The following is a 57,056-nucleotide window of genomic DNA, read 5'->3' on the forward strand; positions in this document are numbered from 1 at the left end:
CGGGTGATCATGTTGAAAATCTGATTGGCGTTCATCGCGCCCTCCTGTCCTGCCTGTTTCGCACGATATAGCAGGAAATTGCGCGGATTTCACGGCATCGGCGCAGAATTCGCGTGGCGGCGCCCGCCCTAATCCTCGAACAGCTCGCTCTGACCCTCGGCGGTTTCCTCGCCTGCGTCCTGATCGCCCTCGCCCATCTGCGGCATGGCGCCCGGCGGCGGGCGGTTTTCCAGAAGCCCCGCGGCCCGCAATTCCTTGAGCCCCGGCAGATCGCGCGCCGATTCCAGCCCGAAATGATCGAGAAACTCCTGCGTCACCACGAAAGTGACCGGGCGGCCCGGCGTCATGCGGCGGCGGCCGAACCGAATCCACTCCATCTCAAGCAGCTGGTCCACGGTGCCCCGGCTGACGGCGACGCCGCGAATCTCCTCGATCTCGGCGCGGGTGACGGGCTGGTGATAGGCCACGATCGCCAGCGTTTCGATCGCGGCGCGCGACAGCTTGCGCGTTTCCACGGTTTCTTTCTGCATCAGGAACCCGAGGTCGGGCGCGGTGCGGATCGCCCAGGCATCGCCCACCCGCACCACGTGGATGCCGCGCCCCTCATAGCGTTTGCGCAGGTAGACCAGCGCCTCGGCCGCGTCGCAGCCATGCGGCATCCGGCCATTCAGTTCCTTGACCGTCACAGGCTCGGCGCTGGCGAACAGGATCGCCTCGACCATGCGTTCCTGTTCGCCCATGGGCGGGGCTTCGAACAGGCTTTTCTCGTCGGCCCCGGGCGCGTCCTGCGGCATGTCGGTGTCGTCAGCCATCGCTCTCTCCTCGTCTGCGCAGCTGGATCGGCGCGAATGTGTCGGACTGGCGCAGTTCCACCCGGCCCTCCTTGACCAGTTCCAGCGAGGCCGCAAAGGTCGCCGCCGTGGCCGAGCGCAACCGCACCGGATCGGCCCCCCAGCCATCGGGCAGGTAGACGGAAATATCGGTCCAGGTGCCGGCAAAGCCGATCAGCCCGCGCATCCGGTCCAGCGCCTGTTCCATCGTGAACACGCGGTCACGATCCATCACGAAGGGGCGGAATTCGTCGCGGGTGCGGATGCGGCTGTAGGCCTGCATCAGGTCCAGCAGCGTGGCGGTATAGGTCACGCGTTTCACCCGTTCGACGCTTTCGGGGATGCCGCGCACGAAGAAATCGCGCCCCTTCTGGTCGCGCGCCATCAGGCGGGCCGCGACGTCGCGCATCGCCTGCAACCGTTCCAGCTGGAACGCCAGGTGCGCGGCCAGTTCCTCACCCGAGGGGCCCTCTTCGGTGGGATCGGGGGGCAGCAGCAGCCGCGATTTCAGGAAGGCCAGCCAGGCCGCCATCACAAGGTAATCGGCGGCCAGTTCGATGCGCAGTTGCTTGGCCTTTTCGACGAAGGCCAGGTATTGCTGCGCCAGGTGCAGGATCGAGATCTTGCGCAGGTCCACCTTTTGCGTGCGCCCCAGCGTCAGCAGCAGATCGAGCGGCCCTTCGAACCCGTCGACATCGACGATCAGCGCCTCGGCGGCCAGCCGGGCGGCAACGCTGTCTGTCTCCTGCGTGTCGTCGAAATCGGGATCGTCAGTCATCCGGGCGCCCGTTGAGTAGCGCCTCCAGCTTGGCCGCAAGGGCGGGGATGTCAACCTCGTCCGGTGTTTTGCGGGCGGCCAATGCCCGTTCTGCGCGCGCCTGTGCCGCGTCCGACATGGGCCCGGCGGCATCGGCCACCGCGCGGCGTTCGTCCAGCGTGCCGTTGCAATGCAGGATCACGTCGCAGCCGGCCTCAAGCGCCGCGCGGCTGAGAGCCGGCAGCGGGCCCGACAGCGCCTTCATCGAGATATCGTCGGTCATGATCAGCCCGTCAAAGCCGATCTCGTCGCGGATCAGCCCCATCACGCGGGGCGACAGCGTGGCGGGCCTGTCGTCCAGCGCGGCATAGACCAGATGCGCGGTCATGCCCATCGGCAGGTCGTTCAGCGCCCTGAAGGGCGCGAAATCGCTGGCGCGCAGCGTGTCAGGATCGTCGGCCACCACCGGCAGGTCGAAATGGCTGTCCACAACCGCGCGGCCATGGCCGGGGATGTGTTTCAGCACCGGCAGCACACCGCCCGCCAGCATCCCCCCGGCCACCGCGCGGCCGATGCGGGCGACGGCGGCGGCATCGAAGCCGTAGCAGCGGTTTTGCAGGAAGGCATGGGTCGCGCCGGTGGCCACGTCGACCATCGGGGCACAATTGCTGTCCACCCCCAGCGCGCGCAGCTCGTCCGCGATGATGCGATAACGCAGGTACATCGCCTTTTCGGCATGATCGCCCGCGCGGCGGACATGCTCCAGCGGCGGCAGCCATTCGCGCCAGCGCGGGCCGCGCAGGCGCTGCACGCGCCCGCCCTCCTGGTCGATGGTTATGGGGGCATCGCGGCCCACCGCCTCGCGCATGTCGGCGCAGAGCGCGCGCACCTGTTCGGGCGTGTCGATATTGCGCGCGAACAGGATGAAGCCAAAGGGGTTGGCGTCGGCGAAAAACCGTTTCTCTTCCGGCGTCAGGCGCAGCCCCCCGGCATCGAGGATGGTCGCCCCGAAACGGGTGGTCACCGTGTCACCACCGGGATGCAATCGGCCTTTTCGCTGACGAAGGCCGCGCAGAACCGGCGCGCGTCGGCCAGATCGTCGAAGCCCATGGCGCGCAGCCGGTAGAAGGTGCGCCCGCCCGATTGCGCGCGCTCGATCACCCGGTCCTTGCCTTCCATGTAGTCGCCGAAGCGCAGTTCCAGCCGGTCCCATTCACGGCGGGCAATATCCTCGCTGTCATAGGCGCCAAGCTGCGCCAGCCGGGTGCCCGCGGGAATGGCGGCGGGGTCGATATCGCGCATACCGGCCGCGGCTGCCACGGCCGCCGCGACGGCGGCGGGATCGACGCTGGCCACGCGCTGCCCCAGCCCGGCCGGGCGCGTCTGCGGGCGCAGCGAGCGGGCAAGGCCCGTGGTCGGGCGGGCGATCTCGATCTCTTCGGCCTCTTCGGTGTCGGCGGTCGCCACCGTGCCGGCCCCGGCATCCGCATCGGCATCCGCGTCGAGCGGCTCGGCCCCGGCGGTCAGTTGCGCCACAAGGTCGTCCACATCCGTCACCGCGGCGGGTTGCAGCGGTGCCCCTGCCACGGGCTCATCCGCCTCGGCGGCGGATTGCGGGGCGGGGTCGGGCGTGGCGGCAGCGGCCAGTTGCGCCGCCGGCGTATCCTCGTCGGTCAGGTCCACGGGGCGCGGTGCCAGGACCAGCCGGTCGGCGGGGTCCCCGGCGGTGCCGACAGCGGCAACCTGGTTGACCGCAAGGCCCTGATGCGCGGCCGGGCGCCCGCCGGGATCGTCGGGCTGCACGCGCATCGGCCCCTGGGCCGCACGCACCACCGGCACACCGCTGACATCCCGCACCAGGAGCTTGTATCCCCAGACCGCCACGCCAACCAGCAACGCCACGGAAATCACCGCGCCGATCCAGTTGGCCACCGTTCCTACAGGGGTTCCCGGCACAGGCTGCCCGCCCTGCGCGTCCAGGTGAATATCCGCCATGTCTCGCCTCGCTGCCGCCGGCGATACGTTGCCGCCGGGGTTTCTTGCTGCCTCAATCCAACCCGGCGGCGGTGCGATTTTTACCGCATCTCTTCCGCCGGTTCGACGCCAAGAATACCAAGACCGGCGGAAATGACAACGGCGACGGCCCGCGCAAGGGCAATTTTCGCCTGCGATGTGGCCGCATCGCCCTCTTGCAGGAAGCGAAGGGTGGTATCTTCGTTGCCCCGGTTCCACAAAGTATGGAATTCGCTGGCCAGCTCGTAAAGGAAGAACGCGACGCGGTGCGGCTCGTTCGCGCGGGCGGCGATTTCCACAAGGCGCGGCCATTCGGCCAGCTTTTTCATCACCGCCTGCTCAGCCTCGTCATCCAGTTTCGTGAAATCCGCGGCGCGCAGCGTGGCGTCGTCGGCGGCGATCCCGGCCTCGGCCGCCTTGCGCAGCACCGAGCGCACCCGCGCATGGGCGTATTGCACGTAGAAGACCGGGTTGTCCTTGGATTGCTCCAGCACCTTGTCGAAATCGAAATCCAGCGGCGCGTCGTTCTTGCGCGTCAGCATGTGGAACCGCGTGACGCCCGGCCCCACCTGATCGACCACGTCGCGCAGGGTCACGAAATTGCCCGCGCGCTTCGACATCTTGAAGGGCTCGCCGTTCTTCCACAGCTTGACCAGCTGCGTCAGCTTGATGTCGAGCGGCACCCTGCCGTCCGACAGCGCGGAAACGGCGGCCTTCATCCGCTTGACGTAACCGCCGTGATCGGCGCCGAACACGTCGATCAGCAGGTCGAACCCGCGTTCCACCTTGTCATAGTGATAGGCGATGTCGGGGGCGAAATAGGTCCAGCTTCCGTCCGATTTCATGATCGGGCGGTCCACGTCGTCGCCGTGTTCGGTGGATTTGAACAGCGTCTGTTCGCGCGGCTCCCAATCCTCGGGGGTCTTGCCCTTGGGCGGCTCCAGCACGCCGCGATAGATCAGGCCCTTGGCGCGCAATGCCTCGATCGCGGCCTCGATCCGGCCGGTGCCGTAAAGCGATTTCTCGCTGAAGAAATGATCCATCTCGACGCCCAGCGCCTTCAGGTCCTGGCGGATCAGGTCCATCATCGCCGCGGTGGCGAAGTCGCGCACCTCGGCCAGCCACACATCCTCGGGCTGGCCGACATAGGCGTCGCCCACCTTGTCCTTAAGCGCCTGACCCACCGGGATCAGGTAGTCGCCGGGATAGGTGCCGTCCTCGAACGCGACCTTCCGGCCATGCGCCTCAAGATAGCGCAGGTAGACCGAGCGCGCCAGGACATCGACCTGCGCGCCGCCATCGTTGATGTAATATTCGCGCGTCACCGCGTAGCCCGCGTAATCCAGCAGGCTGGCCAGCGCATCGCCGAACACCGCGCCGCGCGTGTGGCCCACATGCAGCGGTCCGGTGGGGTTGGCCGAGACGTATTCCACGTTGACCCGCTTGCCCTGCCCCAGGTCCGAGCGGCCGAAATTCACGCCATCGTCCAGCACGCGGGCGACCACGCCCTGCCAGACCGGGGGCGCCAGCCGCAGGTTCAGGAAACCGGGGCCCGCCACCTCGGCGCTGGCGATACGGTCGTCGGCGCGCAGGTGCCCGGCCAGCGCCTCGGCGATGTCGCGGGGTTTCCTTTGCGCGGGCTTGGCCAGCACCATCGCGGCATTGGTGGCCATGTCGCCATGCGCGGCATCGCGCGGCGGCTCGACCGCGACATTGGCGGTATCCAGCCCCTCGGGCAGTTCGCCCGCCGCGGCCATCGCGGCCAGGCTGTCGATCACAAGCCCACGGATATCGGTAAAGAGGTTCATGCGCACCATCCTTTCGCTTGGCCGCGGGTTTACCAGCAATCGCGCCCGCGTCAATCGTCAGGCGCTCATGCCCCCTGGGGAACCGGCTGGCGATCCTTCTTCGCGGGCGAAAAATGCAGGATGCGCAGCCCTTCGGCGTTGCCGATACCGTCGTCGTCGCCGGGAAACCGCAGCGTGCCGCGCGGGCCGATGGTGGCGATCAGCCGTGCCTCGGGCCGGTCGGCGCGCCATTTGTCGACGCCGTATTCCTCGGTCAGGCCGGTCACGCGAAACTCCCACCCCTGCGCGAAAAGCTGCGCCATCTCACGATGCGTGGCGCATTGCGCAAAGGGCCGCCCGCCCAGCGTGGCGGGCAGCGCGTGGCGCGCGGTATCCGCGCCCTCGCGCTTGATCTGCAGCACGTTCTCGCGCCCGAATTCCGGGGCGAGGTCGGTTGTGACCAGCGTGTTGTAGGCGTCGTTGTCCGACAGCGCGACCACCGTCGCATACTGGGCCAGCTCGACGCTGTGCTCGGCCGACTCCGACAGGATATCGCCGTAAAAGGTGGGCAGGCCCAGTTCGCGCGCGCCGCGCAGGCGCAGGTGGTTGGCGTCGCTGATCAGCACCGGCACCTCGGCGCGGTGGAACGCCTCGGCCAGCGCGGTGGCCCAGCCCGAGCCGCCGACCAGCAGCACGCCGGGCCGCCCCTTGGCCGCCACCCCCAGGAAACGCGCCATCGGCGCCAGCGTAAAGCCATGCAGCACCACCGTGACCGTCACCAGCACGAAGGCCAGCGGCGCGACCAGTTCGGCATCGGCGATGCCGATCTGTTGCAGCCGTTCCCCGAACAGCCCCGCCACCGCCACCAGCACCACCCCGCGCGGGCCGGTAAAGGCGATCAACGCCCGTTCGCGCCATGGCAGATCGGTGCCCAGCAGCGACACGAACACCGTCAGCGGCCGCGCCACCAGCACCACCAGCGCCACGAACAAAGCCGCCCGCCATGTCAGCGCCCCCAGCGTTTCCAGGTCGAGCGAGGCGGTCAGCAGGATGAACACGCCCGAGACCAGCAGCACGGTGGCGTGCTCCTTGAACCGGCGCAGTTCCGTAAAGGACGGCAGGTCGGAATTGGCGACCCAGATACCCATCACCGTCACCGCCAGCAGCCCGCTTTCGTGCAATACCGCGTCGGACAGCGCGAAGGCCGCCAGAACGCTGACGAACAGCAGCGGCACCTTGATGTATTCCGGCACCCAGCCGCGGCGAAAGCTCTGCACCAGCAGCGCGCCCGCCGCCGCGCCGACGATCAGCGCCACCGCGATGCCCACGCCCAGGTGCAGCGCCGCCTCGGCCCCGTCGGCCGAGGTATAGATCACCTGCACCACCGAGAACGCCAGCACAGCGGCCAGCGCGCCGATCGGGTCGTTGACGATCGCCTCCCATTGCAGCAGTTGCGCGGGCCGGCGCGACAGCCGCGCGCCGCGCAACAGCGGCGCGATCACCGTGGGGCCGGTCACGATCATGATGCCGCCGAACACGGCCGCCGTTTCCCAGCCCAGCCCGGCGCCGTAATGCAGCGCCAGCGCCGACAGAAGCCAACCCAGCGGCGCACCGATCACCACCAGCCGCAGGACACCGCGCGCGGCATCGCGCAGGCTGCTGAAGCTCAGCGTCAGGCCGCCCTCGAACAGGATGATCGCCACCGCGATGGCGATCATCGGCGTGGTCAGCGGGCCGATGTCGCGGGCCGGATCGAACAGGCCCAGAACCGGCCCGACGACGAAACCGGCGGCCAGCATCAGCACGATGGCGGGAATGTTCATCCGCCAGGCCCAAAGCTGGGCGCCGACGCCCAGAACGCCCACCAGTGCGATCGCCGTCACCGGCGCCAGCGCCGCACCCTCTGCCATCATGGCCATGTCCTTGCCCCCCTGTCCCTTGTCACACGCCCTGCCCGCCGACCGCCACGGTCCGGCCGGTCAGGCGGTGGTAATCCTGCAGCGCGAACCTGTCGGTCATGCCGGATATGTAATCGCTGACGATCCGCGCCAGCCCGGTTTCGCCCTCCGCGCGCGCCACGTCCTTTTGCCATGCGGCGGGCAGCAGCGAGGTGTCGGCCATGTAGATCGGGAACAGGTCGCGGATCACCTGCGTGACCTGCGCGCGCATCTCGACCACCGAGGGCGCGCGGTACATGCGGGCGAACAGGAAGCTGCGTATCTGCTTGAGATCGGTCCAGACCCCGGGCGAAAACTGCACCATCATCCGCCCCGCGGCGCGGATATCGCGCACGTCCCCTGCCCCGCTTTCGGTCAGATTCGCGCGGCTGACCGCGATCACGTCGCTGACCAGCACGCCGAAGAACCGGCGCAGCGCCTCGTGCCGCAGGCGCTGCGGCTCCAGCCCGGGATGGGCGGCGTCGACCTCGGCGAAGCAGCCGCGCAGGATCGGCAATTCGCGCAGCTCGTCCATCGTGAACAGCCTGGCCCGCAGCCCGTCATGCAGGTCGTGGTTGTTATAGGCGATGTCGTCGGACAGCGCCGCCACCTGCGCCTCGGCGCTGGCATGGGTGTGAAGCTCAAGGTCGAAACCCGCATTGCATTCGGCCAGCGCCCAGGGGATCGCGCCGGTGACCGGGCCGTTATGCTTGGCGATGCCTTCCAGCGTTTCCCATGTCAGGTTCAGCCCGTCCCATCCGGCATAGTGGCGTTCCAGCGCGGTGACGATGCGGATCGCCTGCGCGTTGTGATCGAACCCGCCATAGGGCGCCATGAGTTCGGCCAGCGCGTCCTCGCCGGTATGGCCGAAGGGCGTGTGGCCCAGGTCATGCGCCAGCGCCACCGCCTCGGTCAGTTCCAGGTTCAGCGCCAGCGCGCCCGCGATGGTGCGCGCCACCTGCGCCACCTCGATCGAATGGGTCAGGCGGGTGCGGAAATAATCGCCCTCGTGTTCGACGAAAACCTGCGTCTTGTGCTTGAGCCGTCGAAAGGCGCTGGAATGGATGATCCGGTCGCGGTCGCGCTGGAAACACGAGCGAAAGGCGCTTTCCTCTTCCGGGAAAAGCCGCCCGCGCGAGGCCTGCGGGTCGGATGCATAGGGCGCGATCATGATCTGCCGGTCCTTGTCGCCTGATCCTTCGCCCCATATATTTGAATGCACAAGGAAACGAAACACCGGGAATTTTCAGGATGCAGCTTCCCCCCTCCGTGACCGAACGCGCCTTTGACCGCCTTTCCGAGATCGGCGCCGGCGGACAGGGCCAGGCCCTGCGCGTGGCCGTCGAAGGCGGCGGGTGCTCGGGCTTTCAATACGACATCCGCCTCGACACCCCGGCCGAAGACGACCTCGTGCTGGAAGGCAAGGGCGAAAAGGTGGTGGTCGACAGCGTGTCGCTGCCGTTCCTTGCCGGTGCCGTGATAGATTTCAGCGAAGAGCTGATCGGCGCGCGTTTCGTGATCGAGAACCCCAACGCTGCCTCGTCCTGCGGCTGCGGCGTATCCTTCTCGATCTGACGAACGGTCAGGGGCCGCCTGCCCCGCCCGCCCTTGCGAACAGGGCAAAGAACTCTTCGAACAGGTCGCCGGATGCCTCGGCCAGCCGCAGCGTGGCCTGCCCGTCGGGCGCGATCCGCGGCAACAGATGCGGGCGCATTCGTGCCCAGCCGGACCGGCGCGCATCGCCCATCCCGTGCAGGTCCTGCGACAGGCTGCGCAGCGGCCCGTCAGCGGGCGCCATGTGAAAGCTGATCGCCCCGGGCGGATAGCGGCCCGCAAACAGCGGCTGGCCCGACACCCCCTGCAGCCATTCCGCCATCAGCCAGTCGTGGTAGCTGTCCGGCAGGCTGGCCTGTGCGCCACCGGCGATCCGCACCGCGCGCAGCCGTCCCGCCACCATCGCCTGCCAGCCGCGCGGCGGCGCAGCGCCGGCGAAACGCAGCGCGATGCAGGTTTCGGCCAGCAGGTCGGCATTGTGGTCCAGCAGCGCGACAAGCCCGGTGAAGTGCAGCGATTTCAATACGTTGTCATCCAGCCCCGGATCGCGCCGGCCGTATTCCGACAGGTAGAATACGATATGGGTCAGCTCGTAGGCGGCCTTGCGGTTGGGGATGGCAAAGGTTTCGGGCCGCCCGGCAAAGGCCCGCAGGCGGTCGTCCAGCCCCGGATCGCCCACCGCGCCGCCCAGGCCGCGCCGCGCCAGCAGCCGCCGCGCCTCGGCCCGCTGCAGGTCGGACAGTTCCGCCGCAAAGGGCCGGGTGCGCGCAACCTCGGCGGCCAGCGCCCCGGCCCCGGTGCCGGGCAGGCCCATATCCTCAAGATCCAGCGCGATCGACAGCAGGAACCGGTAATAATGCGGAAAGAACCGCAACCGTTCGGGCAGCGCCGCCGCGATGGCGGCATAGGGGGCCAACAGACCGGCATCGCCCTGCCCCGTCGTTTCCAGCACGTTCAGAAGCTCGGCATTTTCCTTGAGCCAGAACACGTCGTCGGGATCGCGCCGCGCATTGGCAACGGCGGCGACCAGCGCCGCCCCGGCACGCTTGCGCGGGCGGGCGGAAAGGGCGATTACCTCGGCCATGCGCCTGCCGGTTCAGGCACCGGACGGGGCAAGGGGCGTGCCGTCCTCCGCCGCCACCGCCCCCGAGGAAAACAGGCCCGCCGCTGCACCGTCATGCATGTCGCCCGCCAGCGCCGCGCCCGGGAAAAGCATCGCGGCCCCGCACCCGTCATGCAGGCTGGTTTCGGCCGGATGCACCGGGATCGGCGCGTGTTTCGGAACGGCTGCCATGGCAAATTCTCCTTAAGGTTGCTTTCGCGCAACCAAATACACTTTTGATTGTCCGTCAACCGATTCCCACAACCCGTGCGGCATTTCCGCGACCGCACCCTTGCAGCCGCCCCGCCCCTGCGCGATAGACTGGTCCCCGGTCAGCAGAGGGCAGGACATGAAGATCGCCACGTTCAACATCAACGGCATCAAGGCCCGGCACCAGGCGCTGTGCGACTGGCTGGACGAGGCGCAGCCGGATATCGCCATCCTGCAGGAAATCAAGTCGGTGGACGAGGCGTTTCCGCGCGAGTTGTTCGAGGATCGCGGCTATCAGGTCGAAACCCATGGGCAGAAAAGCTTCAACGGGGTGGCGATCCTGTCGAAACTGCCGCTTGAGGATATCAGCCGCGGCCTGCCGGGCGACGATGGCGACGAACAGGCCCGCTATATCGAGGCGACGGTGGTGGGCCGGCAGGCGATCCGCCTCTGCGGGCTGTATCTGCCCAACGGCAACCCGGTCGAGCTGGACGATGCGGGCCGGCCCGTCGCGGGCGGCAAGTTCGCCTATAAACTGGCGTGGATGGAACGGCTGAAAGCCCGCGCGCAGGCGCTGCTGGACGAGGAAACGCCGTTCCTGATGGCGGGCGATTACAACATCATTCCACAGGCCGAAGACGCCAAAAGCCCCGAGAAATGGCGCGATGACGCGCTGTTCCGCCCCGAAAGCCGCGCCGCCTTTCGCCGCATCGTCAACCTGGGCCTGACCGAGGCGTTCCGCGCCCGCGTGCAGGCACCGGGGCATTATTCGTTCTGGGATTACCAGGGCGGCGCATGGAACCGCGACGAGGGCATCCGCATCGACCATTTCCTGCTCAGCCCGCAGGTGGCCGACATGATGACCGACTGCCAGATCGACCGCGACATTCGCGGGCGGGAAAAACCGTCGGATCACGTGCCGGTCTGGATCACGCTGGACAACTAGCGGCCGCGCGCGCCCTATGCCTTGGTGATGTCGTACTCGTAAAGCCAGTCGAACTGGTGCAGCATCCGGTCGGGCATCAGCGCCCCCCCCAGCCGCAGCGCGCCATGGGCCGCAAGGCGCAGCGGCGCGGACCGCAGGTGATATTTCCGCGCATTGCCGCTGGCGGCGTCGATGACGCGGCGCACCCGGCCCGCGCGCAGGCGCTGATAGGCGGCCAGCCCGTCGGCAAGGTCGGCCCCCGCCGCCAGCGACCGCACGAGCCCCCAGGCATCCTCGAGCGCCATGCACGCCCCCTGCGCCAGGAACGGCAGGGTCGGATGCGCCGCGTCGCCCAGCAGCGCGCGGGTGCCGTCGTGCCAGCGTTTCGCAACCGGATGGCGGAACAGTCCCCATTGACGCACGGTATCGACCCGCTCCAGCAGCGCGCGGGTGTCGGGCCCGAAATCGGCGAAGGCCGCGCGCAGGTTCTCCGGGTCGTCCTCCTGTGTCCAGCTTTCGGCGATCCAGTCGCGCTGTTCGCGCACGGCGACAAGGTTCAGCAGGCTGCCGTCGCGCAGCGGATAGCTGACCACGTGCCGGCCCGGCCCCATATGCACCTGCACCTGCGGGCCGCGCCCCTCGGTATTGGGCACCACCGCGCGCCAGGCCACCTGCCCGGTAAAGAACGGCGCCACGGTCCCGTTGAGCGCGCCGCGCAGCACCGAATGCAGCCCGTCGGCCCCGATCACCAGGTCCGCCTCGCGCGTGTCGCCGGTTTGCAGGGTGACGCGCGGCGGCGTGCCGGCCCCCACCCCGCTTGCCTGTTGCAGCAGCCGGATCCTGACCCCGGCGGCGCGGGCGCCTTCGGCCAGCAGTTCGATGATATCGGCGCGGTGGACGAAATAGTAATCCCGCCGGGCAAGCCGCCGCAGGTCCAGCCGCAGCACCTCGCCGCCGCGGTAGTCGCGCAGGCTGATCGCCTCGCCCCGCACCGACCGCGCCCTGAGCGCGGCATCCAGCCCCAGCGCGCGCAGAACGGCGAATCCGTTCGGGCTGACCTGGATGCCCGCGCCCACCTCGGCGATCTCGGGCGCCTGTTCCAGAACGGTGACCTGCGCGCCATGCAGCGCCAGCGCGCGGGAAACGGCCAGCCCGCCGATTCCGCCCCCGATCACCACGATGTTCAGTTGTCCGATATCCATGATCCGCCTTGTGTGACGAAAAACGCCGGAGCGAAAGCCCCGGCGTTCAAGGATTTTCCCACCTCGCGCGCGGTCAGTCGTCGCGGTGGACCTTTTCCCGGCGCTCGTGGCGTTCCTGCGCCTCGAGGCTCATCGTGGCGATGGGGCGCGCGTCCAGCCGTTTCAGGCTGATCGGCTCGCCCGTCACTTCACAATAGCCGTATTCGCCCTCTTCGATCCGGCGCAGCGCCGCGTCGATCTTGGCGACCAGCTTGCGCTGGCGGTCGCGGGTGCGCAGTTCGATCGCGCGGTCGGTTTCCTCGCTTGCGCGGTCCGCGATATCTGGAATGTTCCGGGTACTTTCCTGCAGGCCCTCGATCGTGTCGCGACTTTCCTCAAGCAACTCGGTCTTCCAGGCCACGAGCTTGCGCCGGAAATACTCCAGCTGGCGCTCGTTCATGAATGGTTCATCCTCCGCCGGTCGATAATCGTCGGGAAGAAAGACTTCTGCCTTCATATCCGCTCCCTCATCAAGGCCAACAGCAGTCAGGTGTTCCTGTGGCATATGGCACCCCCTTGGCGCAGGCAGATACACCCCCCTTTCATGATTGTCACTACCCGAATGCGCGATTGGCACGCCCCGCATTGCCCGTGCCGGGCGTTCGGGCTAGGTTGCCGCGAAATATGCGCAACAAGGGATTGATGATCCATGAAATTCCAGGGCACAGACGCCTATGTCGCCACCGAGGACCTGACCGTCGCGGTCAATGCCGCCGTCACGCTGGAACGCCCGCTGCTGGTCAAGGGCGAGCCCGGCACCGGCAAGACCGAACTGGCCCGCCAGGTCGCCGGTGCGCTTGGGCTGCGGATGATCGAGTGGAACATCAAATCCACCACCAAGGCGCAGCAGGGCCTTTACGAATACGACGCGGTCAGCCGGCTGCGCGACAGCCAGCTCGGCGACGAGCGCGTGCATGACGTGCGCAACTATATCCGCAAGGGCAAGCTGTGGGAGGCGTTCGAAGCCCCCGAGAAGGTGGTGCTGCTGATCGACGAGATCGACAAGGCCGATATCGAGTTTCCCAACGACCTGCTGCAGGAACTCGACAAGATGGAGTTCTATGTCTACGAGACCGGCGAAACGATCCGCGCGCAGAACCGCCCCATCGTCATCATCACCTCGAACAACGAAAAGGAACTGCCCGACGCCTTCCTGCGGCGCTGTTTCTTTCACTACATCCGCTTTCCCGATGCCGACACGATGAGACAGATCGTCGAGGTGCACCACCCCGGCATCAAGGAGGCGTTGCTGACCACCGCGCTGACCCAGTTCTACGAGGTGCGCGACATGGCCGGGCTGAAGAAGAAACCCTCGACCTCGGAGGTGCTGGACTGGCTCAAGCTGCTGCTGGCCGAGGACCTGAGCCCCGAGGATCTCAAACGCGACGGGCCCAACGCCCTGCCCAAACTGCACGGCGCGCTTCTGAAGAACGAACAGGATGTTCACCTGTTCGAACGGCTGGCCTTCATGGCGCGGCGCGGGGGCTGACACCGGCCCGTCGGCGGATGGGCGCATTTTCGCCACAATCAGGGGGAAAAACCCGATTTTCGCTGGTTTTGCCCCCTGTTTCGGCCGCGCCGGACCGGGGCTTCAGGCGAAAAACACCGCTCAATCCATTGTTTCAAAACGATTTTCGAAACACCGGGCCGCGGATTCGCGCGAAAAGCGAGGCGCCACATTTATGCCCCAATTCACCCTTAAGACCGACAACAAGAGGGGCAAAAGTCCCCTCAACTGAATAAGAATTCGAGGCAGAAAATGACCGGGACAGCTCCGGGCCCCTTTATGGGCCTTGATACCCCTGCGCCATTCATCCGTGCAAAACCTTTCCTTCCCTGCGGGAAAAGGGGCGTTCGATGATGCGGCTTGTCCTGTTGCCTGTCTGCCTGGTGCTGGGCGCCTGCATGCCCGGCGGCCCGAGCGAAACCGCCACACGCGCCGCGCAATATACCGAAAGCGCCCTGCCCCCGATGAAGACCTTTTCGGCACCGCGCCCGACGCCGCCGGTGCAGTCGAACGCGGACGTGGCGCGCGATTTCCTCGACCTCGCCTTCATGCTGGAATCGGGCCGCCGCCTGCCCTATTTCTCGCGCTTCGAGGGGCCGATCTCGGTGCGCGTGACGGGCTCGCCGCCGGCGCATCTGGGGCTCGACCTCAACCGCCTGCTGGCCCGGCTGCGCAACGAGGCCGGGATCGACATCCGGCAGACCACCGGCGCCGAGGCCAATATCACCATCCAGGCCGTGCCGCGCGCCGATATCCGGCGCAACCTGCCGCAGGCCGCCTGTTTCGTGGTGCCCAACATCACGCGGCTCAGCGAATACCGCAAGGCGCGGCGCAGCACGCGCACCGACTGGGGCCGGCTGCGGCTGCGCGAGAAGCTGGCGATCTTCCTGCCCTCGGACGCCTCGCCGCAAGAGGTGCGCGATTGCCTGCACGAGGAACTGGCCCAGGCGCTGGGGCCGCTCAACGACCTGTATCGCCTGCCGGACAGCGTGTTCAACGACGACAACGTGCACACGGTCCTGACCGGGTACGACATGATGATCCTGCGCATCTACTACGCGCCGGAACTGCGCGCCGGCATGTCCCGCAACGAGGTGGCCGAACGCCTGCCCGCCATCCTGGCGCGGATCAACCCGGCGGGGCAGAACATATCGCCGCGCCACGCGGGATCGACGCCGCGCGCCTGGGTCCTGGCGATCCAGACGGCACTTGGCCCCGGCGCGGGCCCGGTGGAGCGCCGCCGCGCCGCGGCCGAGGCGCTGGATATCGCGCGCACGATGGGCTGGGCGGATCACCGCATGGCGTTTTCGCATTACGCGATGGGCCGGCTCAGCCAGCGGGTCAACGATGGCGTTGCGCAAGAGCATTTCCTGGCCGCCGATCACTATTACGCGCTTGTGCCCCGCACCGGGCTGCACCGCGCCTACGTGGCCTCGCAACTGGCGGCCTATGCGCTGGCGCAGGGCCGCGGGCAGGATGCGCTGACGCTGGTGACCGGGCACCTGAACACCGCCGCGCAACACGAGAACGCCGCCCTTCTGGCAACGCTTCTGATGCTGCGCGCCGAGGCGCTGGATTTGCTGGGCCGCAGCGCCGAGGCCAGCCGCGTCAGGGTGGACAGTCTGGGTTGGGCACGTTACGGATTCGGCGCGGATTGGGCGGTGCGCGCCAAGCTGCGCGAGGTTGCCGCGCTCAATCCCGGTAAAGGACGCAGCTGAGGCTTGAAGACATGATCGTACTGGCGGGGGCGCTGATCGGCGCGGCCTTCGGGGCATTTCTGGCGAAGCGCCGCAAGGGCAAGGCGCTGGACATCGCGCAATACGCCGCGGCCTACGCGATTTTGTTCATGATTCTGGGCCTTTTCGTCACGTTGTTCGTCCACCGCGCATCGTTGTGATCCCATGTTCCTGCCGTTCTTCGAAAATCTGCGAAAAGGCGGCGTTCCGGTCACGGTGCGGGAATACCTCGCCTTCCTGGAGGCGATGAAGACCGGCCTCGTCACCTATGATGTCGAGGGGTTCTATTACCTCGCCCGCACCGCGATGGTGAAGGACGAGCGTAACCTCGACAAGTTCGACCGCGCCTTCGCCGCCACCTTCAAGGGGCTTGAGGATGTCCAGCTTGGCGACGTTCTGAACGCCGTCGACATCCCCGCCGACTGGCTGGAAAAGCTGGCCGAAAAGCACCTGTCCGAGGAAGAAAAGGCCGAGATCGAGGCGCTTGGCGGCTTCGACAAGCTGATGGAGACGCTGAAAGAGCGGCTCAGGGAACAGCAGGGCCGCCACCAGGGCGGCAACAAGTGGATCGGCACCGCCGGCACCTCGCCCTTCGGCGCGCATGGCTACAACCCCGAGGGCGTGCGCATCGGGCAGGAAAAATCCCGCCACCAGCGCGCGGTCAAGGTCTGGGACAAGCGCGAGTTCAGGAACCTCGACGACAGCGTCGAGCTTGGCACCCGCAACATCAAGGTGGCGCTGAAACGCCTGCGCCGCTGGGCCCGCGACGGCGCCCATGACGAGCTGGACCTTGACGGCACGATCCGCGCCACCGCCGAGCACGGATATCTCGACGTGAAAACCCGGCCCGAGCGGCGCAATGCCGTGAAGGTGCTGCTGTTTCTCGACGTGGGCGGCAGCATGGACCCGCATATCAAGGTGGTCGAGGAACTGTTCAGCGCCGCGCGCGCCGAGTTCAAGCACCTGGAATATTACTATTTCCACAATTGCCTCTACGAAGGCGTCTGGCGCGACAACCGCCGCCGCTGGGACCGGCAGACGCCGACATGGGACGTGCTGCACACCTACGGCCCTGATTACAAATGCATCTTCGTGGGCGACGCCAGCATGTCGCCCTATGAAATCGCCTATCCCGGCGGAGCAAACGAACACTGGAACGCCGAGGCCGGGCAGGTCTGGCTGCAACGCGCGCGCGACCAGTGGCCCGATCATATGTGGATCAACCCGGTGCCCGAGAAATACTGGGGCTACACCCATTCCATCGGCATGATCCGCGAGTTGTTCGAGGATCGCATGGTCCCGATGACGCTGGCCGGGATCGAACAGGGTATGAAGGACCTGACGCGCTGAGTGCGCCGCTCATGTTTCGAACAACCGTCCCGGTCCCCAGCCGCGCGCCTCTGCCCCGGCAAGGCGCAGCATGTGCCAGATCAGCGCCTGGTTCGAGCTGACCACCGGGCGGCCCGTCGCGGCCTCGACCGCGTCGATGATGCCGAAGCTGCGCAGGTTGGTGCAGCTGACGAATATCCCCTCCACCCCGTCGCGTTCCGCAAGGGTTTCCAGCATGTTGCGCGTCGATCTTTCGGCGATCCGCGCCACGGTGTAATCGTCGGCCTGGTCGAAACTGGCCTCGGCCACGGTGTCGATCCCCTGCCCGGCCAGAAAGTCGCGCATCGGCGCGGTCACGCTGCGCACATAGGGCGAGCCATAGCCGATCCGCCCCACGCCCAGCGCCTTCAGCGCCGCCGATACGGCCGAGATCGGGTTGGTCACCGGCACGCCGGGATGCGCCTGCTGCACCAGCGCCTGAACCCGGTCGGGCCCGATGATGGTGGACGCGCTGGTGCAGCCATAGCCGATCACGTCCAGCCCGCGCGGCAGGCGGGCGGCGGTGGCGGTCATTTCATCGGCCATCCGGCGCAGGCTGTCGGGCGTCACGTCGGGCTGCGCGGGGATGCGCGCGTGCAGCAGGCTGACCGGGCGGCCCGCCAGCACCATGCGCGCCTCGTTCTCAAGGCTTTCGTCGGTGGACAGCACGATCAGCCCCATCCGCACGCCTTCGCCGAAACCGTCGTCCAGTTCATAGGGTTGCGCCATCGCCGCCTCCGTCATCGCCCGGCGCCGAACAGACCCGGTTTCGCCGCGCGAGGCAACCCGCCGCTTGCCGCTGCGCGCAAGCTGCCCCATATCTGTGCCATGTTGAAATTCACCCCGATCCTTCTGGCGCTGATCTACGGTCTGGTGATGTATCGCTTTTCGGTCTGGCGCACGCAGGCCGAACTGTCGGCGCGCTCGACCGAGCTGCGCGATCCCGCGCTGCAGCCTATGCTCGACCGGATGGCCGCCGCGCTGGAGCTGCCGCGCGTGCGCGTACACCTTTACGATATCGAGCCGGTGAACGGGCTGGCCGCGCCGGACGGGCGGATCTTCATCACCAACGGGTTCTACCGCAAGTTCCGTGAGGGCGAGGTCACGGCCGAGGAAATGGCCAGCGTCATCGCGCATGAGCTGGGCCACGTGGCGCTGGGGCACGCGCGGCGGCGGATGATCGACTTTTCCGGCCAGAACGCGCTGCGCACGGCGATGGCGATGGTGTTCGCGCGCCTGCTGCCCGGTATCGGCATCTGGATCGCCAACATGCTGACCACGCTGCTGGCCGCGCGCCTCAGCCGCGGGGACGAATACGAGGCCGACGAATACGCCTCGGCCCTGCTGATCAAGGCCGGGATCGGCACGGCGGCGCAGAAATCGCTGTTCGAAAAGCTGGAATCGCTGACCAGTGCGCGCGCCGGTGTCATGCCCGCGTGGCTGATGTCGCACCCGCCGACCAAGGACCGCATCGCCGCCATCGAACGGCACGAGGCCGGCTGGGGCGCGTCCTGAGGTCAGGGCGGCAGAGGCCGCACCCCGCCCGGACCGGGTGAGCGGGACAAAGCCGCCGGTCGTTTCGTTCCGCAACAGAAGGGCATCGCACGGCCGCGGTCGGGCGATCCGACGGCTGTGCGTGGCACTTTATCGTGCAGCCACATCCTCCCTCAAATCGGAGTGCCGGCGGCAGCCAATCGCCCGGCCAGGGGGCGGCCGTGCGATGCCCGGGCCGCTGCGCGGCTGTTCCGGGCAGGGTGTGTCGTTCAGACGATACGACGGTGTGCTAACCCGCCAGCGCCTTGCCCAGCCGTGGCAGGCGGGCCTTTTTCATCAATCCGCGAATATCCCAGTTCTGCCCCGACAGGCGCTGCGCGTCGGCCAGCACTTTCGCGCCGACATGGGCCACCATTTCCGGCTGCGCCTGCCAGTGTCCCAGCAGGAAGCCGTCGGGGTCGGCGCGGCTCAGCCCCTCTTCGGCCAGGATGTTGCGGGGGAAATCGCCCGCGTTCAGCGTCACGATCACATCGGCGCTGCCCGCGATGGCGGCGGCCAGCACATGGATATCCGCCGGGTCAGGCAGCCATAACCGCGCCTCCAGCGAGGGCGGCCATGTGACCGGCGCATCGGGCCAGGCGGCCGTGACCAGTGCGATCTCGGCGCGGGCCTGCGCCTCGCCGTCGGGGCCCAGCTTGCGCGCGGCGCGGGCCCATTCCTCAAGGATGCGGGCGGACCAGAGCGGCGTGAACGCCCCCTGCCCGGCCACGCCCAGCAGCATCTCGCGCATGACGGTGGGGTACAGAACGCAAGTATCCAGCAGCACCTTCATAGGCGATAGAACAGGGCCTTGAGATACCCGCTTTCGGCCAGTTGCGGCATCAGCGGGTGATCCGGCCCGGCAAATCCGGTGTGGATGATCTGCCCCGCCCGGCCCGCGCGCCCGATCCCGCGCGTGCAGGCGGTGCGGAATTTCGACAGGTCGGCGGCGTGCGAACAGGAACACAAGACAAGGTATCCGCCCTCTGCCACCAGCGGCGCGGCCAGCCGCGCGATACGCTCATAAGCGCGCAACCCCGCCTCGAGCGCCTGTTTCGACGGGGCGAAGGCGGGCGGGTCGCAAATCACCAGGTCGAACCGCGCGCCCTCGTCGCCCAGCGCGGTCAGCACGTCGAAGGCATCGCCCTTGCGGGTGTCGAACCGATCCGCCATACCGCCCGCCTGCGCCCCCGCCTGCGCCAGGTCCAGCGCCGCCTGCGATCCGTCGACCGACAGCGCATGGGCCGCGCCGCCGGCAAGGCAGGCCAGCGCAAAGCCGCCCACGTGGGAAAACACATCCAGCACCCGCGCGCCTTGTGCCAGCCGTGCAGCGAAGGCGTGGTTGGGGCGCTGGTCGAAAAACAGCCCCGTCTTCTGCCCGCCGGTCAGGTCGGCCATGTAGGTGGCGCCGTTCATCGGCACCGGCACCGGCGCATCGGGGGCCGCACCGCGCAGCACGCCGCTGTCCTCGTCCAGCCCCTCCAGCGTGCGGGCACGGCCGCCGGCGTTCTTCAGCACGTTCGCCACGCCCGTCACATCGGTCAGCGCGGCGGCCAGGTCGTCCAGCAGCAGGTCGGCCCAGGCGGCGTTGGGCTGGATCACCGCGCTGTCGCCGAAACGGTCGATCACCACGCCGGGCAGCCCGTCGGCCTCGGCATGGACCAGGCGATAGAACGGCGCATCATAAAGCCGCTCGCGCAGCTCCAGCGCGCGCGCCAGCCGCGCGGCCAGCCACGCCCGGTCGATCCGGGCGGTCAGGTCACGATCCAGCACGCGGGCGAAGATGCGGGAATTCGGGTTCACCGCCACCAGCGCCAGCGCGTTGCGCTCGGCATCCTCCAGCACGGCGACGGTGCCGGGGGCCAGCGATTTCGTGCGGCGGTCGGTGACCAGCTCATTGTCGAACACCCAGGGCGCACCGTGCCGGATGGCGCGGGCATTGGCCTTGGGTTTCAGGCGGATAACGGGAAAAGAGGACGGCGTCATGCCGTCCTCTTACCGCCGTTCCCGTCCGGGCGAAAGATCAGAGTGGTGCGGTTTCCAGCCCGGCCACCAGTTGCGTCACGCCCCTGGGCGCCGAGCCGGGGTTTTCCAGCTCGGTTCGGATCACGTTGGCCAGGTGCCGGGTGATGCGCAGCTTTTGCGTCATGCCGTTTGCTTCGGCCTCGATCGCCGCGGCGCCACCGAACCCCTTGAGATCGGCCCTGATCTCGCGCGGGGGCATGATGGCGATGCCGGTTTCGGGGTCGCGCAGGATCAGGTCGAACCGGATCGAATGCACGCCACCGATGGTATAGCGGGTTTTCTCGGTCAGCGCGTGGAACCGCCTGACCACGATTTCCGCCGTCACCGGCAGGGCGCCCTGCATCCCCGCGGTCGCAAGCGACAGGCTGTCGTCGAAGATGGCGGCCACCTGCCGATGGCGGTCGCCCGCGGGATCGCCGCGCCAGACGATATCGCCCATCGGGTAATAACTGTTGGCCTCGCTCACCTTCAGATCGTCCGGCACCCGGACCACGAAGGACTGCACCGCGATCGACCGCACCGCGGCCGAGGGCGCCTCGTCCGCCAGCGCGGTCGCACTTTCCAGCGGCGCGTTGCGGGTCGCGGTTTCGATGGAGGCGCAGGCCGAAACGCCCAGCCCCAGCACCAGTGCCACGAGAATACGAAGATGTGTCATACCGAACCTCCAGGGGGCGGTCTGCCCCTTACCTTTGCGCAAGATTTGATTAAGTTTTGGGGCGAAACTTGGACACAAGCCGTACAATTGCAGGGTGATCGAAAGGCGCTTCGGCGGCCTTCCGCGGGAACGGTTGCGGCGTTATCGCTAACGGCGTATAGCTGGGCCAGCAGCCAGTGGGGGATGCATGGCACTCAACGACACAGTGGCGCGGGTGACCGACCGGATACGCACCCGCAGCGAAACGACACGCTCCGCCTACCTGGCGCGGATGCGCCAGGCCGGGCGAAAAGGCCCGAACCGTGCGCATCTGAGCTGCTCGAACCAGGCCCATGCCTATGCCGCCACGGGCCCCGACCAGCAGGCGCTGGCGACGGGCCGCGCGCCGCATCTGGGGATCGTCACCGCCTATAACGACATGCTGTCGGCGCATCAGCCGTTTGAAACCTTCCCCGACGTGATCCGGCAGGCCGCGCGCGGCGCGGGCGGCACCGCGCAGGTGGCCGGCGGCGTGCCCGCGATGTGCGATGGCGTCACCCAAAGCCAGCCGGGGATGGAGCTGTCGCTGTTCTCGCGCGACGTGATCGCGCTGGCGGCGGGTGTCGCGCTCAGCCATGACACCTTCGATGCGGCGCTCTATCTCGGGGTGTGCGACAAGATCGTGCCGGGGCTGGTGATCGCCGCCGCCACCTTCGGCCATGTGCCGGGCGTCTTCCTGCCCGCCGGGCCGATGACCAGCGGGCTGCCCAACGACGAAAAGGCGAAGGTGCGCCAGCAATTCGCCGCCGGCGAGGTCGACCGCGCCGCGCTGATGGCGGCGGAAATGGCCAGCTATCACGGCCCCGGCACCTGCACCTTCTACGGCACCGCCAATTCCAACCAGATGCTGATGGAACTGATGGGCCTGCACCTGCCCGGCGCCAGCTTCGTCAACCCGAACACGCCGCTCCGCGATGCGCTGACCCGCGCGGGCACCGAACGCGCGCTTGCGATCACGGCGCAGGGGAACGAATACACGCCGGTCTGCGACGTGCTGGACGAACGCGCCTTCGTCAACGGGATCGTCGGGCTGATGGCCACGGGCGGGTCGACCAACCTGGTCATCCACCTGCCCGCGATGGCGCGCGCGGCCGGTATCGCGCTGGAGCCGCAGGATTTTTCCGACCTCTCGGCGGTCACCCCCCTGCTGGCGCGGGTCTATCCCAACAGCCTTGCGGACGTGAACCATTTTCACGCCGCCGGCGGCCTTGGCTACCTGATCGGGCAATTGCTGGAGGCCGGGCTGCTGCACGAGGACGTGCAGACGATCGCCGGGCCGGGACTGGCGCGCTACACGACCGAGCCGGTGCTGGAGGGCGACAGCGTCACCTGGCGGCCCGGCAGCGGCGAAACGCTCAACGACAAAATCCTGCGCCCCGCCGGCGACCCGTTCCAGCCCACCGGCGGGCTGACCCACCTGTCGGGCAACCTGGGCGAGGCGATCATCAAGACCTCGGCGATTTCCGACGCGGCCCATGTGATCGAGGCGCCCGCGCGCGTGTTCGACAGCCAGGACGACGTGAAAACGGCGTTCCGGAACGGCGAACTGGACCGTGACGTTATCGTGGTCGTCCGCTTCCAGGGGCCGCAGGCCAACGGGATGCCGGAACTGCACGGGCTGATGCCGCCGCTGGGCGTGCTGCAGGGGCGCGGGCACAAGGTGGCGCTGGTCACCGACGGGCGGATGTCGGGGGCCAGCGGCAAGGTGCCCTCGGCCATCCATGTCACGCCCGAGGCCATGGTGGGCGGGCCGCTGGCGCGGCTGGCCGATGGCGACCTGCTGCGGCTGGATGCGCACAAGGGCACGCTGGAGGTGCTGAGCCACGGCGCGCTGGATCGCCCCCCGGCAACGCCCGACCTGTCGGCCAACGGGCATGGCATCGGGCGCGAACTGTTCGAAATCTTTCGCCAGACCGTCGGCCCCGCCAGCGCCGGGGCGGGCGTGGTGGTATGACCATGACCCCGCAGGACATCGGCAAGGCCACCGAAGCGCTCTGCCGCAAGGCCCCTGTGATCCCGGTGCTGGTGATCGAGGATGCCGCCCACGCCGTTCCGCTGGCCCAGGCGCTGGTCGCGGGCGGCCTGCCGGTGCTTGAGGTCACGCTGCGCACGCCGGTGGCGCTCGAGGCCATCGCGGCCATGTCGCAGGTTGCGGGCGGCATCGTCGGCGCGGGCACGGTGCTGACGCCGGATGATGTCACCGCCGCCAGGGCCGCGGGCGCGCAGTTCGCCGTCTCGCCCGGCGCCACCGACCGGCTGCTGGACGCCTGCGAGGCGGCGGACCTGCCCATCCTGCCCGGCGCCGCCACCGCCACCGAGGCGATGCGGCTGCTGGAACGCGGCTACGACACGCTGAAATTCTTTCCCGCCTCGGCCATCGGCGGGGCGCCCGCGCTCAGGGCGCTTGGCGGGCCGCTGCCGCAGCTGCGGTTCTGCCCGACCGGCGGGATCGACACGGTGAACGCACCCGATTACCTGTCGCTGCCCAACGTGCTCTGCGTCGGCGGCAGCTGGGTCGCCCCGCGCAAGCTGGTGGAAAACGGCGAATGGGCGGCGATCACCGGGCTGGCCCGGCAGGCCGCGGCGCTGTGATCGCGCCGGTTACCCCTGCCCGCGCGGACGCGCGCCCGCCCCGCCCCGGCGGCGCGGTTTGCCCATCCCGTCCAGCCCCGCGCGCATGACCTGCGTCATCGGGTGATCCGGCGCATCCGCCCCGTAGCGGGCGATCAGCGCCTGCAGCGCCGCATGGCTGTCCTGCCCGTCCGGCAGGCTCAGCGCCCAGTCGAGGAATATCGTCCGGCATTCCGGCTCGGTGATCCCCTCGATCCGGTAGGATTCGAAAATCAGCCCCTTGGGGTCCTGTGCATCGCCCTTTTTCATTGCCCTGCTCCTTTCGGCATCCGCCCGGTCACGTCGTCGATCACCTGCCCCGCGCGCGCGGTCAGCGCGGTCAGGTCCTGCTCCAGCACGGCCAGGCTGTCGGCCCCGGTTTCGCGCAGCATCATCGCGCAACCGCCCTCGCCCATGCTGCCGGGATCGAAGGGCTTGTCGCTCAGCAGTTTTGACACGGCCTGCACCTTCCAGCACAGCCTGTATGCGGCATCCAGCGTCGCGCTTTCGTCATCGCGCAGCCATCCGGCCTGCCGCCCCGCCTCCAGCCCCGCCGCAACCGAGCGGCCGGTGCCCCCGGTCAGCAGGGTCGCCGCCTGCGCCACCAGTTCCACGTCCTGCAACCGGCCCGGGCCGATCTTGGCGTCCCACGGGCCCGCCGGCTGTTTCGCGGCGGCGATGCGCGCGCGCATCTCGCGCACCTCATGCAGCACGCGGGCGGCATCCTGCGGCGCGCCCAGAACGGTGCGGCGCACCGCCTCGACATCCGCCGCGACCCCGTTATCGCCCGCCACCGCGCGGGCACGGGTCAGGGCCAGGTGCTCCCACACCCAGGCCTCGTCCTTCTGGTAGCTTTCGAAGGACGCCAGCGAGGTCGCCACCGGCCCCTGCGTGCCCGAGGGGCGCAGGCGCATGTCGACCTCGTAAAGCCGCCCCTCGCTCATCAGCGCGGTCACCGCCGTCACCATCGCCTGCGTCAGCCGCGCGTAATAGGCCCGCGCCGCCAGCGGCCGCCGCCCCTCGGACGCCTCGACCCCCGCCGCGTCGTAGATCACGATCAGGTCCAGGTCGGACGACGCATTGAGCCGCTCTGCCCCCAGCGAGCCCATGCCCAGCACCATCGCCCCGCGCCCCGGCGGCGCCCCGTGCTTGGCCGCGAACTGCGCCACCACCGCCGGGTAGAGCGCGGCGAGGCACGCCCCGGCCAGGTCGGCATATTGCGCGCCCGCCGCATCCGCGTCGATCAGCCCGCGCAGGTGATGCACGCCGATGCGGAAATGCCATTCCTTCGCCCAGCGCCGCGCATGATCGAGCTTGCGCTCGTAATCGTCCTCGTCCCCGATCCGCGCCGCCAGCTCGTCGCGCAGGGCATCGTGACCCGGCCAGTCGGCGAAGAAATCGCCGCCGATCACCGCGTCGAACACGCCGGAATTGCGCGACAGATGCGCCGCCAGCGCGGGCGAGGTGCCGACGATATCGACCAGCAGGTCGATCAGTTGCGGGTTCGCCTCGAACAGCGACAAAAGCTGCACGCCCGCCGGCAGACCGGCCAGGAACCCGTCCAGCGCCAGCAGCGCCTCGTCGGGCCGGGCGGCGCGGGCCAGCCGCTCCAGTATCTCGGGCTTCAGCCGCTCGAATATCTCGACCGCGCGGGCCGAACGCAGCGCGGGATAGCTGCGCCAGCGGGCGACGATTTCGGGGTTGAACTCGTGCCCGACCTCGACCTCGGCCGGGCCGCCGCCTTCGGGCGCGAAGAAGCTTTCGGTCAGGTCGTGCACCTCGGTCAGGCGGCGATGCAGGTCGGTTTTCAGCTCCTGCACCTCGCGCCCCATGAAACTTGCGAGCCTCTCGAACCCCTCTTCGGAATTGGGCAGGTCGTGGGTCTGGGCGTCGCGGATCATCTGCAGGCGATGCTCGACCTCGCGGTGGGCGACATAGTGATCGGCCAGCACCCCGGCGGCATCCTGCGGAATCCACTCCTTGTCCGCCAGCACGCGCAGCCCGTCCAGCGTGCCGCGCACCCGTAGCTCGGGGTCGCGCCCGCCGGCGATCAGTTGCCGGGTCTGGGTAAAGAACTCGATCTCGCGGATACCGCCGCGGCCCAGCTTCATGTTGTGGCCCGGCAGGGTGATCGGCCCGCCCAGCCCCTTATGTTCACGGATGCGCAGGCGCATGTCATGCGCATCCTGGATGGCGGCGAAATCCAGATGCTTGCGGAACACGAAGGGCGTCAGGGTTTTCAGGAACTTCTCGCCCGCCGCGATATCGCCCGCGCAGGCGCGCGCCTTGATATAGGCCGCGCGCTCCCACGTCCGGCCAAGGCTTTCGTAATAGGTTTCCGCCGCCGCCATCGCCAGGCAGACCGGCGTGACCGCCGGATCGGGGCGCAGCCGCAGGTCGGTGCGAAAGACATAGCCCTCGGCGGTCATGTCGCTCAGCATCGCCGACATCCTGCGGGTGGCGCGCACGAAGCTGGCGCGCGCCTCGTGCCAGTCCTCGGGGTCGAAGCGGGTTTCGTCGAACAGGCAGATCAGGTCGATATCCGAGCTGTAGTTCAGCTCGCCCGCACCCATCTTGCCCATCGCCAGCGCCACCATGCCGCCCGCCTGCTCGATATCGTCCTCGGTCGCGCCGGGCAGCTTGCCGCGCCGGATTTCATGGCCCACGGTCGCCCGCATCGCCGTATGGGTCGCCAGATCGGCCAGCCGGGTCAACGCGCCGGTGACCTGCATCAGCGGCCAGACCCCGGCCAGGTCCGCCAGCCCCGCCAGCAGCGCCACCCGCCGCTTGGCCTGCCGCAGCGCGACCGGCAGCACATCCGGCGCCGCGCCCTGGATATCGGCGAAAACCGCCTCCAGCGCCGCCTCGGGATCGTCCAGCGCGCCGGGCAGCCAGCCGGCCTCTTTCTCGGTCAGGCCCAGCAGATAGGGCGAACAGCCCCCCGCCCCCTCGACCAGCTTTGCCAGGTCGCCCGACAGGCCGGGCACGGCGGCGCGCGCCTCGGCGCCGCGATCGGGTTCGAAGGGGACAGGCAGGCGGGTGATACGGGATGCGAAACTCATGGCCGAAGATAGGCCATGGCACGCGCGCGGATGCAAGAGAGGACAGGCCGATTGCGGAACCGCGCGGTTTTGGGCAATCTTCGCGCGGTTTTGAACGAAAGGCATCAGGCATGAGCAAAAGCATGGCCCGCGTGCGCCGCGCGCTGGAAGAGGCCGGGGTCACCCCCGATATCCGCGAAACCGACGGCGCGCGCACCGCGCAGGAGGCCGCCGATGCGGTGGGCTGCGAGCTGGACCAGATCGTCAAGTCGATCATCTTCCAGGGCCATGACAGCGGCCAGTGCCTGCTGTTCCTGACCGCGGGCGGCAACCAGGTGGATGCCACCAAGGCCGCCACGCTGGCGGGCGAGAGGCTGGACCGCGCAGATGCGGCGGCGGTGCGGGCGCAGACGGGGTTCGCCATCGGCGGCGTCAGCCCGGTGGGCCACCTGAACCCGATCCGCGCCTGGGCCGATCCCCGGCTGCTGGAATTCAGCGAAATCTGGGCCGCCGCCGGCACACCGCGGCATGTCTTTCCGCTGCAATCCACCGAACTGGCCCGGCTGAGCGGCGCACAAGTGGCTGATTTCACGGCCTGACCGCGAAAATGTAAAAAACTTTCACATCACCCCTTGTCAGGGTCCGGCCGTCCTCCCATCTTGTGTAATGTGAAAGACATTCACATCGCATCAACGGAGAGAGACATGACACCCGCCGCACCCTATACCGAAGCGCCCTCCCGGCCCGCCGGCTGGCTGAGCCGCGCCGAGGCCTGGCTCGACGCCCGTGGCAAGGGCGCCTGGATCGCCGCCATGGTCCTTGGATTCATCTTCTTCTGGCCCGTCGGGCTGGCCCTTCTTGCCTACATGATCTGGAGCAAACGCATGTTCGGAAAATCCTGTTCCCACCGCCGCAGCCACATGGCCCGCCACGCCTATGGCGCGATGAAACCCAGCGGAAACAGCGCCTTCGACGCCTACAAGGCCGACACGCTGCGCCGGCTGGAGGAAGAGCAGGAACAGTTCGAAAACTTCCTGCAACGCCTGCGCGAAGCCAAGGACAAGGCCGAGTTCGACGAGTTCATGGAAGACCGCGCCCGCGAGGCCCGTGCCCCGCGCGAAGACGAAGACGCCTGAGACCGCGCGCCCCTGCGCCCCACGCCCGGCCCGCCCCTTGCGGGCCGGTCCCTTGTGCCCCAGAAAGATCCCCATGACCTTTTCCGCCCTGCCCGACCCGCATCTGCAGCCCGAATTCTACGCCGATGTGCCGACAAAGCGCCTGCTGGCCTTTGTCGTCGACACGCTGGTCATCGTGGCGATGTGCCTGCTGGTCCTGCCCTTCACCGCCTTTACCGGTGTGTTCTTTTTCCCGTTCCTGATGCTGGTGGTGGGCTTTGCCTATCGCGTGGCGACCATCGCAAACCGGTCGGCCACCTGGGGCATGCGCCTGATGGCGATCGAGTTCCGCACCCATGAGGGGCGCACCTTCGACCTGGGCACCGCATTCCTGCACACGCTGGGCTTTACCGTTTCGATGGGGGTTTTCGTGGCGCAAGCCATCTCGATCGTGCTGATGCTGACCAGCGAGCGCGGACAGGGCCTGACCGACATGGTGCTGGGCAGCGTCGCGCTGAACCGCCAGGCGCGGCGTTGACCACGGCGTTCGGTGCCCCCTTGGCGGATGCGGGGCGGGTTGATAGTGTCGGCTCAGGTTGATTTCCGACGGACCCCATGCGCCATACGTTACCCATTGCCCCGCAGTTTTACGTGACCGCCCCGCAGACCTGTCCCTATCTCGACGGGCGGATGGAACGGAAGCTGTTTACCGCCCTGCAGGGCGACGCGGCCGAGCGGCTGAACGACACCCTGTCGAAGCAGGGCTTCCGGCGCTCGCAGAACGTGCTGTATCGCCCGTCCTGCGCCGATTGCGCCGCCTGCATGTCGGCGCGTATCCGGGTGGCCGATTTCAGGCCCTCGAAAAGCCAGAAGCGCACGCAGCGCCGCAACGCCTACCTGACCCGCAAGGCGACCTCGCCCTGGGCGACCGAGGATCAGTACGAGCTGTTCCGCCGCTATCTCGACAGCCGCCACGCCGATGGCGGGATGGCCGATATGGATGTGTTCGAATTCGCCGCGATGATCGAGGAAACCCCGGTGCGCACCCGCGTGGTGGAATATTCCGACAGCGAAACCGACCGGCTGGCCGCGGTCTGCCTGACCGATGTGCTGGATGACGGGGTGAGCCTTGTCTATTCCTTCTACGATCCCGACAGCACGCGCGAGTCGCTGGGCACCTATATCATCCTCGACCATATCGAGATCGCGCGCGAGGCCGGCCTGCCCTTCGTCTACCTGGGCTACTGGGTGCCGGGCAGCCGCAAGATGGGGTACAAGGCCAAGTTCAGCGGGCTGGAGCTGTATGTCGGCAACCGCTGGGAAAAGATGCGCGACCCGGCGGATTACTCGTCGGAACTGCATCCGCTGAACACCGACCCGATCGCCGAGCAGGTGGCCAACATCACCCTGCCCGGGGCCCGTCCGGCCAAGGGGTGATCGCGGCATCGCGCGGCAGGGATTGCGCCTGCCGATGTCCGGGTGCCGGTTTGCGCAACAAAAGAACGCGAAAAACTTTCCCTGCGACATAATATTCACGACTTCCGTGGTTGACGGCCCCCGTTGCCCCCCTTAGAACCGTGCGCACGCGAAGGAGAACCCACCCGATGACTCTCGTAGTAATCCTGCTGGATACATGGCGCATGGGCCGGTAACGGACACCATAACGGAACCCCATGCGCCCCCGACTGATCCTCGGGGGCTTTTTCTTGGCGAATGACATGACGTTGATAGACGGAGCAAACAGATGACACGTCAGATGACCGGCGCGAAAATGGTGGTTCAGGCCCTCAAGGATCAGGGCGTGGACGTCGTATTCGGATATCCCGGCGGCGCTGTGCTACCGATCTATGACGAGATTTTCCAGCAGAACGGCATCCGGCACATCCTTGTGCGCCACGAACAGGGCGCGGTGCACGCCGCCGAGGGCTATGCCCGTTCCACCGGCAAGCCGGGCGTGTGCCTTGTGACATCGGGCCCCGGGGCGACCAACGCGGTGACCGGGCTGACCGACGCGCTGATGGATTCGATCCCGATCGTGGTTCTGACGGGTCAGGTGCCGACCTTCATGATCGGGTCTGACGCCTTCCAGGAGGCCGATACCGTGGGTATCACCCGCTCCTGCACCAAGCATAACTGGCTGGTGAAGGATACCGAGAACCTCCCGCATATCCTGCACGAGGCGTTCCACGTCGCCACCAACGGCCGCCCCGGCCCCGTCCTGGTGGATATCCCCAAGGACGTGCAGTTCGCCAGCGCCGATTACGTCGGGCCGAAACAGGTGGATAACGGCCATTACGCCCCGCGCGTCAAGGGCGACATGGAGGCGATCACCGAACTGGCCGAGGCGCTGGAAACCGCCAAGCGGCCGATCTTCTATACCGGCGGCGGCGTCATCAACTCGGGCACCGCGGCCAGCCAGCTTTTACGCGAACTGGTCGAGGCCACGGGCTTTCCCGTCACCTCGACCCTGATGGGGCTGGGCGCCTACCCTGCCTCGGGCGACAAATGGCTGGGGATGCTGGGGATGCACGGCCTTTACGAGGCCAACATGGCGATGCACGATTGCGACCTGATGATCAATATCGGCGCGCGGTTCGACGACCGGATCACCGGCCGGATCGACGCGTTCAGCCCGAAATCGAAAAAGGCGCATATCGACATCGACCCCTCGTCGATCAACAAGGTGATCCGCGTGGATATCCCCATCGTCGGCGATGTGGCGCACGTGCTGGAGGACCTGCTGAAGGTCTGGAAGGCACGCGGCCGCAAGACCGAAAAGGAGGCGCTGGCGAAATGGTGGGCGCAGATCGAGGAATGGAAGAAAGTCGATTGCCTGTCCTTCAAGCAGGACGGCCCCACGATCAAGCCGCAATACGCGCTGCAACGGCTTGAGGCGCTGACCAAGGGGCATGACCGCTATGTCTGCACCGAGGTCGGCCAGCACCAGATGTGGGCCGCGCAATACCTGGGCTTCGACGATCCGAACCGCTGGATGACCAGCGGGGGGCTGGGCACGATGGGCTATGGCTTCCCCTCCTCGATCGGCGTGCAGATGGCGCACCCCGATGCGCTGGTCATCAACGTGGCGGGCGAGGCATCGTGGCTGATGAACATGCAGGAAATGGGCACCGCGGTGCAGTTCCGCCTGCCGGTCAAGCAGTTCATCATGAACAACGAACGGCTTGGCATGGTGCGCCAGTGGCAGGAACTGCTGCATGGCGAACGCTATTCCCACAGCTGGTCCGAGGCGCTGCCCGATTTCGTCAAGCTGGCCGAGGCGTTCGGCGCCAAGGGCATCCAGTGCGGCGACCCGGCCGACCTGGACGACGCGATCATGGAAATGATCGCCTATGACGGGCCGGTGATCTTCGATTGCCTGGTGGAAAAGCACGAAAACTGCTTCCCCATGATCCCGTCGGGCGAGCCGCATAACAAGATGCTGCTGGGCGAGGCCAGCACCAAGGACGCCATCGGCAGCTCGGGCGCCGTTCTTGTGTGACCGAACGCGGGGTGCACCCGAAACCGGTGCGCCCCCGGAAACGACCCGCCCCGGCAGCGACGGGGCAAAGCGAGGGAAGCAAAATGTCTGCGCTAAAGATCAAGAAGGGCTCGACCAAGCATTCCGCCTATAACCTGCGTCCCAGTTTCTCGGACGTGCAGGAACGGCACACGCTGGCGGTGCTGGTGGACAACGAGGCCGGCGTTCTGGCCCGCGTGATCGGGCTGTTCTCGGCCCGGGGCTACAACATCGAAAGCCTGACCGTGGCCGAGGTCGACCACGAGGGCGGGCTGAGCCGGATCACCGTGGTCACGACCGGCACGCCGCAGGTGATCGAGCAGATCAAGGCGCAGCTTGGCCGCATCGTGCCGGTGCATGACGTGCACGACCTGACGGTCGAGGGTCCCAGCGTCGAACGCGAACTGGCACTGCTGAAAGTGGCCGGCGGCGGCGACAAGCGGGTCGAGGCGCTGCGCCTGGCCGATATCTTCCGCGCCAACGTGGTGGATTCGACGCTGGAAAGCTTTGTCTTCGAGATCACCGGCACGCCGGAAAAGATCGACGCCTTCGCCGACCTGATGCGCCCGCTGGGCCTGGTCGAGGTCGCGCGCACGGGCGTCGCCGCGCTGTCGCGCGGGGCGTGACCGCCTTTCGGCACCCATGAGGGAAAGCACCGGGCGCGGCGGCAGCGGACCGCCGCGCCCGATCGTTACGCGGCGGGCGTGATCCGCCGGACAACCGCCCGCCCCGGCCGGCCCGCGGCCCTGAGCCGCTCGGGCAGGCCACGAAACCCGTCCTGCGCCACAAGCACGAGATCGCGGGCCAGCCGCATCTTGCGCGCGTTTTCAGCACGAAACCGCACCATGTCGCCGGCTTCCAGCACCTGCCGGTTGTTCACATCGTGAAAAAACGCAAGGTCGCCGTGATCCTCGCACCAGATCACCGCCTTTTCCCCATTTTCGGAACACCACAACACAACACCAAACATCTTCATTGCCAGTTCTGTCCCCAATCAATCCCCAACGGACGCATTCTACGAAACAGGTTTGGGCAGAACATGCAAAAAATAGCATCCGGGCGTTCGGATTTGTGTCAGGCGCCCCGAAATCTGACGCCAATGCGCGTCTGTGACGTTACGTAGCCGCGTCATACTTCTACTTTTACTTGTGGCGCCACACCCTGAGCTGTGCCAAAAGTTGACCTTAAGTAAGGAACCACCCGAATACATGTGAAATGGTAACGCAGTCAGATCCTGTTTCCCCGTCCGAGTTGCGAACGGTTTTCGGCCGAAATCTCAAGATCCTGGCGTGCAGTTTCCCATCGGTCACGGCGCTGTGCCGGGCGCTGGGAATCAACCGCACGCAGTTCAACCGCTACCTGTCCGGCGAAAGCTTCCCCCGCCCCGAAATCCTCGACCGGATCTGCCGGTTCTTCGACATGGACGCCCGCATCCTGCTGACCCCGGTCGAGGAGCTGCAGCGCGACCCCGTCGGTATGCTGTCCCATCCCTTTATCGCCGACTGGCTGGGCCCGCAGGCAACCGACGTGCCCGAAAAGCTGTTTCCAAGCGGGTTCTACCGGTTCTCGCGGCGCGGCTTCATGGATGACCGCCGCTTCCTGCAGGGGCTGGTCGTGGTCAAGCGGGTCGACGGCCACACCTTCCTGCGCGGGCTGGAGCCGCGCGAGGCGATGAAACAGCAGGGCCTGCGCGCCCGCCACAGGCAACGCGATTTCCGCGGCGTCGTGCTGCGGCAGGAGGACGGCGTTTCCATCCTGATCTCGCGCGAGGGCGGCAAGACCGGCACCTACAACTTCCTTGCCCCGGTATCGTCCTACGAAAACAATTTCTGGGAAGGCTATGTCACCCGCACCCTGCGCCAGCAACCGCTGGGGCTGCGGCTGACGCGGATGGTCTATGAATACCTGGGGCGCGATATCGGCACGGTCCTGGCAGCGGCGCGGCGCATGGGCTATTGCGAGCGTGACGAACTGATGGCCCATCACCTGCGGCTGTTGCAGGTCGACCGGCCGCTGAGCTGACCGCCGCCCGGCCCGCCCGTTCACGACACCGCCGGTCGCTGACAGGCTATAGCGCCCGGCCAGACAACGGTACCCTGCACGAAACCCAAGGCAGGAGGACCGACCATGACGACACCGCTTCACAATGTCCGCCGTCCCGTGGCCGAGGCGAACGGCCTGCCCAACGCCCATTACATCGACCCGGCCGTGTTCGACGAGGAAAAGCAGGCGCTGCTGTTCTCGCAATGGGCCGGGCTTGCCGTCGCCTCGGACGTGCCCGAACCGGGCGATGCTGTCCCGCTCACCTTCCTGGGGATGCCGCTTTTGCTGATCCGCGACAAGGCCGGCCAGGTCCGGGTGTTTCAGAACACCTGTCGCCATCGCGGCATGATCCTGGTGGACGAGCCGCGCAGGATCGCGGGCGCGATCCGCTGCCCCTATCATTCCTGGTGCTACGGCACCGATGGCCGGCTGGTCAGCACGCCCCATGTGGGCGGCCCCGGCCGCAACACCCACGAGGCCGTGAAACGCCCCGAGCTGGGGCTGGTGGAAATCCGCAGCCATGTCTGGTTCGACGTGGTCTGGATCAACGTCACCGGCGACGCCCCGCCCTTCGACGCGGCGATGGCCGACGTGCTGGACCGGTGGCGGGAATTCGAACAGCCGATGTATCACGGCGGCGCCGACAGCCGGTTCCAGCTGAGCGTGAACAGCAACTGGAAACTGGCGGTCGAAAACTACTGCGAAAGCTACCACCTGCCCTGGGTGCATCCGGGGCTGAACAGCTATTCCCGGCTGGAGGATCACTACAACATCGAAAAGCCGGGCGAATATTCCGGCCAGGGCACGCTGGTCTATCGCCAGCTTGGCAACGAGAACGGCGAAACCTTCCCCGATTTCAAGGGCCTGTCCGACAAATGGGACACCGCAGCCGAATACCTGGCGATCTATCCCAACGTGCTGCTGGGCGTGCACCGCGATCATGCCTTCGCGATCATCCTTGTGCCCGAAGGCCCGGAACGCACGGTCGAGAACATCCATCTCTATTACACGCAACCCGACACCGACGAGGGGCTGCGCGCGCGCAATACCCAGCTTTGGAAAACCGTGTTCGAAGAGGATATCTTCGTCGTCGAGGGGATGCAGCGCGGCCGCCACGCGCCGCTGTTCGACGGCGGGCGCTTCAGCCCGGCGATGGACGGGGCCACGCATTGCTTTCACGACTGGGTGGCCGGCAAGATCGAAACCCACCGCGCGCGGGCGCGGGCCGCGGAATGAGCGACCTGGATCAACGCCTGCTGGCCGCCCACGCGCGCGACGACCGGCAGGCGCTGATCCTCCTCTATGCCGAGGCCGGCGACATCGCACCGGATATCGACGCGGCCTGTTTCTACCTGACCCATGCCTATGTCTTCGCGCTGGAGGCCGGCGCGCCCGAGGCCGCCGGCCTGCACGCGCGGCTCAGGGCCGCCGGGCGCGAGGAATGACAGCGCCGATCGCGGGCGGGCTGCGCCCGTTTTGAGTATTTTTGGAACGATGAAAAGGCGGGCGCCGGGGTTTCATCGTTCCGCAAATACTCCCGCCGGAGGCGGCCGCCGGGTCAGGCGCGAAGCCTTTCCCCTGTCGGATCGAAGGGCGGTTCACGCAGGATGGTCGCGCCGTGGGGGCGGCCGAGGATCATCACCTCGACCCGGTCGCCGGGGGCTGCATCTTTCACGAACCCCAGCGCCAGCGACTTGTCCACGCTGTAGCCGTAAGCGCCCGAGGTGACGCGCCCGATGCCCTGCCCGTCCCGGAATATCGGCTCGCCCCCGGTGGCGTCGGCATTGCTGGCGGCCACCGCACCGGCGTCGATGTCCAGCAGCACCAGCCTTTCGCGCGCGGGATTGTCCAGCACGCGGGCAACGGCGTCCTTGTTCAGGAAATCCTTGTCCATCCTGACCAGCCGCTCCAGCCCCACCTCTTGCGGCCAGTATTCGGGGCTGTATTCGCGGCTCCATGAGCCATAGCCCTTTTCGATGCGCAGGCTTGTCAGCGCGCGGCTGCCCACGGGGCCCGCGCCCAGGTCACGCCCGGCCTCCAGCAGCGCGGTGTAGAGCGCGACCTGATCCTTTTCGGCGCAGTGCAGTTCCCACCCCAGGTCGCCGGTGAAGCTGACGCGCAGCGCGATCACGTCGATGCCCGCCACCGCGATGCGCTGTGAGCGCATGAAGGGGAAATCCGCCGTCGCCAGCGAGGTATTGGTCAGCCGTTGCAGCAGCGCACGCGATTCCGGCCCGGCCACGTTGAAGCCGCACATGGCGTCGGTCACGCTGTCGAAGCGGGTGCCTTCGGGCAGCGGCACCTGGCCGAAGAACCGGCTGTGATAGCGTTCGGCCATGCCAGATGAGATCACGAGGAATTCGTCCCCGGCCAGCCGCGTCACCGTCGCGTCGCCCGCGATCCCGCCGCGCTTGCCGATCAGCGGCGTCAGGCAGGACCGGCCCACCGCGCGCGGCATGCGGTTGGCGAAAACCGCGTTCAGCCAGTCCCCGGCCCCCGGCCCCGTCACGCGGTAGCGGGCAAAGTTCGAGATGTCGATGATGCCCGCATGGTCGCGCAGCATCCGCACCTCGCGGCCCACGCCCTCCCACCAGTTCTGGCGGGTGAAGCCGTTGGTATCGACGTGATCGGGGTCGTCCGCGAACCACAGCGGATGCTCCCAGCCATAGTTCAACCCCATCACCGCGCCCATCGCGCGCTGCATCCCATGGGCCGGGCGGGTGCGCAGGGGGCGGCCGGCGGCGCGCTCCTCGTTCGGGTAGTGGATCGCGAAGCGGTGGGCGTAGACATCGCGCACCTTTGCCCTGACGAAATCGCGGTCATTGGCCCAGGGCCCGAAGCGCGCGATGTCCCAGGGGAACATGTCGTATTGCATTTCGCCCTGCGTGATCCATTGCGCCGCCATCAGCCCCATGCCCGCCGACTGGCTGAAGCCGGGGACGATGCCGCCGCACATGAAATAGTTGCGCAATTCCGGCACCGGCCCGAGGATCACATTGCTGTCGGGCGACCAGATCATCGGCCCGTTGATCACGCGTTTCACACCCGCCTCGGCCGCGGCGGGCACGCGATCCATCGCGCGCATCACGTTTTCCATGATCCGCTCCAGATCGTCGGGAAACAGGTCATGCGCGAAATCCAGCGGCGTGCCTTCCTCGGCCCAGAAGCGCATGTCGCGCTCATAGGCGCCGATCAGCAGGCCCTTGCCCTCTTGCCGCAGGTAATATTCGCCATCGCGGTCGGCCACCGAGGGCAGGCGGCGGTCCATCGCGGCGATCTCGGGCAGGGTTTCGGTGACGAAATACTGGTGCTCGGTCGGTTGCAGCGGCACCTCGATCCCCGCCAGCCGCGCCACCTCGCGCCCCCAGAGACCGGCGGCGTTGATCACCCATTGCGTGCGGATATTGCCCTTGGGCGTCTCGACGACCCAGCTTCCATCGGGTTGCGCGACAGTGCCGGTGACAGGGGTAAAGCGATAAATCTCCGCCCCGCGCTGGCGGGCGCCCGCAGCATAGGCGTTGGTCACGCCGGAAGGATCGACATTGCCGCCATCGGGTTCGAACATGATGCAGCGGATGCCGTCGAAATTCACCAGCGGGTGCAGGCGCTCGGCCTCATCGCGGGTGATTTCGTGGAAATTCATGCCGTAAAGCCGCGCCTTGGCCGCCTGCAGACGCAGCTGGTATTCGCGGTTCTCGGTCTGCGCCAGATACAGGCTGCCGGGCTGGAACACGCCGCAGCCCTGCCCGGTTTCGACCTCAAGCTCCTTGTAAAGGGTCATCGTGTAGTGCTGCAGGCGGCTGATATTGGCGCTGTCATGCAGCCCGTGGATATTGGCCGCCGCGTGCCAGGTCGAGCCGCTGGTCAGCTCGTCGCGCTCCAGCAAGACGACATCGCTCCACCCCAGCCTGGTCAGGTGATACAGGATCGAGCATCCGATGACGCCGCCGCCGATCACGACAGCCTGTGCATGGGTCTTCATCTGGGCATCCCCCGGTCCGTGTTCCGGCCCAGAGTGCCGGATTCCCCGCCAAAGAATTGCCCGAACCCGACATGATCCGTCGCGGTGATACAAGTGCGCCTTGCCCCTGCGCGACGCATCGTGTCGCCTTTGGGCTTGCGGCACGGGACGAGACAGGAAAGCCTGCGAAAAACAGAAACCGGGAGAAAGCCCATGAAAACCACCACCCGCGTGGCCGTGATCGGCGGAGGCGTCGTCGGATGCAGCGTTCTCTATCACCTGACGAAACTGGGCTGGTCCGACGTGATGCTGATCGAACGCAGCGACCTGACCTCGGGCAGCACGTGGCACGCGGCGGGCGGGTTTCACACGCTGAACGGCGATACCAACATGGCCGCGCTGCAGGGCTATACCATCCGTCTGTACAAGGAACTGGAAGAGATCACCGGCATGTCCTGCGGGCTGCACCACGTGGGCGGCGTGACGCTGGCCGACAACCGCGAACGGATGGACATGCTGCTGGCCGAACGGGCCAAGCACCGCTACATGGGGCTGGAGACCGGGATCGTCGGCCCCGAAGAGATCGCGAAAATCGCGCCGGTCACCAATCTCGACGGGATCATCGGCGGGCTTTACGACCCGCTGGACGGCCATCTCGACCCCTCGGGCACCACCCATGCCTATGCCCGCGCGGCGCGGATGGGCGGGGCCACGATCGAAACGCATTGCATGGTCCGCGAGACGAACCAGCGCCCCGACGGCACATGGGACGTGGTGACTGACAAGGGCACGATCCATGCCGAGCATGTGGTCAATGCCGGCGGCCTCTGGGCGCGCGAGGTGGGCGCGATGGCGGGCATCTATTTCCCGCTGCACCCGATGGAGCACCAGTATATCGTCACCGAGGACGTGCCGCTGATCCTTGAAATGGCGCAGGACGGCCGCGAACACCCCCATGTGATGGACCCCGCCGGCGAAAGCTATCTGAGGCAAGAGGGCAAGGGCCTGTGCATCGGGTTCTACGAACAGCCCTGCCGCCCCTGGGCTGTCGATGGCACGCCCTGGAATTTCGGCCACGAATTGCTGCCCGACGATTTCGACAAGATCGAGGACAGCATCGCCTTTGCCTATCGCCGCTTTCCGGCGCTGGAACGGGCAGGCGTCAAATCGGTGATCCACGGGCCGTTCACCTTCGCGCCCGACGGCAACCCGCTGGTGGGGCCGGTGCCGGGGGTGCGCAATTACTGGTCGGCCTGCGCGGTCATGGCGGGTTTTTCGCAGGGCGGCGGCGTCGGCCTGATGCTGGCGCAATGGATGATCGAGGGCGAGACCGAGCGCGACACCTTCGCGATGGATTGCGCGCGGTTCGGCGACTGGATCACCCCCGGCTACACCCGCCCCAAGGTGATCGAGAATTACCAGAAACGGTTTTCCGTCTCCTACCCGAACGAGGAACTGCCCGCCGCGCGCCCGTTCCGGCAGACGCCGATGTATGACCTGTTCGACGGCATGGGCGCGGTCTGGGGCCATCAATACGGGCTGGAGGTCGCCAATTACTTTGCCGAACCGGGCGAGTCGCGCTTCGAAACCCCGTCCTTCCGCCGGTCCAACGCCTTCGACGCCACCGCGCGCGAGGTCGCGGCGGTGCGCGGCGCCGTGGGCATCAACGAGCTGCAGAATTTCGGCAAGTACCTTGTCACCGGCGCGGGCGCGCGCGGCTGGCTGGACCGGATCATGGCCGGCCGCATCCCGAAACCCGGGCGGCTGTCGCTGACGCCGATGCTGTCGCACAAGGGGCGGCTGATCGGCGATTTCACCGTGTCCTGTCTGAACGACGAAACCTTCCAGCTGACCGCCAGCTACGGCGCGCAGGCGTTCCACATGCGCTGGTTCGGGATGAACGAGGCAGAAGGCGTGCGTGTCGACAACATCTCGGACCGGCTGACCGGGTTCCAGATCGCGGGCCCCAAAGCGCGCGAGGTGCTGGCCGCCTGCACGCGCGACGATATCGCGGACATGCGCTTCATGGACCTGCGCCACGTCACGGTGGGCATGGCCGACTGCCTTGTGCAGCGGGTCAGCTATACCGGTGACCTCGGGTACGAGATCTATTGCGATCCGATGGCGCAGCGCGCGCTCTGGTCGGTGCTGTGGGCGGCGGGGCAGCCACATGGGATGCGCCCCTTCGGGATGCGGGCGATGATGTCGCTGCGGCTCGACCGGTTCTTCGGCAGCTGGGGGGCCGAGTTCAGCCCCGATTACACGCCCGCCGAAACGGGTATGGACCGTTTCATCGCCTGGGGGAAGGACAGCGATTTCATCGGCCGCGCCGCCGCCGAGGCCGAACGCGCCCGGGGCCCCGCCCGCCGGCTGATCAATTTCGGGGTGGACGCGACCGATGCCGATGTCGTCGCCTATGAACCGATCTGGCTGGACGGCGCGGTGGTCGGCTTTTGCACCTCGGGCGGGTATTCGCACCACCTGGGCAAATCCATCGCCTACGGGTTCGTGCCCGCCGACCGCGTCACCGACGAGCTGGAGGTGGAGATCGAAATCCTCGGAAAGATGCACAAGGCGCGGCACCTGCCCCGCTCGCCCTTCGACCCCGAGGGCACGCGGATGCGGGGTTGACGGGGGCGGCACGCTCGTCCTTCATCGTTCCCGAAATACTCCCGCCGGAGGCGTCCGACGGCGCCACCGGCGCGACAACCGATATCGGGCGTGCAGTCATGACAACGGCCATTCTGATCCTCGCCGCCGGGCGTTCGTCGCGCATGGGCGGCGCCGACAAGATGCAGGAAAGCGTCGACGGCGCGCCGCTGCTTGCGGTCATGGCCGCGCGCGCGCTGGCCACCGGGTTGCCGGTCTGGGTGACGGTGCCGGCGCTGTCGCACCCGCGTGCGCGGGTTTTGCCCAAGGGGGTGACGCCGGTTCCGGTCGCGGATGCGGATGAGGGCATGGCCGCCTCGATCCGTGCCGGGGTGGCCGCCCTGCCCGGCGATGTCGCGGCGGTGATGATCCTGCCCGCCGACCTGCCCGACCTGAGCACGCAGGACCTGCGGCTTATGGCCGATACCTATCGCGGCGGGATTTTGCGGGCGACGGCGCAGGACGGCACGCCGGGCCATCCGGTGATCTTTCCACGCACGCTGTTTGCCGAATTGCAGCGCCTGTCAGGCGACGAAGGCGCGCGCGGCGTCCTGCGCGCCCATGCCGGGATATTGCACCTGCTCGCCCTGCCCGCCGCCCATGCGACGACCGACCTCGACACGCCCGGGGCCTGGGCGGCCTGGCGTGCCGCGCGGGGTTGAGGCCGGGCGCAGCGCAAGCGCCTGCACCTCGCGCGCGCCGAGCGTTCCGCGCGCCGCCGGACAGGCGGTTTCCGCACCGTTGCCGCGCAGCTCGGGGAACAGCAGGCGCAGCTCTTCGCGCTGTGCGCGGCCCATGCCGGACAGCGTTCTTTCGTCCGGTTGCAGGCTTTCGCTCCAGGCGCCTTCGCTGCACAGGATCTGGTGATCGTCGAACATCAGATGAACGTAGACCACGCCGGTATCGGTCGGCAATTGCTCTACCCCGTCGAGGAACAGCAGGTCGATCGCGGCGACCAGCGCCTCTTCGTCGCCGGGGCGGGCATGGACCAGCATCCGGTGGCAGGGGGATACCATCAGGTCGCGCTCGGGCTGGTTGCGGCCCAGCGCCCCGGCCCGGATCATCACCGGGCGCAGGTCGGGCCGGCCGATCAGTTCGGCCCCGCCAAGGCTGCGCGTGCCGGTCCAGCGCACGGGCTGATAGCCGGCGTCGCGCGTCAGGACCATGTCGCCCCTTGCGATATCGGCGGCGCGCAGCTCGCCCCGCAGCGTCTTGATCCTTGTGCCGGCGGCGACGCAGGACATACAACCGGCGGGCCCGCTGTCCGGCAGGCCCAAGGCCGCCACGCCCGGCCAGGTCGCCGGGCCGGCCTGCGGATCGCCACGGTCATAGACGATCCCGACCACGCGGTTGGGATAGCAGACCGCGCGCCCCGCCTTCGTGCCGGGCGCATCGCGCTTTTTATCCGGTGCGCCCCGCCAGTCATGGCCGCGCCGGATGGTGATCCCGTCGAACCGGGCCGCGCGCCCAAGCGTGGCATCGGTGCCGGAGGCACCGGCCGGACCCACGGTAAAGGCCATGCCGTCATGGCAGATCGTCAGGATTTCCCGGGTCCGGTCCAGCCCGAGGGTGAAATCGGAACCGAGCGACGTGGCGTCGAGCACCTGGCCCGCCCCGTCCCCGGCGATCAGGGACCAGAAGGCGACGCTGTTCCACGTTGCGGGTGTGACGTTGTGGACGGCCACGGGGAGTTCCCCCTGGCCGGCAGGCGCGGGCCATGCCTGCCCGGCGCGATCGTGATCGCGTATCGCTGGGATATCTGCCTGCATTTTCGACTGCTCCTTGACCGTACTCGCAAGACCCGCAGCATCGTTCCCGCGGGAAACACCCTTTCGGATAGGAAAGGAACCACTCACCTACCCGGATGGATAGGCGACCGGATTGGCAGAAATTCGCGCGAATTCAGGCGAATATAAGGCATTTTGCCCGATTTACGGGGGTTTCGGCCCCGATCCGGGTGCCACGAACGGAAAAGGCGCGGATCATGCCGCTGCATGTCCGCGCCTTCACCTGAGTACCCCGGGCTGAGAGAATTTACCCGAGAACATCGTCCCTGTCCGAGGTGGCCGCGGCCAGTTCCCGCGCCTGCGCACTGGCGGTCGCGCCCTGCGCCTTGTCGGCGGTGCTGAAACACTCGGTCCAGCAGCCGTTCGACAGGATCACCTCGTCATGGTCGAATTCCATGTGGCACAGGCGTTGCGCCTGCGCCGGTGCCACCCCGGCCAGCCCGACAAGATGCCGGGCCGCGATCAGCGCCTCGGACTCGTCCAGCAGGAGCGCGGCAATCTCGCCGGTGACGAGGATGCGGTGCTGCGCGCTGACGCATGTATCGCGCAGCGGCATCCCGCAGCCCAGCCCGCCCTTGCGGATCACCACGGTTTCGATGTCGCGTGCGCCGGTCCAGACGATCCGGCGGATGGGTTGCAGGCCGTTGTCGCGCGTCAGCACCCGGTCGCCGGGGCAAAGCCCGCTCAGCGGCAGTTCGCCGCGATCGGTGGCGATCAATATCTCACCGTCGCATTGGGCAAGCCGCGCAAGACGGTCGGCCGCGGTTCCGGCGGTCTGGCCTGTCTCGGCATCGCGGGGCAGCGCAGAGGCGAACATGGGGCGGTCTCTCTCAATCCTTCGGGGCCTTTGGTGACGGCGCTCCGCTCTCACCCGGATGCGCTGTCGGCCTCTATCGGTTTACGGTTCGGCCACATTTTTGACAAGCTTTCGGTCGGTTTTCGGCAGATTGGCAGGACCGGCGGGTTGGTCCTTTTGTTTCCGTATCGCCACCCGACGCACGGGATATCCGGCAAATCTGGAAACTATAGCGCGTAAATTGCAAGATTATCGCCGTTTATCCACAAAACTGTCCCCACCCCGGAAAACGCGAAAAGTTTTACGCAAATCCGCGATGGCAGCATCCCCGAAACAAGCTGCCGGTTGCGCCGGGTTTGTTTCGGCAGCGAGGTGCGCGCCCTGCCCCGCCGGCCCGAATCGTGCCGCATTTGCGGCAGGTCCGGCAAGGAAACACCCCGGCCACCGGCCCGCGACCTGCAACAGGTCGCCGACGCGGCAGCCGGGGTGCCCGAAACGATCAGACCCCCATCTGATCGGAGGGTGCACCGGGCGGTTCCGCCCGATGCGTGCTGCATCACTTGATAAGAAGCCGGGCCTCGTGCTTTTTCAGCGACCGGCGCGCGGCCTGGTAATCGTCGATACCGTCCCGGGTGCGAAGCTCGGGGAACAGCTCGAAGATCTCGTTGCGCTGCGCGTTGCCCACGCCCTTCAGGCTCATGTCGCCGGGCTGGAAGCTTTCGGTCCAGGAGCCGTTGGACAACACCACCTCGTGATGGTCGAACATGAAATGGATATAGGTCGTGCTCATCACGTCGACCTCGTGGATACCCTCGGCTCCCACCAGGTGCTTGGCCGCGGCAAGAACCTCGCGTTCCTCGAAATAGAGCGCGGTCTTGTCGTTGTTCACCAGCAGGCGGTGGTTGGGGCTGACCAGCATGTCGCGTTCGGGCAGGTCGTTGCCCAGCGCGCCCTTGCGGATCAGGATCGGCTTGAGATGCGTATCCCTTGCCAGTTCCAGCCCGGTGACCGGCTTGGCGCCGATCCAGCGGATTTCCTGGATACCGTTGTCGCGGGTGATCACCCGGTCGCCGACCGCCAGATCCTCGACCAGCCGTTCGCCCTGCGGCGTGGCGATCGTGGTGCCGGGGGTAAAGCAGGGCACGATTTCCTCGATCTCGGTGAAATCCAGCCGGCCGGCCTCGGCCCCGGTGGCATCGAAATAGCTGACAAAGCCGTTGACGCCGTTTCCGTTGCTGTCGGGCCCGGTGATCGTGACGTTCAGCGACCCGCCCGCCGGGGCCGAGCCCGTCAGGTCGAGCACGTCGTAATCGTCGCCGCCCGCGTCACCGTCGATCACGTCGCCGATGCCGACGCCGGTGAACAGGTCGCGGTCGTCGCCGCCCGCCAGGTTGTCGGCCCCGTCGCCGCCGATGATCGTGTCGTCCCCGGCGCCGCCGATGATGCTGTCGTCACCGTCTTCGCCGCGCAGCAGGTCGTCGCCGGTGCCGCCTTCGATCACGTCATCGCCATCGCCGCCGCCGACCGCGTCGTCGCCCGCGCCACCCAGCAGGGTATCGTCGCCGATACCGCCGTCGATCACGTCATTGCCGGCCTCGCCCTGGATCAGGTCGTCGCCATGGCCGCCAAGCAGCGTATCGTCGCCGGTGCCGCCAAAGATCCGGTCATCGTCGACGCCGCCGTCGATGTAATCGTCGCCCTCGTCGCCATAGAGGATATCGGCATCGTCGGCCCCGAAGATCGTGTCGTTGCCATCGCCACCGCGGATCACGTCGATATTGTTGCCGGGGCGCAGGTCGGTCTCGTCCGGGACGTTGACGAAATCGGGATAGCCCGGCGGCAGGCCGCCATAGATCAGGTCATCGCCCGCGCCGCCAAGGATCGTGTCGGCGCCTTCGCTGCCGATAATGGTGTCGTCGCCATCCTCGCCATGGATCAGGTCGGCGTCGATCCCGCCGTCGATGCTGTCATTCCCGGCGCCGCCGTAAATCGTGTCGGCATCGTCGCCCGTCAGGATGGTGTCGTCGCCATCGCCGCCATGGACCAGGTCGCGGTCATCCTCGGTATCGGGATCGGCCGGGTAGTAGCCGGGATAGTCGATATCGGGCAGCGGGTTCGAGAAACCGGGCCGCGAGCTGGTGTCGATGAAATCGTCGCCCGCCTCGCCATGAACGGTATCGCGCCCGTCCTCTCCCAGGATCGAATCGTCGCCATCGCCGCCGAAGATCAGGTCGTTCCCGTCAACGCCGCGAATGGTGTCGTTCCCGCCATCGCCATGAAGCGTGTCGTCCCCTTCGCCGCCGATCACGCTGTCATCGTCATCGCCGCCATGGATCAGGTCGTCCTCTTCGCCGCCGCGCAGCGTGTCGCTGCCCGCACCGCCGAGGATGGTATCGTTGCCCTCGTTGCCGCGGACGCTGTCATTGCCGTCGCCGCCTTCGATATGGTCGTCGCCGGTGCCGCCGCGCAGGGTATCGTCGCCCTCCTCGCCAAAGAGCGAGTCGTCGCCCTCGCCGCCCAGCAGCTCGTCATCGCCGGTGCCGCCATAGACATCGTCATCGCCAAGCCCTGCATCGACCGTGTCGTTGCCGTCATAGGCATAGATGATGTCATCCTCGGGCGCCTCGCCCGGCAGGATCGCGTCGCCGCTGTCCACCAGGTCGCCCTCGGGGTCGCCCTCGTAGGTATAGCCGGGGTTCAGGGGTGACTCGGTGCCGATGAAATCGTCCCCGGCGGTGCCTTCGACGATACCGTCGCGCGGATTGGCCTCGACCGTGACGGTCACCGTGGCGGTGTCGGTGCCGCCATTGCCGTCCGAGATCGTATAGGTGAACGCATCCGTGCCCGCGAAACCGGGATCGGGCGTATAGACCGGATTGCCGGACACCGGGTCGATCGCAACGGTGCCGTTGGCGCCATCGGTCGTGCCGACAACGGTCAGCGGGTCGTTCTCGGGGTCGGTATCGTTGCCCAGAACATCCACCTCGACCGGCGTGTCGAACGGCGTGGTCTCGCTGTCATCCACCGCGTCGGGCGCGTCGTTCACGGCCCCCACGGTGAGCGTGACCGTCGCCGTATCCGTCCCGCCATTGCCATCGCTGACCGTGTAGGTGAACTCATCCGTGCCGTTGAAATCCGGGTCCGGCGTGTATGTGTAGGAGCCGTCCGGGTTCACCACCACCGAGCCGTGCGCCGGGTCGGTATTGCCGGTCACCGTCAGCGTATCGCCGTCGGGATCGGTGTCGTTGCCCAGCACGTTGCCGGTGATCACGCTGTCCTCGTCGCCCGAGGCTGCGTCATCCACCGCGTCGGGCGCGTCGTTCACGGCCCCCACGGTGAGCGTCACCGTCGCGGTATCCGTCCCGCCATTGCCATCGCTGACCGTGTAGGTGAACTCATCCGTGCCGTTGAAATCCGGGTCCGGCGTGTATGTGTAGGAGCCGTCCGGGTTCACCACCACCGAGCCATGCGCCGGGTCGGTATTGCCGGTCACCGTCAGCGTGTCGCCGTCGGGATCGGTGTCGTTGCCCAGCACATTGCCGGTGATCACGCTGTCCTCGTCGCCCGAGGCCGCGTCATCCACCGCATCCGGCGCGTCGTTCATGGCCCCCACGGTGAGCGTCACCGTCGCCGTATCCGTCCCGCCATTGCCATCGCTGACCGTGTAGGTGAACTCATCCGTGCCGTTGAAATCCGGGTCCGGCGTGTATGTGTAGGAGCCGTCCGGGTTCACCACCACCGAGCCATGCGCCGGGTCGGTATTGCCGGTCACCGTCAGCGTGTCGCCGTCGGGATCGGTGTCGTTGCCCAGCACGTTGCCGGTGATCACGCTGTCCTCGTCGCCCGAGGCCGCGTCGTCGATGGCGTCGGGGCCGCGGTTGAAGGGCGAGCCGCGGATCTCTTCGATCTCGACGAAATTGACGGTCTCGTCGGTCGGGATGCCGTTGCTGTCGACAAAGACGACGGTGCCGTTGATCCCGTTGCCGTTGGAATCCTCGGTCACGTTTTCCAGGTAATACGGACCCTGGCCGGTCAGGTCGAGGATATCGTGATCGTCCCCGCCCGCGCCGCCATCCACCTCGTCCCCGCCATCGGCGAAGATGATGTCGCGGTCGTCATGGCCGCGCAGGATGTCGTTGCCCGCACCGCCATCCAGGATATCGTTGCCGGTGCCGCCGAGCAGGCTGTCATCGCCTTCGTCCCCGAACAGGGTATCGTTGCCCGCATCGCCATGAAGCGTATCGTTGTCATTGCCGCCGACAAGGCTGTCATTGCCGGCACCGCCAAGCAGCGTGTCGTTGCCGTCCTCGCCGTAAAGCACGTCGTCGCCGGTGCCGCCAACCAGCGAGTCGTCGCCCGGCGCGCAGTCGGCGACCGAGCCGATCGTGTCGAAATGCACGTCGGTGATCCACACCTTCTGGTCGGTGCAGTCGCCATTGTCGTAATCGATCTCGATATGCGAAACCGGGCCCGCGATCTCGACCAGAAGCGAGCCGCGCGCGTCGTCGGGGCCGTAATCGGTATCGTAATGTTCGTCGCCCGTCGCGGTATTGCCGTTCAGCGTGATGAAGCTGCCCGCCGTCAGTTCGACCGGCACAAGGTTGCCCTGCGCGTCATAGGCGCGGATCGTCACCCGGTCGATATGGTCGTCGGACCGGTTGCCCTCGTCGATATCGTTGATGCGGAAGCTGACATTCTGCACCTCGTCCTCATAGGCGGCATCCGTCGCGCTGAAATCCAGCCGCGTGGTCGAGGTGTTGTCCCAGCCGCCCTCGCCGCCCTTGCCGAAAAGCTGGAGCGCCGATTTGCTGTCGAAGGTTTCCCCGCCGGCGGCATCGACATATTGCAGGTCGCGGGTGGTGGTGGCGGTCGCGCCGTAATCCTGCTTGTCGAAGGACACCTTCACGTTGATGCCGCCGGCGTCGATATTCACCGGCTGGCCGTCGGCGATCCCGGTGCCATAACCGATATCGCCCCAGTCCAGCACCTTGGCGTCGCCGCCGGCGTCCGCCTCGCCCAGCGACTGATCGCCATGGATCGTGTCGTTGCCGGCACCGCCGAAAACCGTGTCGTCCCCGCCACCGGCATAAATCACGTCATCGGCCGCGCCCGCATTCACGACATCATCGCCGCAACCGGCGTCGACGATATCCTCGTCGCCGCTGTTGGGGGGCAGCGCATCGCCCGCGTCGATCCTGTCGCCCTCGGGATCGCCGGTATAGCCCGCGTCGATCACGTCGTCGCCGGCGGTGCCCGCGACGATACCGTCGCCCCCGGCCTCGGGTTCGGGCGCGACGATGGTGGTGTTGTCGACCGACTGATAGCTGTGCCAGCCGGTGAAATTGTCGCCGGTGAAGCTGTCGATCGTAACCGACGAGATCTGCAGGTTGTCGAGCGTGCCGCAGTTCTGCAGGTCGTTGAGGAAGAGATCGCCATTGGCCTGCTGGGTGAACAGCGCCTCGACCGTGCGGGTGGACCCGTCGCCCAGTGTCAGCGTCACGATGCCCTTGAGCGTCGCGTCGGTCTGGTTGCTGAGCGTGCCGGTGCCGCGGTCATAGGTGACCGTATCGCAATAGGGGTTGCACTCGTCATCGGCGATAACGCCGTTGTGGTCCCGGTCGTCCAGGCGCAGCGACAGGACCTTCAGGCTGTCGTGGTCGACGGTGGTGCCGACCAGCGCGCCCTCGTTCTCGGCATCGTAGTCGCCCTCATAGGTGTCGACGGACGCAAAATTTCCCAGGTAAATGACATTCACGTAAGTGGTTTTCGTCATCGGCTCACTCTCCTACCAACGAACGGGACGACCCCAGTCGCACATCTATCTTCTTGCGAAACGGGTGCCGTCAGCACGCGCGCCCACACGGATCAACAATAGCCTCGCCAGACATGGAGTTGGGAAATACGGTCGCAGGACAAACACCCCGCTTGCGCGGGTGTTGAACCTGTCCCGGCGTTGGCAGCGCCTGCGCAGACAGCCGACGATCGCATCCCCCGTATCCAATGGACACAGACAGTTCAGCGGCCGCCCCCGTGGCCTATTTCATGCCCCCCAGTCGGGCAGGACGGACATTAGCCGAGCAATTGAGGCGAACAAAGGGGAGTTTTTCCGAAAATTGCCCAGTTTGTGCCGCATTTTGTCATCCCCTCGTCAAATTCATCCGGTCATGCAAGATTGGATTGTGCACGTTTCGTGGATAGATCGCCGGGCATTCGGCGAAAACCTGTGTATCTTCAACCGGACATGCACGCCCCGGGTGCAGATTGAACACGAGCAATGAACAATCCCCCCGTGCCACTTCGCCACATACGGGACCCGACACCGCCCGGCAAAATGCTTAACATCTGTTCACGGGAAGGCATCTTTGCCTGTAGCGCCCGGCTATTGTCCGTGACGATGTGCCAATTGAACCGCGGGGGCCGGGCGAATCGAGCGATGCCGGTCACTGTCGTTCGGAATTGCGGGAAATCTGGTGCCCAAGGAGAGACTCGAACTCTCACGCCCGTGAAGGCGGGGGATTTTGAATCCCCTGCGTCTACCATTCCGCCACTTGGGCCCGGTCCTTGGTCTAGCTTGGCGCGCGCCGGGCGTCCAGATGCAATTCGCTTTGTGCTTGCTGTCCGGCGTGCGCCCGCTAAACAGGCGGGGCATTGCGGCCACGCGCACGCGCCCGGGAGAGGATTGATGATCCGACGCCTTTACGACTGGACCATGGCCCAGGCCGACCACCCCCGCGCCCTGTGGGTGCTGGCGCTGGTATCCTTCGTCGAAAGCTCGGTCTTTCCGATCCCGCCCGACGTGCTGATGATCCCGATGATCCTGGCGCGCCCGTCGCGGGCCTTCGCGATCGCGGCGGTGGCGCTGGTGGCGTCGGTGCTGGGGGGCTTGCTGGGCTATGCCATCGGCGCACTGGCCTATGAGCAGGTCGGCCAGCCGATCCTTGCGGCCATGGGCAAGGGGGCGGCAATGGCCGAGTTCAACACCCGCTTCAACGATTTCGGGTTCTGGCCGGTGCTGATCGCCGGCATGACGCCCTTTCCCTACAAGGTCATCACCATCATGTCGGGCTGGACCGGGCTGCCGCTGGCCACCTTTGTCGTGACCTCGGTCGTGGCACGGGGGCTGCGGTTTTTCATCGTCGCGGCGCTGCTGTGGAAATATGGCGCACCGATCCGTGATTTCATCGAACGTCGTCTGGGATTGATGTTCGTCCTGTTCGTCGTCATCCTGCTGGGCGGGTTCTATGTCGTGAGGTTCCTGTGACGCTGACGCAAAAACAGCTTGTCCTGCTGGCCGCAGGCGGATCGACGGCACTGTTGGCCGGGGCGTTCCTGTTCCAGTTCCTGGGCTGGGCCCCGTGCGAGCTGTGCCTGTGGCAACGCTGGCCGCACGCGGCGGCGATCGCGATCGGCGCGGCGGCACTGGCCATCGGCGGGCGGGGACTGGCCTGGGCGGGCGTGCTGGCGGCGGCGGTGGCGGCGGGGCTGGCCCTCTATCACACCGGGGTCGAGCGGAAATGGTGGAACGGTCCGGCCAGCTGCACCGGCAGCGGCGGGCTGGGCGCCTCGGACGGCAGCGCGCTGCTGCCGGGTGCCGCGGCCGACACCCCCACCCTTGTCCTGTGCGACCAGGTGCAGCCGTTCTTCCTGGGGCTGACCATGGCGAACTGGAACCTCGTGTTCTCGCTGGGCCTTGTCGCGCTCTGGATCGTGGCGGCGACGCGCCGGGCCTAGGGACACCGGGGCCAGTGCGGCCCCGGCGCGGTGCTCGTGTCAGCCGAACATGTCGGCGGTGATGCCGGCATACCAGCCCAGGCTTTCCTCGTAGGTCTGCTTGCGCAGCGACGCGTCCTCGCCGGTCTGGCTGATGAAGCTGGCCACGCTCGAGATCTTCTCGTCGGTCGCCTCGTAGGACGCGCCCACCTTGACCCCGTCATCGGCGTCGATCAGCGACCAGCAGGTGTTCGAGAACTTGGCCGGGAACACCTTGGAGCCGGTCAGCTCGCCCCGGATCGCCATCGCCGCGACCTTGGCCTGGCTGTTGGCCGAGAAGCCCGATTTCGGCATGTCGCCCTGGTTGGTCGCATCGCCCAGCACGTGAATGTTGCCGTCTATCCGGCTGACCATCGTGTGCCCGTTGACAGGCGCCCAGTTGCCGTCGTTGACGCCCGCGATCTCGCAGATGCGGCCGGCCTTCTGCGCCGGGATCACGTTGCAGACATCGACCTTTTCGACGACACCGTCGATCGTCACGGTCATCTCGCCCGGATCGACCTCGACCTTGTCGCCGCCGAAATCGGGGCCGATGCGCTCGATCATACCGGCGTAGTGACTGTTCCATCCCTCCTCGAACAGTGCCTGTTTCGAAAATTTCTCTTTCGGATCAACGATCAGGATCTTGGCCGTCGGGTTGATCTGGCTCAGCAGGTGGGCGACCATGCTGACCCTTTCATAGGGTCCCGGCGGGCAGCGATAGGGGTTGGGCGGCGCAACCATGGCGAAGCGCCCGCCCTCGGGCATCGATTCAATCTGCGCCTTTAGCAGCTCGGTCTGGCTGCCCGCCTTGTAGGCATGGGGCATCCTGTTCTGGGCGCTCACGTCCCAGCCCGGCACGGCACCGTCGACGAAATCGATCCCCGGGCTCAGCACCAGCTTGTCATAGGGCAGCACCGCCCCGCCGGCCAGCGTGACGGTCTTTGCGTCGCGGTCGACGCCGGTGGCCCAGTCATGGACGACGTTGACCCCGTATTCCGCCGCCAGCGTGCCATAGCTGTGCGCGATCGAGCTGAGGTCGCGGAACCCGCCGATATAGAGGTTCGAGAAAAAGCAGGTGTAATACTGCCGCGACGGTTCGACCAGCGTGACGTCGATCTCACCCTTGCTGTCCTTGGCCAGATAGCGCGCGACGGTGGCCCCGCCCGCGCCGCCGCCGATCACGACGACCTTGGGCCGGCCATCGGTGGCGCCCCAGACCATCGGCGCCTGGAGCGCGGCCGCAGCCGCCGCCCCGGTGCCGATAAAGGCGCGTCTGTTGAGTTTCATAGCGTGTCCTCCCATGTAAGGCGCGGCCCGCTCAGAGCCCCGCAAAATATGCGGCAAGGGCCGCAATCTCGTCATCGGTCAACCGCCCGGCATAGGCCTGCATCACCGGATGCGGCCGGATCTTGCGCTTGTAGGCGTGCAGCGCGATCACGAAATCCTCCTGCGGCCAGCCGGTGATCGACGGGATACCCTGGTCGGACCCGTCGCGCTGGTGGCAGGTCGTGCATTCGCTGGCCAGGTATTCGCCGTATTCGGGGTCGCCCACCAGCGCGAGAATCCCGGGCGGCAATTCCACCTCGGGGGCGATGGCAGTCGGCTGCGCCTCGGGGATGTTGGCGGGATTGTCCGAGAACTGGCGCAGGTAGGCCAGCACATCGGCGCGGTCCTGCGCATCGCTCAGCCCCGCGAAATTCATTCGCGTGCCCGTGACCAGGTATTTGGGATTTTCCAGGTAGGCGTGCAGCTTTTCCAGCGACCAGATCAGCCCGTCATTGCCCGCGCGCAGCAGCCCATCGGAGTATTTCCCATAGCCGTCGACGGTGCCCGCCCGGCGCCCGAATATCCCGTTCAGATGCGGCCCGACGCGGTGTGTCGCCCCCTGCCCGACCTGGTGGCAGCTTGCGCATTTGCGAAAGATCCGTTCGCCGTTTTCGGCATCGCCGATCTCGTCGGCGGCAGCGGCGCCGACCCAGGCGCCGATCGCCAGGCACAGCCCGGCCAAGACTGACGGAACACCCGTCTTCATGCCGTATCCTCCCGGTCTTGCTGCGCCTTCTTCGGGGCGTTTTCAGATATAATGCTGGCCGAATTTCCCCATGTTTTCAATCTTTTCTTCTGCCATGCGGGAAAAAAGAACGGGCGTTTCAACCGGTGAAACGCCCGCCCGAGCCTGTTCCGGCCAGCCGCTCCGAAACGGATCGCCTTGCCGGTATGTGGCAGTCAAGACAGGGCCGGCCGGGCCGGCCCTGCGTCATGGATTTCGCGTTACTGGAACGTCTTGAGATACTCGATGACCGCCTTGATATCCTCGTCCTTGCGCAGGCCGGCAAAGGACATCTTGGTACCCTTGATGAAATCGCGCGGCTTGGTCAGGAATTCGGTCAGGTTGGCCTCGTCCCAGACCATGCCGCTTTCGCCCATCTCGACGATGGTATCGCCGTAACGGAAATCCTCGACATGGGCCAGTTTCGCACCGATCACACCGTTCAGCACCGGGCCGGTCCGGTTCGACGCGCCCTCGCCGACCTGATGGCAGGCCTTGCACTTCTTGAAGACGTTTTCGCCCTCTTCGGCCAGCGCCATATCGACCGACGCGGCCGCAGGCGTCGCCTCGGCGGTCGGGGCCTCTTCGGCAGCGGGCTCTTCCGCAGGCGCGGCGGCGGCCATCTCGGTTTCGCCGGCATCTGCGGCCGGTTCGGCAGCGGCCTCTTCCCCGGCGCCTTCCTCTTCCGGCGTCACGTCCAGAACCGCGGCGCGCATGGTGATTTCCACGCTGTCCTTGCAGTTTTCCATGCAGGGCTCGGCGGTCCAGAAATGCTTTTCCGCCTCCTCGCGGTCATCGACGATGAACCCGTCGGTATTGGTCATTTCGACCTCGAGGAAGTTCTCGTTCGACAGGACGAAATCGTCCTCCACCAGGTAGTTCGAATAGAGGATATAGGCCGTGATCGCGTAAACCTCGTCGGGCGACAGGGTTTGCGCCGCGCCAAACGGCATCGAGCGGTGGACGTAATCCCACACGGTCGACAGGTAGGGCCAGTAGGAGCCCACGGTCTTCAGCGGGTCCTTGTCGGCCAGCGTGCCCTCGCCCCCGGCCAGTTTCGGCCAGTTGTCGACGCCTTCGGCGAATTCGCCATGGCAGACCGCGCAATTGTCCGAGAACAGCATCTCGCCATCCTCGACCGAGCCCGAGCCGACCGGCAGGCCGGTGCCGTCGGGTGCGACGTCCAGATCCCAGGCCGCGACCTCTTCGGGCAGCGCGGGCCGGCCAAGGCCGAACCTGGCGTCGGCGGCGGCATTGCTGGCCTGCGCAGAGGCGATCAGCAGGAAATCGCTGTCCGCCTCGGCCGCCATCCTGGGCGCCTCGGCCGGCATCGGCGCGACGTTGCGGTCGGCGAAATTATACGCGCCGGTCAGCAGCGCAACGAGGCCGACGCCGACACCGCCGTAAAGATTAAGAGACTTCGACATTTTCGGCCTCCCCGTTCGGTTTCACCCACCAGGTCTGGATGCAGTTGTTGTGATAGATCGAGTTCTCGCCGCGCACGTCGCGCAGCTGCGCCTTGCTGGGCTGGACATATCCGGTGTCGTCACGCGCGCGCGATTGCAGGAACATCTCTTCGCCGTTCCATTCGATATCGAGGTAGAACCGCGTCAGCGCCTTGGATTGCCCCGGCTGCGCCAGCCGCGCGGGCTGCCAGTTCATGCCACCGTCCAGCGACACGTCGACGCCGGTGATCGCACCGCGGCCCGACCAGGCAAGCCCCGTCACCACAAGCGGCCCGTGGCCGTGTTTGATCGGCGATTGCGGGCTGGGCGAGGTGACGACCGACTTGGCGTCCATCACCCAGGTCCATTTGCGGCTGGTGCCATTGGCCAGCGTGTCGGTATATTTCGAGGTCTCTTCGCGGCTTTCGATGGCCTGCGTCGTGACTTCGACGCGGCGCAGCCACTTGATCCACATGTTGCCTTCCCAGCCTGGCACGACCAGGCGCACGGGATACCCATGTTCCTTGCGCAGCGCCTCGCCATTCGCCTTGAAGGCCACCAGCACGTCGTCCAGCGCCTTTTCCAGCGGGATCGAGCGACCGTTCGACGAGGCGTCGGCCCCTTCGACATAGACCCACTTGCCCTCGGTCTGCACGCCCGCCTCGTTCAGCAGGGTGCGCAGCGGCACGCCGGTATATTCCATGTTGTGGATCATGCCATGGGTGAACTGTGCGCCGTTCAGCTGCGCGCCCGCCCATTCCATGCCGGTATTGGCCGCGCATTCGCAGAAATAGACGTGGTTTTCGCGCGGGAACCGCTCCAGATCCTCGTAGGTGAAGATCAGCGGCGTATCCACCAGCCCGTTGATCATCAGGCGGTAATCGTCCTTGCGCAACTCGATCGCGCCCGAATGGTGACGCTCGAACGCGCAGCCCTGCGGGGTGATCGTCCCGTCAAGCGCATGGATCGGGGTAAAGTTGATCGAGCTGATCGTATCGGCGGTCAGCCATTCCACGTTGCGGCGGATCACGTCGCTTTCGTACTGGATCGGCAGGCCATAGGGCGTGGCGTCCACGCCGTCGCCCAGCCCGGTGGCCCAGTCCTGAACCTCGGTGATCAGCGGATCGGGTTCCGCGGCCCTGGCCGCGCTGGCCCCGAACACGGCACCGCCCGCCGCGATCGAGCCCTTCAGAAAGGCCCGCCGCGAGGGCGCCTTGCCTTTGAAGCTGGCTGTCATCTTACTCTCGCCTCCTGTTTCGTTTCCGGCCCCGGCACGCGCACCGGCCGGCCAAAAGGTTTGGGGTGGGCGGGGGTCAGAGCCCCTCGACCACGACACTGTTGTTGGGCGCGACCGTCACGGTGCCCAGTTTGCGGACATGGCTTTCGACCACGTCCCAGATCTGCGGCCCCTCGGTGCCTTCGTTGACGCTGGCCCAGCCGGCGACGACGTAATTCTTCGCCGGGTCGATCGCCTCGCCCGTCTTCAGCAGCGTCATGTCGCTGATGCGCTCGCCCTGCGGCTTCGAGATGTCGATGCGATAGCCCATGCCGCCGATGCGGACCATGTCGCCACCCTGCTGGTAATAGGGGTCGGGGTTGAAGATGTTGTCGGCCACGTCCTCGAGGATCACCTTGATGAACTCGCCGGTCATCTCGGAGCGATACGCCTTGCCATAGGTCATCGAGGTGACGTTCCAGATGTCCTCGCGGGTGATGTCGTCGCCGGGGATCAGCGACGGACCCCAGCGCACGCCGGGCGACATGGCGATATCGGCCTCGCGTTCGCTCAGCAGCGCGTCGCAGATCAGGTCGTCCCACGAGCCGTTGAAATTGCCCCGCCGATAAAGCAACGAGTCGGTCTGGCCGATCACCTCTTCCAGTTCGGCCTTGAAGGGCGCGCGCTGGTCGTCGATCAGCGCGGCGACCTCGGCATCGGGGGCGATCACGTCCGAGAAGATCGGGATCAGCTTGTGGCGGAAGCCCATCATGCGGCCGTCGCGCACATCCAGGTCGACGCGGCTGACGAATTTTCCGTTCGAACCCGAGGCCACGATGATCGTGTCGCCCACCAGCACCGGCTCGGGCAGCGCGTCATGGGTGTGACCCGACAGGATCACGTCGATGCCGGTGACGACGCCGGCCATCTTCTTGTCCACGTCAAAGCCGTTATGGCTGAGCACGACAACCAGGTCGGCGCCCTGCCCGCGCACCTCGTCCACCATCGACTGCATGTGTTCGTCGCGGATACCGAAGCTGTATTCGGGGAACATCCAGCCCGGGTTGGCGATCGGCATGTAGGGAAAGGCCTGGCCGATCACCGCGATCTTCGCACCGCCGCGTTCGAAGAACTGGTAGGGGGCGAAATCCTCGGCCGGTTCGTCCCATTCGGCGTCAAATATGTTCTGGCCAAGCGCCGCGAAGGGCAGATCGCCCACGATCTCGCGCACGCGATCCGAGCCCAGCGTGAACTCCCAGTGGAAGGTCATCGCGTCGGGTTTGAGCGCGTTCATCACGTTGACCATGTCCTGCCCCTGCGTCTGGTAGCAGGTGTAAGAGCCATGCCAGGTGTCGCCGCCATCCAGCAGGATCGCGTCGGGACGGTCGGCGCGGATCGCGTTGATGACCGTGGCCACGCGATCCAGGCCGCCGACCTTGCCGTAAGCCTGGGCCAGCGACGAGAAATCGTTGTAGGTCAGAGCGTAATGGCTGGGGCTGCCATCCGCGATGCCGTAAAGCTTGCGGAAATCGGCCCCCGTGACATGCGGCACAGCCCCCTTGTTGTTGCCGACGCCGATATTCACCTCGGGTTCGCGGAAATAGATCGGCTTGAGCTGGGCGTGAATGTCCGTGATGTGGATAAGCGAGACATTGCCAAACGTGTCGAACTGCAAAAGCTGGTCCTGCGTCAGGCTTTGCTGCGCGGCAAGGCGGGCCCAGTTGCCAAAGCCCGATGCGCCGACCAGGGCCGATGCGGCCATCGAAACCTGAAGGAAATCGCGGCGGGAGATCATGGGAGCGTGTCTCACTTCTTCACTGTCACTCTGCACAGGTTCGATACATGCGCATATGTG

Annotated in this window: 49 protein-coding genes, 1 tRNA gene and 1 pseudogene (1 of these 51 only partly in view); 22 read left to right on the forward strand and 29 right to left on the reverse strand. The window is 66.8% G+C overall.

Annotation, left to right across the window (positions count from 1 at the left end):
- From F3H87_RS09350 to F3H87_RS09380, 8 genes are all read right to left on the reverse strand, one after another.
- Positions 1-35, reverse strand: the start of a protein-coding gene (locus F3H87_RS09350; RefSeq protein WP_149789205.1) for a hypothetical protein. The gene continues 181 nt to the left of window position 1, outside the view; 35 of the gene's 216 nt are visible here — the first part of the coding sequence; its start codon is at positions 33-35; its stop codon lies beyond the left edge, outside the window.
- A 93-nt stretch (positions 36-128) separates the two neighbouring features.
- Positions 129-812, reverse strand: coding sequence for an SMC-Scp complex subunit ScpB (scpB, locus tag F3H87_RS09355; protein ID WP_149789204.1), 684 nt, complete (start codon positions 810-812; stop codon positions 129-131).
- Entirely contained in the window at positions 805-1,608 is an 804-nt protein-coding gene (locus F3H87_RS09360) for a segregation and condensation protein A (RefSeq protein ID WP_149789203.1), read from the reverse strand. Before F3H87_RS09360 ends, scpB begins: the two co-directional genes overlap by 8 nt.
- Positions 1,601-2,611 carry a beta-N-acetylhexosaminidase gene (gene nagZ / locus F3H87_RS09365; RefSeq protein ID WP_223228022.1) on the reverse strand — a complete coding sequence of 337 codons (1,011 nt, stop codon included), beginning with the start codon at positions 2,609-2,611 and terminating at the stop codon, positions 1,601-1,603. Before nagZ ends, F3H87_RS09360 begins: the two co-directional genes overlap by 8 nt.
- Positions 2,608-3,582 (reverse strand): SPOR domain-containing protein, encoded by a 975-nt coding sequence (locus F3H87_RS21955; protein WP_223228023.1) that lies wholly within the window; start codon positions 3,580-3,582, stop codon positions 2,608-2,610. The genes nagZ and F3H87_RS21955 overlap by 4 nt, the downstream gene beginning before the upstream one ends.
- Positions 3,583-3,662: 80 nt before the next feature.
- Positions 3,663-5,408, reverse strand: coding sequence for an arginine--tRNA ligase (gene argS, locus F3H87_RS09370; protein WP_149789201.1), 1,746 nt, complete (start codon positions 5,406-5,408; stop codon positions 3,663-3,665).
- 65 nt (positions 5,409-5,473) lie between these two features.
- Complete coding sequence (locus F3H87_RS09375; protein WP_149789305.1) at positions 5,474-7,297, reverse strand: cation:proton antiporter; 1,824 nt, start codon at positions 7,295-7,297, stop codon at positions 5,474-5,476.
- Positions 7,298-7,328: 31 nt separating this feature from the next.
- Positions 7,329-8,495 carry a deoxyguanosinetriphosphate triphosphohydrolase gene (locus F3H87_RS09380; RefSeq protein ID WP_149789200.1) on the reverse strand — a complete coding sequence of 389 codons (1,167 nt, stop codon included), beginning with the start codon at positions 8,493-8,495 and terminating at the stop codon, positions 7,329-7,331.
- 80 nt (positions 8,496-8,575) lie between these two features.
- Between F3H87_RS09380 and F3H87_RS09385 the strand changes: the two genes are divergently transcribed.
- Complete coding sequence (locus F3H87_RS09385; RefSeq protein ID WP_149789199.1) at positions 8,576-8,899, forward strand: HesB/IscA family protein; 324 nt, start codon at positions 8,576-8,578, stop codon at positions 8,897-8,899.
- Between the two features lie 7 nt (positions 8,900-8,906).
- Here the strand turns inward: F3H87_RS09385 and F3H87_RS09390 are convergent, their stop codons facing one another.
- Together F3H87_RS09390 and F3H87_RS09395 are read right to left on the reverse strand one after the other, a co-directional pair.
- Complete coding sequence (locus F3H87_RS09390) at positions 8,907-9,962, reverse strand: DUF6902 family protein (RefSeq protein ID WP_149789198.1); 1,056 nt, start codon at positions 9,960-9,962, stop codon at positions 8,907-8,909.
- A gap of 12 nt (positions 9,963-9,974) precedes the next feature.
- Positions 9,975-10,172 (reverse strand): hypothetical protein, encoded by a 198-nt coding sequence (locus F3H87_RS09395; RefSeq protein WP_149789197.1) that lies wholly within the window; start codon positions 10,170-10,172, stop codon positions 9,975-9,977.
- A gap of 157 nt (positions 10,173-10,329) precedes the next feature.
- Here F3H87_RS09395 and xth point away from each other — a divergent pair, with 157 nt between their 5' ends.
- Positions 10,330-11,136: an exodeoxyribonuclease III gene (gene xth, locus F3H87_RS09400; RefSeq protein WP_149789196.1), complete on the forward strand. Its 807-nt coding sequence runs from the start codon at positions 10,330-10,332 to the stop codon at positions 11,134-11,136.
- A 14-nt stretch (positions 11,137-11,150) separates the two neighbouring features.
- On the opposite strand, the gene F3H87_RS09405 is transcribed toward xth, so the two are convergent.
- Both F3H87_RS09405 and dksA read right to left on the reverse strand, forming a co-directional pair.
- Positions 11,151-12,317, reverse strand: a complete 1,167-nt coding sequence (locus F3H87_RS09405) for an FAD-dependent monooxygenase (protein WP_149789195.1) — start codon at positions 12,315-12,317, stop codon at positions 11,151-11,153.
- A 73-nt stretch (positions 12,318-12,390) separates the two neighbouring features.
- Positions 12,391-12,813 carry an RNA polymerase-binding protein DksA gene (gene dksA / locus F3H87_RS09410; protein WP_149789194.1) on the reverse strand — a complete coding sequence of 141 codons (423 nt, stop codon included), beginning with the start codon at positions 12,811-12,813 and terminating at the stop codon, positions 12,391-12,393.
- Positions 12,814-13,005: 192 nt separating this feature from the next.
- Between dksA and F3H87_RS09415 the strand changes: the two genes are divergently transcribed.
- The 4 genes from F3H87_RS09415 to F3H87_RS09425 all read left to right on the forward strand — a co-directional run bounded on the left by F3H87_RS09415 (position 13,006) and on the right by F3H87_RS09425 (position 16,949).
- Positions 13,006-13,845 (forward strand): AAA family ATPase, encoded by an 840-nt coding sequence (locus F3H87_RS09415; RefSeq protein ID WP_149789193.1) that lies wholly within the window; start codon positions 13,006-13,008, stop codon positions 13,843-13,845.
- 371 nt (positions 13,846-14,216) lie between these two features.
- Complete coding sequence (locus F3H87_RS09420) at positions 14,217-15,581, forward strand: DUF2927 domain-containing protein (RefSeq protein WP_149789304.1); 1,365 nt, start codon at positions 14,217-14,219, stop codon at positions 15,579-15,581.
- Between the two features lie 11 nt (positions 15,582-15,592).
- A complete protein-coding gene (locus F3H87_RS21805; RefSeq protein WP_188129247.1) occupies positions 15,593-15,760 on the forward strand; it encodes a hypothetical protein in 168 nt (55 codons plus the stop codon).
- Between the two features lie 4 nt (positions 15,761-15,764).
- Entirely contained in the window at positions 15,765-16,949 is a 1,185-nt protein-coding gene (locus F3H87_RS09425; protein ID WP_149789192.1) for a vWA domain-containing protein, read from the forward strand.
- A gap of 9 nt (positions 16,950-16,958) precedes the next feature.
- On the opposite strand, the gene F3H87_RS09430 is transcribed toward F3H87_RS09425, so the two are convergent.
- A complete protein-coding gene (locus F3H87_RS09430; RefSeq protein WP_149789191.1) occupies positions 16,959-17,696 on the reverse strand; it encodes a maleate cis-trans isomerase family protein in 738 nt (245 codons plus the stop codon).
- Positions 17,697-17,795: 99 nt separating this feature from the next.
- On the opposite strand from F3H87_RS09430, the gene F3H87_RS09435 reads away from it, so the two are divergent.
- Entirely contained in the window at positions 17,796-18,482 is a 687-nt protein-coding gene (locus F3H87_RS09435; RefSeq protein ID WP_149789190.1) for a M48 family metallopeptidase, read from the forward strand.
- A 268-nt stretch (positions 18,483-18,750) separates the two neighbouring features.
- Here the strand turns inward: F3H87_RS09435 and F3H87_RS09440 are convergent, their stop codons facing one another.
- The 3 genes from F3H87_RS09440 to F3H87_RS09450 are packed head-to-tail and all read right to left on the reverse strand — an operon-like array spanning position 18,751 to position 21,180.
- Positions 18,751-19,293, reverse strand: coding sequence for an RSP_2648 family PIN domain-containing protein (locus F3H87_RS09440; protein WP_149789189.1), 543 nt, complete (start codon positions 19,291-19,293; stop codon positions 18,751-18,753).
- A complete protein-coding gene (locus tag F3H87_RS09445; protein WP_149789188.1) occupies positions 19,290-20,486 on the reverse strand; it encodes an RSP_2647 family RNA methyltransferase in 1,197 nt (398 codons plus the stop codon). Before F3H87_RS09445 ends, F3H87_RS09440 begins: the two co-directional genes overlap by 4 nt.
- 37 nt (positions 20,487-20,523) lie before the next feature.
- Positions 20,524-21,180, reverse strand: coding sequence for a DUF6778 family protein (locus F3H87_RS09450; protein ID WP_149789187.1), 657 nt, complete (start codon positions 21,178-21,180; stop codon positions 20,524-20,526).
- Between the two features lie 187 nt (positions 21,181-21,367).
- Here F3H87_RS09450 and edd point away from each other — a divergent pair, with 187 nt between their 5' ends.
- Both edd and eda read left to right on the forward strand, forming a co-directional pair.
- Positions 21,368-23,173, forward strand: coding sequence for a phosphogluconate dehydratase (gene edd / locus F3H87_RS09455; RefSeq protein ID WP_149789186.1), 1,806 nt, complete (start codon positions 21,368-21,370; stop codon positions 23,171-23,173).
- Between the two features lie 2 nt (positions 23,174-23,175).
- Positions 23,176-23,811, forward strand: a complete 636-nt coding sequence (gene eda, locus F3H87_RS09460; protein ID WP_149789303.1) for a bifunctional 4-hydroxy-2-oxoglutarate aldolase/2-dehydro-3-deoxy-phosphogluconate aldolase — start codon at positions 23,176-23,178, stop codon at positions 23,809-23,811.
- A gap of 9 nt (positions 23,812-23,820) precedes the next feature.
- Here eda and F3H87_RS09465 read toward each other — a convergent pair whose 3' ends face one another.
- Positions 23,821-24,099: a hypothetical protein gene (locus tag F3H87_RS09465; RefSeq protein WP_149789185.1), complete on the reverse strand. Its 279-nt coding sequence runs from the start codon at positions 24,097-24,099 to the stop codon at positions 23,821-23,823.
- The gene (locus F3H87_RS09470) at positions 24,096-26,891 is read right to left on the reverse strand and encodes a [protein-PII] uridylyltransferase family protein (protein ID WP_149789184.1); all 2,796 of its coding nucleotides are present in this window, start codon (positions 26,889-26,891) and stop codon (positions 24,096-24,098) included. Before F3H87_RS09470 ends, F3H87_RS09465 begins: the two co-directional genes overlap by 4 nt.
- A 110-nt stretch (positions 26,892-27,001) precedes the next feature.
- Between F3H87_RS09470 and F3H87_RS09475 the strand changes: the two genes are divergently transcribed.
- The 6 genes from F3H87_RS09475 (at position 27,002) to ilvN (ending at position 32,128) form a co-directional block, all read left to right on the forward strand.
- Positions 27,002-27,469 carry a YbaK/EbsC family protein gene (locus tag F3H87_RS09475; protein WP_149789183.1) on the forward strand — a complete coding sequence of 156 codons (468 nt, stop codon included), beginning with the start codon at positions 27,002-27,004 and terminating at the stop codon, positions 27,467-27,469.
- 105 nt (positions 27,470-27,574) lie between these two features.
- Positions 27,575-28,006: a DUF2852 domain-containing protein gene (locus F3H87_RS09480; protein WP_149789182.1), complete on the forward strand. Its 432-nt coding sequence runs from the start codon at positions 27,575-27,577 to the stop codon at positions 28,004-28,006.
- A gap of 73 nt (positions 28,007-28,079) precedes the next feature.
- Positions 28,080-28,523 carry an RDD family protein gene (locus tag F3H87_RS09485; protein WP_149789181.1) on the forward strand — a complete coding sequence of 148 codons (444 nt, stop codon included), beginning with the start codon at positions 28,080-28,082 and terminating at the stop codon, positions 28,521-28,523.
- 77 nt (positions 28,524-28,600) lie between these two features.
- Positions 28,601-29,422 (forward strand): arginyltransferase, encoded by an 822-nt coding sequence (locus tag F3H87_RS09490; RefSeq protein ID WP_149789180.1) that lies wholly within the window; start codon positions 28,601-28,603, stop codon positions 29,420-29,422.
- Between the two features lie 307 nt (positions 29,423-29,729).
- A complete protein-coding gene (locus F3H87_RS09495) occupies positions 29,730-31,484 on the forward strand; it encodes an acetolactate synthase 3 large subunit (RefSeq protein ID WP_149789179.1) in 1,755 nt (584 codons plus the stop codon).
- Positions 31,485-31,567: 83 nt separating this feature from the next.
- On the forward strand, positions 31,568-32,128 hold the full coding sequence (gene ilvN, locus F3H87_RS09500) for an acetolactate synthase small subunit (protein WP_149789178.1): 561 nt from the start codon (positions 31,568-31,570) through the stop codon (positions 32,126-32,128).
- Between the two features lie 65 nt (positions 32,129-32,193).
- On the opposite strand, the gene F3H87_RS09505 is transcribed toward ilvN, so the two are convergent.
- Entirely contained in the window at positions 32,194-32,478 is a 285-nt protein-coding gene (locus F3H87_RS09505; RefSeq protein ID WP_149789177.1) for a hypothetical protein, read from the reverse strand.
- 239 nt (positions 32,479-32,717) lie between these two features.
- On the opposite strand from F3H87_RS09505, the gene F3H87_RS09510 reads away from it, so the two are divergent.
- From F3H87_RS09510 to F3H87_RS09520, 3 genes are all read left to right on the forward strand, one after another.
- Positions 32,718-33,524 (forward strand): helix-turn-helix domain-containing protein, encoded by an 807-nt coding sequence (locus tag F3H87_RS09510; protein ID WP_149789176.1) that lies wholly within the window; start codon positions 32,718-32,720, stop codon positions 33,522-33,524.
- A 105-nt stretch (positions 33,525-33,629) separates the two neighbouring features.
- On the forward strand, positions 33,630-34,781 hold the full coding sequence (locus F3H87_RS09515; RefSeq protein ID WP_149789175.1) for an aromatic ring-hydroxylating oxygenase subunit alpha: 1,152 nt from the start codon (positions 33,630-33,632) through the stop codon (positions 34,779-34,781).
- Positions 34,778-34,990: a hypothetical protein gene (locus F3H87_RS09520; RefSeq protein WP_149789174.1), complete on the forward strand. Its 213-nt coding sequence runs from the start codon at positions 34,778-34,780 to the stop codon at positions 34,988-34,990. The genes F3H87_RS09515 and F3H87_RS09520 overlap by 4 nt, the downstream gene beginning before the upstream one ends.
- A gap of 113 nt (positions 34,991-35,103) precedes the next feature.
- Here the strand turns inward: F3H87_RS09520 and F3H87_RS09525 are convergent, their stop codons facing one another.
- Positions 35,104-37,527 carry a GcvT family protein gene (locus F3H87_RS09525; RefSeq protein ID WP_149789173.1) on the reverse strand — a complete coding sequence of 808 codons (2,424 nt, stop codon included), beginning with the start codon at positions 37,525-37,527 and terminating at the stop codon, positions 35,104-35,106.
- Between the two features lie 192 nt (positions 37,528-37,719).
- On the opposite strand from F3H87_RS09525, the gene F3H87_RS09530 reads away from it, so the two are divergent.
- Positions 37,720-40,137, forward strand: coding sequence for a GcvT family protein (locus tag F3H87_RS09530; RefSeq protein WP_149789172.1), 2,418 nt, complete (start codon positions 37,720-37,722; stop codon positions 40,135-40,137).
- 98 nt (positions 40,138-40,235) lie between these two features.
- Positions 40,236-40,817, forward strand: a complete 582-nt coding sequence (locus F3H87_RS09535) for a nucleotidyltransferase family protein (RefSeq protein WP_149789171.1) — start codon at positions 40,236-40,238, stop codon at positions 40,815-40,817.
- A gap of 165 nt (positions 40,818-40,982) precedes the next feature.
- Here F3H87_RS09535 and F3H87_RS22125 read toward each other — a convergent pair.
- From F3H87_RS22125 to F3H87_RS09555, 4 genes and pseudogenes are all read right to left on the reverse strand, one after another.
- Positions 40,983-41,924: pseudogene (locus tag F3H87_RS22125) on the reverse strand (Hint domain-containing protein); the annotation flags it as partial.
- Between the two features lie 265 nt (positions 41,925-42,189).
- Positions 42,190-42,759, reverse strand: coding sequence for a Hint domain-containing protein (locus F3H87_RS09545; protein ID WP_149789169.1), 570 nt, complete (start codon positions 42,757-42,759; stop codon positions 42,190-42,192).
- Positions 42,760-43,294: 535 nt separating this feature from the next.
- Entirely contained in the window at positions 43,295-48,511 is a 5,217-nt protein-coding gene (locus F3H87_RS09550) for an Ig-like domain-containing protein (RefSeq protein WP_149791997.1), read from the reverse strand.
- A gap of 695 nt (positions 48,512-49,206) precedes the next feature.
- Positions 49,207-49,292 (reverse strand) — tRNA-Leu (locus tag F3H87_RS09555).
- A gap of 128 nt (positions 49,293-49,420) precedes the next feature.
- Here F3H87_RS09555 and F3H87_RS09560 point away from each other — a divergent pair.
- Both F3H87_RS09560 and F3H87_RS09565 read left to right on the forward strand, forming a co-directional pair.
- A complete protein-coding gene (locus tag F3H87_RS09560) occupies positions 49,421-49,999 on the forward strand; it encodes a YqaA family protein (protein WP_149788959.1) in 579 nt (192 codons plus the stop codon).
- Entirely contained in the window at positions 49,996-50,469 is a 474-nt protein-coding gene (locus F3H87_RS09565) for a disulfide bond formation protein B (RefSeq protein ID WP_317511241.1), read from the forward strand. Before F3H87_RS09560 ends, F3H87_RS09565 begins: the two co-directional genes overlap by 4 nt.
- Before the next feature lie 39 nt (positions 50,470-50,508).
- Here F3H87_RS09565 and F3H87_RS09570 read toward each other — a convergent pair whose 3' ends face one another.
- The 5 genes from F3H87_RS09570 to soxB form a co-directional block, all read right to left on the reverse strand.
- Positions 50,509-51,777, reverse strand: a complete 1,269-nt coding sequence (locus F3H87_RS09570; protein ID WP_149788958.1) for an NAD(P)/FAD-dependent oxidoreductase — start codon at positions 51,775-51,777, stop codon at positions 50,509-50,511.
- Positions 51,778-51,808: 31 nt separating this feature from the next.
- A complete protein-coding gene (locus tag F3H87_RS09575; RefSeq protein ID WP_149788957.1) occupies positions 51,809-52,522 on the reverse strand; it encodes a c-type cytochrome in 714 nt (237 codons plus the stop codon).
- A gap of 239 nt (positions 52,523-52,761) precedes the next feature.
- Positions 52,762-53,967: a c-type cytochrome gene (locus F3H87_RS09580; protein WP_149788956.1), complete on the reverse strand. Its 1,206-nt coding sequence runs from the start codon at positions 53,965-53,967 to the stop codon at positions 52,762-52,764.
- Positions 53,951-55,222, reverse strand: a complete 1,272-nt coding sequence (gene soxC, locus F3H87_RS09585; protein ID WP_149788955.1) for a sulfite dehydrogenase — start codon at positions 55,220-55,222, stop codon at positions 53,951-53,953. The genes F3H87_RS09580 and soxC overlap by 17 nt, the downstream gene beginning before the upstream one ends.
- A 76-nt stretch (positions 55,223-55,298) precedes the next feature.
- The gene (soxB, locus tag F3H87_RS09590; protein ID WP_149788954.1) at positions 55,299-56,996 is read right to left on the reverse strand and encodes a thiosulfohydrolase SoxB; all 1,698 of its coding nucleotides are present in this window, start codon (positions 56,994-56,996) and stop codon (positions 55,299-55,301) included.
- Between the last annotated feature and the right edge of the window lie 60 nt (positions 56,997-57,056).

Source organism: Lutimaribacter pacificus (assembly GCF_900142185.1).
Lineage (GTDB): Bacteria > Pseudomonadota > Alphaproteobacteria > Rhodobacterales > Rhodobacteraceae > Lutimaribacter > Lutimaribacter pacificus.

Bases quoted from the DNA above. Each gene is read 5' to 3' on its own strand.
- scpB (WP_149789204.1), bottom strand. From the start codon at position 812: ATGGCTGACGACACCGACATGCCGCAGGACGCGCCCGGGGCCGACGAG.
- F3H87_RS09360 (WP_149789203.1), bottom strand. From the start codon at position 1,608: ATGACTGACGATCCCGATTTCGACGACACGCAGGAGACAGACAGCGTT.
- F3H87_RS21955 (WP_223228023.1), bottom strand. From the start codon at position 3,582: ATGGCGGATATTCACCTGGACGCGCAGGGCGGGCAGCCTGTGCCGGGA.
- argS (WP_149789201.1), bottom strand. From the start codon at position 5,408: ATGAACCTCTTTACCGATATCCGTGGGCTTGTGATCGACAGCCTGGCC.
- F3H87_RS09375 (WP_149789305.1), bottom strand. From the start codon at position 7,297: ATGGCAGAGGGTGCGGCGCTGGCGCCGGTGACGGCGATCGCACTGGTG.
- F3H87_RS09380 (WP_149789200.1), bottom strand. From the start codon at position 8,495: ATGATCGCGCCCTATGCATCCGACCCGCAGGCCTCGCGCGGGCGGCTT.
- F3H87_RS09385 (WP_149789199.1), top strand. From the start codon at position 8,576: ATGCAGCTTCCCCCCTCCGTGACCGAACGCGCCTTTGACCGCCTTTCC.
- F3H87_RS09390 (WP_149789198.1), bottom strand. From the start codon at position 9,962: ATGGCCGAGGTAATCGCCCTTTCCGCCCGCCCGCGCAAGCGTGCCGGG.
- F3H87_RS09395 (WP_149789197.1), bottom strand. From the start codon at position 10,172: ATGGCAGCCGTTCCGAAACACGCGCCGATCCCGGTGCATCCGGCCGAA.
- xth (WP_149789196.1), top strand. From the start codon at position 10,330: ATGAAGATCGCCACGTTCAACATCAACGGCATCAAGGCCCGGCACCAG.
- F3H87_RS09405 (WP_149789195.1), bottom strand. From the start codon at position 12,317: ATGGATATCGGACAACTGAACATCGTGGTGATCGGGGGCGGAATCGGC.
- dksA (WP_149789194.1), bottom strand. From the start codon at position 12,813: ATGAAGGCAGAAGTCTTTCTTCCCGACGATTATCGACCGGCGGAGGAT.
- F3H87_RS09415 (WP_149789193.1), top strand. From the start codon at position 13,006: ATGAAATTCCAGGGCACAGACGCCTATGTCGCCACCGAGGACCTGACC.
- F3H87_RS09420 (WP_149789304.1), top strand. From the start codon at position 14,217: ATGCGGCTTGTCCTGTTGCCTGTCTGCCTGGTGCTGGGCGCCTGCATG.
- F3H87_RS21805 (WP_188129247.1), top strand. From the start codon at position 15,593: ATGATCGTACTGGCGGGGGCGCTGATCGGCGCGGCCTTCGGGGCATTT.
- F3H87_RS09425 (WP_149789192.1), top strand. From the start codon at position 15,765: ATGTTCCTGCCGTTCTTCGAAAATCTGCGAAAAGGCGGCGTTCCGGTC.
- F3H87_RS09430 (WP_149789191.1), bottom strand. From the start codon at position 17,696: ATGGCGCAACCCTATGAACTGGACGACGGTTTCGGCGAAGGCGTGCGG.
- F3H87_RS09435 (WP_149789190.1), top strand. From the start codon at position 17,796: ATGTTGAAATTCACCCCGATCCTTCTGGCGCTGATCTACGGTCTGGTG.
- F3H87_RS09440 (WP_149789189.1), bottom strand. From the start codon at position 19,293: ATGAAGGTGCTGCTGGATACTTGCGTTCTGTACCCCACCGTCATGCGC.
- F3H87_RS09445 (WP_149789188.1), bottom strand. From the start codon at position 20,486: ATGACGCCGTCCTCTTTTCCCGTTATCCGCCTGAAACCCAAGGCCAAT.
- F3H87_RS09450 (WP_149789187.1), bottom strand. From the start codon at position 21,180: ATGACACATCTTCGTATTCTCGTGGCACTGGTGCTGGGGCTGGGCGTT.
- edd (WP_149789186.1), top strand. From the start codon at position 21,368: ATGGCACTCAACGACACAGTGGCGCGGGTGACCGACCGGATACGCACC.
- eda (WP_149789303.1), top strand. From the start codon at position 23,176: ATGACCCCGCAGGACATCGGCAAGGCCACCGAAGCGCTCTGCCGCAAG.
- F3H87_RS09465 (WP_149789185.1), bottom strand. From the start codon at position 24,099: ATGAAAAAGGGCGATGCACAGGACCCCAAGGGGCTGATTTTCGAATCC.
- F3H87_RS09470 (WP_149789184.1), bottom strand. From the start codon at position 26,891: ATGAGTTTCGCATCCCGTATCACCCGCCTGCCTGTCCCCTTCGAACCC.
- F3H87_RS09475 (WP_149789183.1), top strand. From the start codon at position 27,002: ATGAGCAAAAGCATGGCCCGCGTGCGCCGCGCGCTGGAAGAGGCCGGG.
- F3H87_RS09480 (WP_149789182.1), top strand. From the start codon at position 27,575: ATGACACCCGCCGCACCCTATACCGAAGCGCCCTCCCGGCCCGCCGGC.
- F3H87_RS09485 (WP_149789181.1), top strand. From the start codon at position 28,080: ATGACCTTTTCCGCCCTGCCCGACCCGCATCTGCAGCCCGAATTCTAC.
- F3H87_RS09490 (WP_149789180.1), top strand. From the start codon at position 28,601: ATGCGCCATACGTTACCCATTGCCCCGCAGTTTTACGTGACCGCCCCG.
- F3H87_RS09495 (WP_149789179.1), top strand. From the start codon at position 29,730: ATGACACGTCAGATGACCGGCGCGAAAATGGTGGTTCAGGCCCTCAAG.
- ilvN (WP_149789178.1), top strand. From the start codon at position 31,568: ATGTCTGCGCTAAAGATCAAGAAGGGCTCGACCAAGCATTCCGCCTAT.
- F3H87_RS09505 (WP_149789177.1), bottom strand. From the start codon at position 32,478: ATGAAGATGTTTGGTGTTGTGTTGTGGTGTTCCGAAAATGGGGAAAAG.
- F3H87_RS09510 (WP_149789176.1), top strand. From the start codon at position 32,718: ATGGTAACGCAGTCAGATCCTGTTTCCCCGTCCGAGTTGCGAACGGTT.
- F3H87_RS09515 (WP_149789175.1), top strand. From the start codon at position 33,630: ATGACGACACCGCTTCACAATGTCCGCCGTCCCGTGGCCGAGGCGAAC.
- F3H87_RS09520 (WP_149789174.1), top strand. From the start codon at position 34,778: ATGAGCGACCTGGATCAACGCCTGCTGGCCGCCCACGCGCGCGACGAC.
- F3H87_RS09525 (WP_149789173.1), bottom strand. From the start codon at position 37,527: ATGAAGACCCATGCACAGGCTGTCGTGATCGGCGGCGGCGTCATCGGA.
- F3H87_RS09530 (WP_149789172.1), top strand. From the start codon at position 37,720: ATGAAAACCACCACCCGCGTGGCCGTGATCGGCGGAGGCGTCGTCGGA.
- F3H87_RS09535 (WP_149789171.1), top strand. From the start codon at position 40,236: ATGACAACGGCCATTCTGATCCTCGCCGCCGGGCGTTCGTCGCGCATG.
- F3H87_RS09545 (WP_149789169.1), bottom strand. From the start codon at position 42,759: ATGTTCGCCTCTGCGCTGCCCCGCGATGCCGAGACAGGCCAGACCGCC.
- F3H87_RS09550 (WP_149791997.1), bottom strand. From the start codon at position 48,511: ATGACGAAAACCACTTACGTGAATGTCATTTACCTGGGAAATTTTGCG.
- F3H87_RS09560 (WP_149788959.1), top strand. From the start codon at position 49,421: ATGATCCGACGCCTTTACGACTGGACCATGGCCCAGGCCGACCACCCC.
- F3H87_RS09570 (WP_149788958.1), bottom strand. From the start codon at position 51,777: ATGAAACTCAACAGACGCGCCTTTATCGGCACCGGGGCGGCGGCTGCG.
- F3H87_RS09575 (WP_149788957.1), bottom strand. From the start codon at position 52,522: ATGAAGACGGGTGTTCCGTCAGTCTTGGCCGGGCTGTGCCTGGCGATC.
- F3H87_RS09580 (WP_149788956.1), bottom strand. From the start codon at position 53,967: ATGTCGAAGTCTCTTAATCTTTACGGCGGTGTCGGCGTCGGCCTCGTT.
- soxC (WP_149788955.1), bottom strand. From the start codon at position 55,222: ATGACAGCCAGCTTCAAAGGCAAGGCGCCCTCGCGGCGGGCCTTTCTG.
- soxB (WP_149788954.1), bottom strand. From the start codon at position 56,996: ATGATCTCCCGCCGCGATTTCCTTCAGGTTTCGATGGCCGCATCGGCC.